This window comes from Saccharothrix sp. NRRL B-16348 (assembly GCF_001280085.1).
In the GTDB taxonomy this organism is placed as follows: domain Bacteria; phylum Actinomycetota; class Actinomycetes; order Mycobacteriales; family Pseudonocardiaceae; genus Actinosynnema.
On the sequence record NZ_LGED01000213.1, the window covers coordinates 1 to 57,671 of the forward strand.

Annotated in this window: 38 protein-coding genes and 2 pseudogenes; 19 read left to right on the top strand and 21 right to left on the bottom strand. The window is 69.4% G+C overall.

Features of this window, described 5'->3' with window-relative positions; translation table 11 throughout:
* The first annotated feature begins 1,243 nt into the window (after window positions 1-1,243).
* Both ADK67_RS52770 and ADK67_RS27850 read left to right on the top strand, forming a co-directional pair.
* The gene (locus tag ADK67_RS52770) at window positions 1,244-2,182 is read left to right on the top strand and encodes a fascin domain-containing protein (RefSeq protein ID WP_197289645.1); all 939 of its coding nucleotides are present in this window, start codon (window positions 1,244-1,246) and stop codon (window positions 2,180-2,182) included.
* Window positions 2,183-2,191: 9 nt separating this feature from the next.
* A complete protein-coding gene (locus ADK67_RS27850) occupies window positions 2,192-2,758 on the top strand; it encodes a hypothetical protein (RefSeq protein WP_053719487.1) in 567 nt (188 codons plus the stop codon).
* A gap of 628 nt (window positions 2,759-3,386) precedes the next feature.
* Here ADK67_RS27850 and ADK67_RS27860 read toward each other — a convergent pair.
* On the bottom strand, window positions 3,387-3,962 hold the full coding sequence (locus ADK67_RS27860) for a TetR/AcrR family transcriptional regulator (protein ID WP_053719488.1): 576 nt from the start codon (window positions 3,960-3,962) through the stop codon (window positions 3,387-3,389).
* A 45-nt stretch (window positions 3,963-4,007) separates the two neighbouring features.
* On the opposite strand from ADK67_RS27860, the gene ADK67_RS27865 reads away from it, so the two are divergent.
* The 5 genes from ADK67_RS27865 to ADK67_RS27885 all read left to right on the top strand — a co-directional run bounded on the left by ADK67_RS27865 (window position 4,008) and on the right by ADK67_RS27885 (window position 7,793).
* Complete coding sequence (locus ADK67_RS27865) at window positions 4,008-5,105, top strand: alcohol dehydrogenase catalytic domain-containing protein (protein ID WP_053719489.1); 1,098 nt, start codon at window positions 4,008-4,010, stop codon at window positions 5,103-5,105.
* An 88-nt stretch (window positions 5,106-5,193) separates the two neighbouring features.
* Window positions 5,194-5,670, top strand: coding sequence for a tautomerase family protein (locus tag ADK67_RS27870; protein ID WP_053719490.1), 477 nt, complete (start codon window positions 5,194-5,196; stop codon window positions 5,668-5,670).
* Window positions 5,671-5,684: 14 nt separating this feature from the next.
* Window positions 5,685-6,116 (top strand): tautomerase family protein, encoded by a 432-nt coding sequence (locus ADK67_RS27875; protein WP_053719491.1) that lies wholly within the window; start codon window positions 5,685-5,687, stop codon window positions 6,114-6,116.
* Complete coding sequence (locus ADK67_RS27880; RefSeq protein ID WP_053719492.1) at window positions 6,109-7,119, top strand: zinc-dependent alcohol dehydrogenase; 1,011 nt, start codon at window positions 6,109-6,111, stop codon at window positions 7,117-7,119. Before ADK67_RS27875 ends, ADK67_RS27880 begins: the two co-directional genes overlap by 8 nt.
* Window positions 7,116-7,793 carry a PaaI family thioesterase gene (locus ADK67_RS27885; protein ID WP_053719493.1) on the top strand — a complete coding sequence of 226 codons (678 nt, stop codon included), beginning with the start codon at window positions 7,116-7,118 and terminating at the stop codon, window positions 7,791-7,793. Before ADK67_RS27880 ends, ADK67_RS27885 begins: the two co-directional genes overlap by 4 nt.
* Before the next feature lie 164 nt (window positions 7,794-7,957).
* Here ADK67_RS27885 and ADK67_RS53945 read toward each other — a convergent pair whose 3' ends face one another.
* Complete coding sequence (locus tag ADK67_RS53945; RefSeq protein WP_231648379.1) at window positions 7,958-9,559, bottom strand: glucuronyl esterase domain-containing protein; 1,602 nt, start codon at window positions 9,557-9,559, stop codon at window positions 7,958-7,960.
* Window positions 9,560-9,668: 109 nt separating this feature from the next.
* Window positions 9,669-10,976 (bottom strand): extracellular catalytic domain type 1 short-chain-length polyhydroxyalkanoate depolymerase, encoded by a 1,308-nt coding sequence (locus ADK67_RS27895; RefSeq protein WP_053719495.1) that lies wholly within the window; start codon window positions 10,974-10,976, stop codon window positions 9,669-9,671.
* A gap of 444 nt (window positions 10,977-11,420) precedes the next feature.
* On the opposite strand from ADK67_RS27895, the gene ADK67_RS27900 reads away from it, so the two are divergent.
* Complete coding sequence (locus tag ADK67_RS27900) at window positions 11,421-11,897, top strand: hypothetical protein (protein WP_231648380.1); 477 nt, start codon at window positions 11,421-11,423, stop codon at window positions 11,895-11,897.
* Window positions 11,898-12,177: 280 nt separating this feature from the next.
* Here ADK67_RS27900 and ADK67_RS27905 read toward each other — a convergent pair whose 3' ends face one another.
* On the bottom strand, window positions 12,178-13,071 hold the full coding sequence (locus tag ADK67_RS27905) for a substrate-binding domain-containing protein (RefSeq protein ID WP_231648381.1): 894 nt from the start codon (window positions 13,069-13,071) through the stop codon (window positions 12,178-12,180).
* 939 nt (window positions 13,072-14,010) lie between these two features.
* Here ADK67_RS27905 and ADK67_RS27915 point away from each other — a divergent pair.
* Together ADK67_RS27915 and ADK67_RS27920 are read left to right on the top strand one after the other, a co-directional pair.
* Window positions 14,011-15,042: a LacI family DNA-binding transcriptional regulator gene (locus ADK67_RS27915; RefSeq protein ID WP_053719499.1), complete on the top strand. Its 1,032-nt coding sequence runs from the start codon at window positions 14,011-14,013 to the stop codon at window positions 15,040-15,042.
* A gap of 285 nt (window positions 15,043-15,327) precedes the next feature.
* Entirely contained in the window at window positions 15,328-15,771 is a 444-nt protein-coding gene (locus ADK67_RS27920) for an endo-1,4-beta-xylanase (protein ID WP_157620895.1), read from the top strand.
* Between the two features lie 14 nt (window positions 15,772-15,785).
* Here ADK67_RS27920 and ADK67_RS55135 read toward each other — a convergent pair.
* Window positions 15,786-16,049 (bottom strand): annotated as a pseudogene (locus ADK67_RS55135) (IS630 family transposase); the annotation flags it as partial.
* Between the two features lie 334 nt (window positions 16,050-16,383).
* Between ADK67_RS55135 and ADK67_RS49440 the strand changes: the two are divergent.
* The 3 genes and pseudogenes from ADK67_RS49440 to ADK67_RS55415 form a co-directional block, all read left to right on the top strand.
* Window positions 16,384-16,863, top strand: a complete 480-nt coding sequence (locus ADK67_RS49440; RefSeq protein ID WP_197289646.1) for a hypothetical protein — start codon at window positions 16,384-16,386, stop codon at window positions 16,861-16,863.
* Window positions 16,864-17,204: 341 nt separating this feature from the next.
* The gene (locus ADK67_RS55410) at window positions 17,205-17,495 is read left to right on the top strand and encodes an undecaprenyl diphosphate synthase family protein (protein WP_442974195.1); all 291 of its coding nucleotides are present in this window, start codon (window positions 17,205-17,207) and stop codon (window positions 17,493-17,495) included.
* A gap of 4 nt (window positions 17,496-17,499) precedes the next feature.
* Window positions 17,500-17,628: pseudogene (locus ADK67_RS55415) on the top strand (undecaprenyl diphosphate synthase family protein); the annotation flags it as partial.
* 535 nt (window positions 17,629-18,163) lie between these two features.
* On the opposite strand, the gene ADK67_RS53955 reads toward ADK67_RS55415, so the two are convergent.
* The 3 genes from ADK67_RS53955 to uppS all read right to left on the bottom strand — a co-directional run bounded on the left by ADK67_RS53955 (window position 18,164) and on the right by uppS (window position 20,937).
* On the bottom strand, window positions 18,164-18,424 hold the full coding sequence (locus ADK67_RS53955; protein ID WP_231648385.1) for a hypothetical protein: 261 nt from the start codon (window positions 18,422-18,424) through the stop codon (window positions 18,164-18,166).
* Window positions 18,425-18,535: 111 nt separating this feature from the next.
* Complete coding sequence (locus ADK67_RS27935) at window positions 18,536-19,918, bottom strand: FAD-dependent oxidoreductase (RefSeq protein ID WP_053719503.1); 1,383 nt, start codon at window positions 19,916-19,918, stop codon at window positions 18,536-18,538.
* Between the two features lie 314 nt (window positions 19,919-20,232).
* On the bottom strand, window positions 20,233-20,937 hold the full coding sequence (uppS, locus tag ADK67_RS27940; protein WP_053719504.1) for a polyprenyl diphosphate synthase: 705 nt from the start codon (window positions 20,935-20,937) through the stop codon (window positions 20,233-20,235).
* 619 nt (window positions 20,938-21,556) lie between these two features.
* Between uppS and ADK67_RS27945 the strand changes: the two genes are divergently transcribed.
* Window positions 21,557-22,462, top strand: coding sequence for a terpene synthase family protein (locus ADK67_RS27945; RefSeq protein ID WP_053719505.1), 906 nt, complete (start codon window positions 21,557-21,559; stop codon window positions 22,460-22,462).
* A 63-nt stretch (window positions 22,463-22,525) separates the two neighbouring features.
* Complete coding sequence (locus ADK67_RS54800) at window positions 22,526-23,443, top strand: calcium-binding protein (RefSeq protein WP_197289647.1); 918 nt, start codon at window positions 22,526-22,528, stop codon at window positions 23,441-23,443.
* Window positions 23,444-23,980: 537 nt separating this feature from the next.
* On the opposite strand, the gene ADK67_RS27955 is transcribed toward ADK67_RS54800, so the two are convergent.
* The 7 genes from ADK67_RS27955 to ADK67_RS27985 form a co-directional block, all read right to left on the bottom strand.
* Window positions 23,981-24,838, bottom strand: a complete 858-nt coding sequence (locus ADK67_RS27955; RefSeq protein WP_053719507.1) for a sugar phosphate isomerase/epimerase family protein — start codon at window positions 24,836-24,838, stop codon at window positions 23,981-23,983.
* Between the two features lie 464 nt (window positions 24,839-25,302).
* On the bottom strand, window positions 25,303-26,037 hold the full coding sequence (locus ADK67_RS27960; protein WP_053719508.1) for an ABC transporter ATP-binding protein: 735 nt from the start codon (window positions 26,035-26,037) through the stop codon (window positions 25,303-25,305).
* Window positions 26,030-26,815: an ABC transporter ATP-binding protein gene (locus tag ADK67_RS27965; protein ID WP_053719509.1), complete on the bottom strand. Its 786-nt coding sequence runs from the start codon at window positions 26,813-26,815 to the stop codon at window positions 26,030-26,032. The genes ADK67_RS27960 and ADK67_RS27965 overlap by 8 nt, the downstream gene beginning before the upstream one ends.
* Before the next feature lie 11 nt (window positions 26,816-26,826).
* Window positions 26,827-28,200: an ABC transporter substrate-binding protein gene (locus ADK67_RS27970; protein WP_197289648.1), complete on the bottom strand. Its 1,374-nt coding sequence runs from the start codon at window positions 28,198-28,200 to the stop codon at window positions 26,827-26,829.
* A gap of 5 nt (window positions 28,201-28,205) precedes the next feature.
* Window positions 28,206-29,249, bottom strand: coding sequence for a branched-chain amino acid ABC transporter permease (locus tag ADK67_RS27975; RefSeq protein WP_053719511.1), 1,044 nt, complete (start codon window positions 29,247-29,249; stop codon window positions 28,206-28,208).
* A complete protein-coding gene (locus ADK67_RS27980) occupies window positions 29,246-30,304 on the bottom strand; it encodes a branched-chain amino acid ABC transporter permease (RefSeq protein WP_053719512.1) in 1,059 nt (352 codons plus the stop codon). Before ADK67_RS27980 ends, ADK67_RS27975 begins: the two co-directional genes overlap by 4 nt.
* A 73-nt stretch (window positions 30,305-30,377) precedes the next feature.
* Window positions 30,378-31,541: a Gfo/Idh/MocA family protein gene (locus ADK67_RS27985; RefSeq protein WP_053719513.1), complete on the bottom strand. Its 1,164-nt coding sequence runs from the start codon at window positions 31,539-31,541 to the stop codon at window positions 30,378-30,380.
* A 1,448-nt stretch (window positions 31,542-32,989) separates the two neighbouring features.
* Between ADK67_RS27985 and ADK67_RS55420 the strand changes: the two genes are divergently transcribed.
* Together ADK67_RS55420 and ADK67_RS27990 are read left to right on the top strand one after the other, a co-directional pair.
* Complete coding sequence (locus ADK67_RS55420) at window positions 32,990-33,361, top strand: winged helix-turn-helix domain-containing protein (RefSeq protein ID WP_157620896.1); 372 nt, start codon at window positions 32,990-32,992, stop codon at window positions 33,359-33,361.
* 621 nt (window positions 33,362-33,982) lie between these two features.
* Window positions 33,983-35,368 (top strand): glycoside hydrolase family 43 protein, encoded by a 1,386-nt coding sequence (locus tag ADK67_RS27990; protein ID WP_053719514.1) that lies wholly within the window; start codon window positions 33,983-33,985, stop codon window positions 35,366-35,368.
* Between the two features lie 458 nt (window positions 35,369-35,826).
* Here the strand turns inward: ADK67_RS27990 and ADK67_RS27995 are convergent, their stop codons facing one another.
* The 4 genes from ADK67_RS27995 to ADK67_RS28005 all read right to left on the bottom strand — a co-directional run bounded on the left by ADK67_RS27995 (window position 35,827) and on the right by ADK67_RS28005 (window position 42,809).
* Complete coding sequence (locus ADK67_RS27995) at window positions 35,827-37,281, bottom strand: glycoside hydrolase family 43 protein (RefSeq protein WP_053719515.1); 1,455 nt, start codon at window positions 37,279-37,281, stop codon at window positions 35,827-35,829.
* Between the two features lie 17 nt (window positions 37,282-37,298).
* Window positions 37,299-37,439, bottom strand: coding sequence for a hypothetical protein (locus ADK67_RS51280; protein ID WP_157620897.1), 141 nt, complete (start codon window positions 37,437-37,439; stop codon window positions 37,299-37,301).
* A 320-nt stretch (window positions 37,440-37,759) separates the two neighbouring features.
* Entirely contained in the window at window positions 37,760-40,780 is a 3,021-nt protein-coding gene (locus ADK67_RS28000) for an RICIN domain-containing protein (protein ID WP_331459348.1), read from the bottom strand.
* Window positions 40,781-41,408: 628 nt separating this feature from the next.
* On the bottom strand, window positions 41,409-42,809 hold the full coding sequence (locus tag ADK67_RS28005; RefSeq protein ID WP_053719517.1) for an FAD-binding oxidoreductase: 1,401 nt from the start codon (window positions 42,807-42,809) through the stop codon (window positions 41,409-41,411).
* A 141-nt stretch (window positions 42,810-42,950) separates the two neighbouring features.
* Here ADK67_RS28005 and ADK67_RS28010 point away from each other — a divergent pair, with 141 nt between their 5' ends.
* Together ADK67_RS28010 and ADK67_RS28015 are read left to right on the top strand one after the other, a co-directional pair.
* Complete coding sequence (locus ADK67_RS28010) at window positions 42,951-44,582, top strand: response regulator transcription factor (RefSeq protein WP_053719518.1); 1,632 nt, start codon at window positions 42,951-42,953, stop codon at window positions 44,580-44,582.
* A gap of 118 nt (window positions 44,583-44,700) precedes the next feature.
* A complete protein-coding gene (locus tag ADK67_RS28015) occupies window positions 44,701-45,555 on the top strand; it encodes a class I SAM-dependent methyltransferase (RefSeq protein WP_231648382.1) in 855 nt (284 codons plus the stop codon).
* A 459-nt stretch (window positions 45,556-46,014) separates the two neighbouring features.
* Here the strand turns inward: ADK67_RS28015 and ADK67_RS28020 are convergent, their stop codons facing one another.
* Together ADK67_RS28020 and ADK67_RS28025 are read right to left on the bottom strand one after the other, a co-directional pair.
* A complete protein-coding gene (locus ADK67_RS28020) occupies window positions 46,015-48,291 on the bottom strand; it encodes a hypothetical protein (RefSeq protein WP_157620898.1) in 2,277 nt (758 codons plus the stop codon).
* Window positions 48,292-48,329: 38 nt separating this feature from the next.
* Window positions 48,330-57,497 (bottom strand): LamG-like jellyroll fold domain-containing protein, encoded by a 9,168-nt coding sequence (locus ADK67_RS28025; protein ID WP_157620899.1) that lies wholly within the window; start codon window positions 57,495-57,497, stop codon window positions 48,330-48,332.
* Window positions 57,498-57,671 lie beyond the last annotated feature (174 nt).

Here is a 57,671-nt window from a genome sequence, read left to right on the forward strand (position 1 = left end):
GCGCAACGCCCGAGCCCAGCCCAAGACCGGCTTCGCCACCGACTCACCCATCCGCACCTGGACCCATTACCCGGCCAAGGTTGCATGACATAGCACTAGGCCGCTCGGGCACGGTCAAGGCTCCACACGGTCGACTTCCTCCGCGCCGCCCACACGCGGCGTGTCATTCGAAGAACCAACGCACGTCAATTGCGGAGATCTCGACGGATCCATCCGATGCCCGCACGCGAAGTATCACGTGGGCCGTGGCCGCCGGTCGCCTCGACCAGGCGTCCTGAACTCACCCGGAGCAGCAGATCTGGAACAGTGTCGGCAATCGATGCATTAGGAGTCGGGTCGACGTCCCGACTATCGAGGGCGACCACGATCGGCTGCCCGCTGATCGGTGGCTAATATCCGCCTCCGGCATGTGAAAGGCTCGGACGAAGTCGTCGTGCGCCTTCCAGTCGGGCGGCAGTGCGCGCAAGCCGACAACCCGGAACGGGGGTCCCATGCGTCTGCGTCCCGCTCAGCAACCAGGCCAACACCTACACGCCGCCGCTGACCGCCACCCCACAGACCGTCGTCGTCACCTCCTCGGCCCAGTACACCTGCGTCTCGGCCGGCGTGCCCGGCCTGACATCCGGCTCGCGCACCGTCGAGGTCGCTCCCCCGGTCGGTCACATCGTCACCATGTGCACCCTCGGGCTGAGCGCCGTCTCCGGCACCACCACCTCCTCCGTCCTCCTCGAAATCACCTCGGCGTAGCCTTCCGGCGCGGTGGACACGAGTTCTCCGGTGTGGCCGCTGAGGCGCCCATTCCAGAGGGGCGGGCATCGGCCGATCACGCTTCCTCCATGCACGGATGTCGACCGCGCAACAGAGCGGCTATCCAAGTAAGGCCTTTCCGCGAAAAGGCGGACTTCCACACCCTCGTAAGAGGGCGTGCCGACACCTGATGGCCGATCGATAGGCCCTTTGGTCTCTGGCGGCGCAACGCCCGTGTGAGCGATGCTTCTGGAGGACGCTCGGGCGTGCCGGTGCTCCGGGGGTGCCAGCACCCGATTGCCTGATTCACCTCTCAGGCAGTCGACCGTGCACCTCGTAGCGTTTCTGACCGACAATGACTCCCGCAGCGAAACGCTGCCCGGCGGAGCTCGGAATCCAGTCGCGTACTGGAATCAGGCGAAGAGGAGAGGACCACATGCCATTATCGGTAGCCGACCTTGCCGTGCTCGGGGATACACCGATCACGATCCGGTCGGTGTCCTACGCGAACGTGTACCTGCGGATGGACGGCACGGGGGTGACCGCCGACAACTACCGGGGCGGGACGGTCAACTGCCAGTACGGAGCAGGCCCCATGGAGAAGTACAGAGTCAGACCCCAAGCCGATGGGTCGTACGCCTTCGAGTCGGCGGCCTTCCCGAAGGTGTACCTGTGGATGGACGGCACCGGGGTCACCACCGCGGGCTCCGGAGGCGGGACGGTCCGCTGCCAGTTCATCGCCGGCGCACCCGGCGTCTACGAGAAGTACAAGCTCCACGTCCAGGACAACGGGTCGTTCTCCTTCCGATCGGTGGCCTTCCCGAACGCGTTCCTCCGCATGGTCGGCAGCGGGGTGACCGCCACCACCGACGCCGGAGGCGGGATCGTCAACTGCCAGTTCGACGCCAACGGCGGCGGGGACGAGACGTTCGTCCTCGACTTGGCCGACCAGAGCCTCGACTTCGTCATGCAGCGCCAGGAGCAGACCAACTGGTGCTGGGACGCGGCCTCGGTCAGCGTCGCCAAGTTCTACAACCCCAACGCGGCGTGGACCCAGGGCCTGCTGGCCAACGCGGAGTTCGGGCGCAACGACTGCGTCGTCGGCGCGGGTCAGGTGTCGCCCTGCAACTGGGGCCGGTGGCCGGACGCGCCGCTGACCAGGGTCGGGCACTTCAAAGAGCGCCTCAACAACGCCCTGACCAGCCTGCAACTCGGCCCCGAACTGGCGAAGTCCGCGCCGGTCCTGGTGAACATCGCCTGGCGGGGCGGCGGCGGCCACATCGCAGCGGTCCGCGGACGCTCCCGGGTGGGCGGAGTGGAGCACGTCGCCGTCGCCGACCCCTGGTACGGGGACTCCGACCTCACCTACGACGCCTTCCGGGACAACTACCAGGGTTCCGGGACCTGGAACGTCAGCTACAAGACCAAAGCCTGAGGAGCCCGCATGCCACTGCACCTGCCCGACCCACCCACCGGCGTGCCCGACAAGGTCAAGGCGAAGCTCCACGCGTTCGCCGACGGCGGCAACTTCTCCACCAAGGCACTGCGCGGCGCCCACAAGGACCGACTCGACCTGTCCACCCCCCACCAGGTCTTCACCATGGGACTCGACGACATCACCTCCGGCGCCGGTCTCGACACGGCCCGACCGGTCGGCTGGCGCTACCTCGTCGAGGACGGCGGACAACTCATCGCCAGCGCCGAAACCACGCAGGCCCCCGACGGAACCCACGAGGTCTCGCAGTTCACCGAGGGCCCGTTCGTCGCCGAAACCGACAAAGCCGTCAAGGCCGTCCGAAAGCTGCCCCAACTCGCGGCGGCAGGCTTCGAACTCCGCCTCCTGCGCATCCCCGCCCTCTACGTCATGGCGCTGTGGCTGCACTCACCTGCTGCCGACCTGTTCGTGCCACTGGCACCGTCACCGACCCGCAAGGAAGGCAAACCCGTGCCGGCAGCGGAGTTCCTCACGGACCTGACCGAGCTGGCCCGCCAGGCCGTACCTCCCGCCTGACCCCTCAGCCGTTCACCGGCACCACCCGTGCCCCTTGACGTGAGCACCAGTGTTCGGGCCGTTGATCGACCGGATCCAAAGTCCGATCAACGGCCCGAACGGCTCCACGGCGCGTAGCACGGCCGCCACCACCTCGTCCTGCTCCGGCCGCGGTGTTCGCGCGGACGACTCAGGCCAGTCGGACCTGGGCCCGGACGGTTCTCCGGTCGCCGTCACGCCGATGTCCCCAGCTGACCGACAGCCGGTTGACCACGAGCAGGCCACGGCCGTGTTCGGGTGCGCCCAACCTGCCCCGGGTCGGGTCGAGTTCCGCCGCGAAAACGCGGACGCGGCCTTGAGGATCTCGTCGGCCCGCTGACGTTCCGCGTTCTCCTTGCGGAGCCTGCGCAGCTCCTCGGACTCGGTGGTCGTGGACCGGTCGCCGCGCTGGAGTTCAGCATCGCCGACTTGGAACAGACGACGCCCACCGTCGACGGTCATACGCACCACCCGCCGAACTGAGGTCCGCCAGCCTCGTCCCGACGACCCCAGCCCGTCTGGCGAGCAGAAGCCGTCGGTCGAAATGCTGGGCGACCGGATGCTGGCGTCGAGGCCAATACCCAAGCGCTCGAACCAATCCGTCCGGCGCTCAGCGACCGGCCAGGGTTTGCGTGACGACCGCCTCCAGTCGGACCGCCACGCGGTCCAGGGGTTCGGCGCTGCGCTTGGCCCTGCACATCGCCACCGCGCCCTCCACCGCTGCCACCGTCAGCGTGGCCACCTGGTCTGCTTCCTGTTCGCCGACACCGTGTTGCCGCAGGGAATCGGTCAGGAGCGATTCCCACCGGGTGAAGACCTCGGCCGCCGCGTCCAAGGCCGCCATGCCCTCGGACGGTTCCTCGACCGACACGGCCAGCACGGGGCACCCGGCCATGAAGTCGCTCCTGGTGACGATCCCCCGCCACCACGCGAGGAACGCGCGCAAGCCCTCCACCGGGCCCGCCGACAGCTCCTCAGCCAGCATGCGCGCCGCCACGTCGCCCGCGAACCGGACCGCCTCGGTCACGAGCTGCTGCTTGCCTCCCGGGAAGTAGTGATACGTCGATCCCAGCGGGGCCTTGGCGTGTTTGGCCAGCTCACGAACGCTCGTCGCGTGCACGCCCCGCCGGCGCAGCATGTCCGCCGCGCCGGCCACGATCCGCTGCCGCGGTTCGGTCGAACCCATGGGTGCCTACCCTCCCGGTTATGACGACCGTCATAGTCTACCCGCATGACACGTGCACTCCACTTCCTGCGCAGCGGCCGACTGGCCTGGCGCGACCGGGAACCGCCGCGGATCGAGGACGGGCGCGACGCCGTCGTGCGGCCGTTCGTCGCGGGACGGTGCGACGGCGACACGGTGCCGATCCACCGCCCGGTGTCCCGGGCCATGCAGTTGGGCCTGGCGATCGGCGCGATCGACCCGGTGGTGGCGAGCATCTGCGGTTCCGTGCCGTTCAAGGGTCCGTTCGGCATCGGGCACGAATGCGTCGCCGAAGTGGTCGCCGTGGGTGCCGCGGTGACGGCGCTGCACGTCGGCCAACGCGTCGTCGTGCCGTGGGCGGTGTCCTGCGGCTCCTGCGGGCACTGCCGGAACGGCCTCACGTCCAAGTGCGCCACGACCATCCGGTCCACGCTCGCGGCGTTCGGGTTCGGCCCGGCCTGCGGACCGTGGGGCGGCATGGTCGCCGACGAGTTCCGCGTCCCGTTCGCGGACCACATGCTGGTGCCCGTGCCGGCGGGCGTGCCGCCACTGCGGGTCGCGGCGGCCAGTGACAACCTCGCGGACGCGTGGCGCTGCGTCGTCCCGCCGCTCGCCGCGAGGGAAGGCGGATCCGTCCTGATCCTCGGTGGCGGCGCCAAGAGCATCGGTCTCTACGCGGCCGGACTGGCGGTGGCGCACGGCGCGGGGCCGGTCGACTACGTCGACGACGACGCCGGGCGACGCGACATCGCGGAGTCCTTCGGCGCACGGGCCGTCACGCGACCGGAAGGCCGGTACGACGTGGCGGTCGAGGCGACCTCCAGCGCGCCCGGGCTGCGGCGCGCCATCCGCTCGTTGGCCCCGGGCGGCGTGTGCACCGCCGTCGGCTACTACCTCGCCACCGGCACGCGGGTGCCGTTGATGCACATGTACGCCACCGACACGACGTTGCGCGTCGGCGTCTCCCACGCGCGGGCGCTGCTGCCGGAGTTGCTGGACTTCGTACACCGCACGGGCTTCCCCGCCGAACGCGTCACCACCCTGACCGCCGACTGGGACGACGCGCCCACGGCCTACGCCGCGAAGACGACCAAGGTCGCGCTGTGTCGCGACCCGGTGCACTGACCTCGCACCCCGAGTCGACCCGGCGCTATGACGCTCGCTATAACCCGTGTTAGGCTGCGGTTATAACGAGCGTCATAGGAGACTTGTCGTGACCGTCATCACCGTGAACACCCAGGAAGGGCGCCTGAGTCAGGAGCAGCGCCGCACGTTGGCCGAGACGCTGACCGACGCGGTCCTGGTGCCCGAGATCGGACAGTTCGCACCGGCCGCCCGAGCGGGGTTCCAGGTGCACTTCGTCGAGCGCGCCCCCGACACGATGGCCATCGGCGGCCGGCTGCTGGCGGACGTCGAGCAGGATCCCGACGTCATGGTCATCGACGTGGCGGTGATGGACGGTGACTGGCGCCAAGAGGTACGGACCTCGGTCATCGAGCGCATCCTGGCGGACATGGCGGACGCCTGCGGGCTCGCCCAGCCGTCACCCGCCTGGTGGGTCAACTTCCGCGTCATCGACGAGGGCAGCTGGGGTTCCAGCGGCGGCGTGCTGTCCATCCTCTCCCTCCTCCGCACCGGCGTGTTCACCGAGGAGAAGGCCACCGCCATCCGCACCCGTTTCCACGCCTGAGCAAGGAGGTCGCCATGCCGATGATCAGACTGACCGTCCCGACCGGTTCCCTGACCGAGCAGGGCCGCACGACCGTCCAGCGCGACCTCGCCGCGGTGCTGCTGCGTTGGGAGGGAGCGCCTGACAAGGCGTTCTTCCGCGCCCAGGCGTGGAGCTACCTGATCGAACTGCCCGAGGGTGCGCAGACGACCGCAGAGGACGACGCGCCACGCTTCCTCGTGGACGTCACCGTTCCGCACGGCGCGTTGTCCGAACGCCGGAAAGCGGGACTGGTCCGGGACGTCACCACCACCGTCCTGGAGGCCGCCGGGCTGTCCCACGACCACGCGCTGACGGTGTGGGTCCTGGTGCACGAGCAGCCGGAGGGCACCTGGGGAGCCGGTGGCTCGGTCATCCGCTACGCCGATCTGGTCACGTTGGCGCAGAAGGACACGAGCGATGCGTGAGCTGACCTACGTCTCACGCCACACGGCCGAGTGGCGCGAGGCACCCGACCCGACGCTCCAGTCCGATGTGGACGCCATCGTCGCGCCGGTGGCCGCCACCCCCTGCGACGTGGACTCCGCGATCCTGGCCGGGCACGGGTTCATCGCGCCGCCGTTCGCCATCGGCCACGAATGCGTCGCCCGCGTCGTCGACATCGGCGAGGCGGTGACCGGAGTCCGTCCCGGCGACCTGGTCGTGCTGCCGTGGTCCATCAACTGCGGCACGTGTGATCACTGCCGTTCGGGTCTGACCGCGCACTGCACGTCGGTGCCGCACATGGCGATGTACGGCGCGCCGATCGGCGGCACCTGGGGTGGGCTGTTCTCCGACCTGGTCCGCGTGCCCTACGCCGACGCCATGCTGGTGCCGCTGCCGTCCGGCCTCGACCCGGTCGCGATGGCCTCGGCCAGCGACAACTGGTCCCTGTCCTGGCGCCTGGTCGCCCCTCACCTCAAAGCCAGGCCCGGAGCCCGGGTGCTCGTCGTGGCGCGCGGCAGCATCGGCCTGTACGTGTGCGACATCGCCCGCGCGCTCGGCGCCTCGGACGTGCTCTACGTCGACCCGAAGCCGGAACACCGCGCCATCGCCGAGAGCTACGGAGCCCGCACCGCAGAGGCGATCGAACCGATCCGGCACGGCTTCGACCTGGCGATCGAGGCCACCGGCCGCGTCGACCAACTCGCCCTCGCGCTCAAGAGCCTGGCCCCGGAAGGGTTCTGCGAGAGCGCCGGCAACCACTTCCGGCCCGGCGAGCTGCCCCTGCTCGACATGTACCTCACCGGCGTCACCCTGCGCGTCGCCCGGGACAACGTCCGCCACCACATCCCCGACGCCCTCGACCTCGCCCGCTCCGGCCAGGTCACACCCGAACGGGTCGTCTCCCACGTCCTGGACTGGGACGACCTGCCCGACGCCCTGCCCCAACGGCTGCTCAAGCCCGTCTTCGTACGAGAGACCCGATGAACCTGCCCTCCCTCGACGACCACCGACCCGACCGGACAGCACGAGCGCGGGAACGCCACCGAGCGGCGGCAGCCACCCTCGGTCACGAACTGCGAACCCTGGTCGACACCGTCGTGCGCACCGACGCCCCACCGGACGTCCTGCACCGCGCCGCGGACGCCGTGCGGCGGCTCACCGGACAACTCGCCGGGCGGCGACGCGTTCGCGGCGAGATCCCGACGACCGACGAGTTCCCGGGCGGCGTGCGGATGTACAGCCCGGTCACCGGCTCCGGCAGCCCGCTCGCACCGCCCCTGCGCGTGACACCCGTCGAAGGCGGGCTATCGGGAACCTGCGCCCTCGGCATCGCGCACGAAGGGCCGCCCGGCTACGGGCACGGCGGCATGAGCGCCATGCTGCTGGACGAACTGATGGGCCGGGCCTGCGCCGCCGTCGGGATGCCCGCGATGACCACCTCCCTCCAGATCCGCTACCACCGTCCCGTTCTGCTGGAGGTGCCCCTCCGCGTCCACGCCCACGTCACGGGAACCGAGGGCCGCACGATCTCCGTGGCAGGTTCGATCACCACCGACGAGGATCCCGCCACGGCCCTGGTGACCGCGGAAGGCGTCTTCGTCTCACCGGAACCCGACCGCGCCCGTGCCCTGTTCCCTGGATTGCGGGAGAACAGGTGAACGTTGTCGACCGGCGGTTGCCGTGAGGTGGACTGGGATTCGGCCGGAGGTGACGGCCGATCGCCAGCACCGAACCACCACCGAAAGTGCACCAAACCCGCTCGATTGACAGACCCTCCGGCGCGGCCGCGTTGGGCGTGTCCAGTGCGGCCCGCCGGTGTGGGTCAGGGACTGGTGCAGGTGAAGATCGGCGTCGTTGGGCTGCCGCTGCCGATGAACCCGAACGTCGCGCTGCCGCTCGGCGCCAGCGACCCGTTCCACGCGGCATTGCGCACGGCCGCCGAGGACCCGGTGCCGATCGACACGCCGCTCCAGACCTGGGTGAGCGACTGGCCGGACGCGAGGGTCCAGCGGACCGTCCAGCCGGTGATCGCCGAGGTGCCTGCGGTCACCGAGACCTCGCCCTGGTAGCCGCCTTGCCACGAGTTGACCGTGCGGTAGGTGGCGCTGCACGCGCCGACCGGAGGTGTCGAAGTCGTGGTGGTGGTCGTGGACGTGGCGGCCGAAGTCGTGGTGGACGTGGTGGTGGAAGTCGTGGACGTGGGGCCGCCGCCGCTCGGGATGGTCCACGGGATCGCGGCGGGCGTGGTCGGGTAGGGCACGTTGTCGAACGTGCGGTTGACCGGCAGGCCCTTGAGGTACTTGTCGGCGAAGTCCATGATCGCGTTGTAGTCGGCCATGTCGATCTGGTGGCCGCCCGGCCGGTAGGCGATGCCGATCCGCTCGGGGACGCCGAGGTACTCGTAGACCATGCGCGCGGCCCGGTGGGTCAGGCCGGTGCCCTGGGGGTTGGTGCGGATGTCCGCGCCCTCAGTGCCGCTGGTGGTCAGCAGCAGGCGGGGCGCGACCAGGGAGGCCAGCGAGTTCTGGTCGATCGGCAGCCGGGTGGCCTGGTTGCGGAAGGTGGCGAACCGGGGCGTGAACCAGTACGCGGCGCCGAGGATGTCCTCCAGCTTCTCGTCGTTGCTGTTGCTGGTGAAGAAGTAGCGGTAGTTGCCCATGCCGGCGGTCCCGGAGGAGCCGGGCACGGTCAGCGCGATGCGGTCGTCGAACGCCCCGGCGACCACCGCTGCCTTGCCGTACCGGGAGTAGCCCGAAACGCCCACCTTCGTGGTGTCGATCTGCGGGACGGAGCGCAACGCGTCCAGCGTTCGGTGCACGCCCCACGCCCACGCCATCAGCACACCGGTGTCCGCGCCGGGGTAGAGGCTCCAGAACGCGCCGGTCTTCGACGTGCTGTCCGCGGCAATGCTGTTCGGGGTGATGTGCACCTCGGCGTACCCGCGGCTGGTCGCACTGGCCGCCAGCGGGTTGAGCATGATGATGGCCGGGAACGGGCCGGTGCCGCTGGGTAGGCGCAGGGTCGCGGTGAACGATGAGGTGCGGCCGTTGGCCGTGACGCTGACTGTGAGCGTGTTGCCGTTGCGGGTGCCCGTGACAGTCGTCGGCGACGGAGGCAGGTGCCCGTACTGGTAGTACTGCAGCAGTTCGCGCAGTTGATCGCGGCGGCAGCCCCAGTCGGCCGACGTCGTCAACCGGCTGCCGTCCCAGAACTTGAACGGGTCCGGCAGCTCGGGAACGGTCGGCAGGGCGCCGGCGGCGGGCAACGAGTCCGGCAGCGCCGGACACGCGGCCGCCCCGGAGCCCGGCCGGCCGATGGCCGTGGATTGGCCCACGGCCACGACAGCGCTCGCGGCGGCGACGATCAACACCAGGGCAAGGCCGAGGAGCGTTGAGCGGCGCCTCGAACGGACGGAGCTGTCCATCGAACGATCCTTATCTGGTCAAGGATGCCGGCGGCGCACCCGAAGCGACAGTGCATCGAGTTCAGGGCAGTGCGGATTCCGTGGCGGCGGGCCGGGAGTCTCCGCGGGTTCAGGCGACGGTGCAGGTGCTTCCGTTGAGGGTGAAGGCGGTCGGCTCGCCGGTGTTGCCGGTGTGGTTGGCCTGGAAGCCGATGCCCACCGAGGCGTTGGGGGCGAGGGCGGCGTTGTACGACACGTTCCGGGCGGTCACCGCGCCGCTGGCGGGCGTGTAGGTGGCGCTCCAGCCGCTGGTGATGGTCTGTCCGCCGGGGAGCGTGAAGGCCAGGCTCCAGCCGTTGATCGGGGTGCTTCCGGTGTTGGTGATGGAGATCGACGACGTCAGGCCGGTGTTCCACGCGTTGACGGTGTACGTGACGCGGCAACCGGTCAGACCAGGCGTGGTGGTCGTGGTGGTGGTGGTCGTTGTAGTAGTCGTGCTGGTGGTGGGCGTGGTTGCGTCGAGGCCGAAGAAGCGGATCACCTGGGCCGCGTCGACCGGGATGTTGTGGCCGACGCCCTGCATGCTGATCGCCTCGACCGGCGCCGTCCCCCCGGTGCTGCCGTAGCGGGTGCGGGTGTAGCCGGACTGCGGCGTGTCGGTGGACGTCGGCGTCTGGCTCAGGCCGTGGACGTTGGTCCACTGCTTGATCTGCTCACCGAAGTTGGGGTAGCGCAGGGTGTCGTCGTTGGTGCCGTGCCAGATCTGCATCCTCGGCCGGGGACCGGTGTAGCCGGGGTAGGCGGCGCGGACCAGGTCGCCCCACTGCTGCGGCGTCTTGATCGACTGCCCGCCGGAGCACTGGCTGTTCCACTCCGAGCCGTTGGTGGTGGCGAAGCACGCGAACGGGACACCCGCGAACGACGCACCCGCCTTGATCACGTCCGGGTAGACGCCGAGCAGGACATTGGTCATCATCGCGCCCGAGGAGGTGCCGGTGGCGAAGACCCTGTCGGCGTCCCCGTTGTGGCGCTGCTTGACGTAGTCGACCATCGACATCAGCCCCACCGGGTCGCTCCCGCCGCCGCGGCGCAACGCCGCCGGCGAGGACACGTCCCAGCACTTGCTGCTCCGGGTCACCGTCGGGTAGATCACAATGAAGCCGTGCCGGTCGGCCAGGGACGCGTACTGGGTCTGCGAGTGGAAACCCGGTCCCGACCCGCCGCAGTAGTGGATCGCCAGCAGGATCGCGGGCTTCGCGGCCACCCGGTCCGGCACGTACAGGTGCATCTGCAGGTTCGTCGGGTTGGTGCCGAAATTCGTCACCTGGGTCAGGCTCGCGGCCGACGCGGCCGGCGGCGACGCCACCGTCAACACCGTCGCACCCACCAGCCCGGTGACCGCGAGGACGGCACCGGCTACCACGTTCTTCAGGTTCATCGGACCGGATCCTCAGCAACTAAGCAGGGACGGGTGCGCGTGGCAGCTGCCCGTTCCCCGACGTCGGTGTCGGGCTCGAAACATTACGAAGTATTGGCCGAAACAGTTCGATCCGGCAAGCCCCAGAACGCATGCGCGTCTCAGTAGCGGCGACTGCGATCGGGTTCACCCCCATGGACGAGCGCCGACCGGTGGGCCGCGTGGCACCTTCGAGACGGGAGGCAACCGGTCCGGCGACAGTACGCCCGCGTAGTGAGACGCAGCAGGAGGTGGGAGGCGACACCGGCCAAGGATTCCGCCACTCCACGATCTCGCGAATCAGAGACGCCGGACTGTCTGATGTGGACAGTCCAAAAAGGATTCATGCTGGCGCGTCCGTGCTCGGCTGACTAGACTGGAACAGCACCGCCACGTCTGTTGCACCTCATCCCGGAGGTTCCCTTGGTGCGCTTCCGTTTCTTCGCCCATGTAGTAGGTGCGGTGACCTTGACGGCGGGGTTGTTGACCGCCGTTCTCACCGGCACCGCCAGCGCGTGCAGCTGCCTGCCTTACGACAACGAGGCACAGCGCTACGCGCGGGCCGCACACGTGTTCACCGGCGTGGTGCTCAGCCGGAGCCTCGAACTCGGTGACCCGAGCCACTCCTTCGACGACCTGTACCGCTACACGGTCAAGGTCGCCTTGGAGTACAAGGGCGATGTGCCGGCCACGGTCGACGTCCTCAGCCCCTACCAGGTGTCGGCGTGCGGCGTCGACATGTCCGTCGGCGTCAACCACCTGGTGTTCGCGAAAGGCGACTCCAGCGACGGTCGTGTCGAATCACAGCGTTGCGACGGCACCCGCCCCGCCTCCTACGGGCCGCCCAACACGACCCTGACCACCACCGCTCCGACGACGCCCTGCAACACCGCTACGTCTTGACGGCTTGTGGGTCGCATCCCGGACAGTGTCTCCGGGATGCGACCCACAGCGATATCGGCGATCGGGGTGCCGGTGACCAGACGTCGGCGCCGTCGAAGCCGAGTCCCTCCGCACCAGTCCTGCCGGACACGGTCGGAGAATTCGCGCACGGTCCGTCGCCTTCGACGTTCGGTCACGGCTTGTGTGTGATCACCACGTCGAGTCGGACGCCCACGTCGTCCAGGGGTTCGGCACTGTGCTTCGCCCCGCACATCGTCACCGCGCCCTCCGACGCCGCCCGTCAGCTGCCGCCGGGTGGCGCGGTGCTCTGACGCAGCACCAGTTCCGTGGCCAGGTCGATCCGCAGGTACGGAGGGCGCTGCCCACGGGCCAGCGTCATGATCATTCGCGCGGCGGTGGCGGCCATGTCGCGCAACGGTTGGCGGACGGTGGTCAGGGGCGGGCCGCTCCACTCGGTGATCGACAGGTCGTCGTAGCCGACGACGGACAGGTCGCGGGGCACCGACAGGCCCAGTTCGTGGGCCGCGCGCATCACCCCGAGCGCTTGGTAGTCCGAGCCCGCGAAGATCGCGGTCGGACGGTCCGGGCGGTCGAGCAACTCCAGGCCGTGGACGTAACCGCCGTGGGCTCGGAAATCGCCGTAGCGGATGCGATGGGGCGCCGCCGGCACTCCTTCCGCGGCCAGCGCGCTGAGGAAGCCTCCTGCCCTGGCGCGGCTGCACAGCAGCGCCGTCGGCCCGGAGATCATCGCGATCCTCCGGTGCCCGAGCCCGGTCAGGTGGCGGGCCACGGCCAAGCCGCCTGCCCAGTTCGCCGAGCCCACGACGGGCACTTCCGGCGGCTGTTCTTCCGCGGTGTCCACGAAGACGACGGGAACGCCTGCCTCGGTCAACCGTCGGCGCTGCCGTTCGTCCAGCTTCAACACCACGAGGATCACGCCGAGCGGTCGCCGGTCGAGCAGGTCGTCGAACCACCGGTCCTTCTGCCCGCGGTTCCCGTGCAGCTCGGAGAGCACCAGGGCCGTCCGCTCGGCGGAGAGCACCTGCTCGACACCGCGGATGACCTCCATGGCCCATTCGGAGTGCATGTGGTCGAACACCAACTCGACCAGCGATGGTCTGGCGGGAGGACGTTCGGATTCCCCTCGGCGCAGGCGGCCCTCCACGCCCCTCACGACACCGACGGACCCGCTCGCACCGATGGCCGGACGACTGCTTCCCGCCTTCGACGGGCCGACTCCGGTCATGACGGGCGCGGAGGGCACGTCACCCCGCCGGCTTGACGCCCTCCGCACATCGGCGCTCCACGACTGCGTCGACGTGTTCATGCTTGTCCCTGTCCACGAGATGGCCGTACGAACGATCGCAAAACGCGAGAACCGCCGAACTGGTGCCGTGCGGTGTCGGGATCCCGCTCCACGGGGTCGACGAGTGGCGACCGCGGTTGTGTCAAGCGCATCCACGTCCTCCTTGACGCATGTGGACAGTCGCCGTCCTGCCCGCTGTGAACGGGGCGGACGGGTCCGGCTCCGAAAACGTTCGATCGACGACCCGAACGCTCGTGCACCGTGGTCCGCCACGGAGCAACATCCGGCGCCGCTCCACGGTACGACGCGAATTCGGCGTGCACCCGGTTGAGACGCAAACTTGCGTTGGATGTCGCGCCTCCATGATCGCGACCTGGTGTGAGCGCTCACAATCGGCTATCCGCCTTCTGGAGCAGCAGGAAGACCGTCCCATTACTCCACGCAGCCCTCGCCCTTGTCTTCGATAACACCTCGCCTTGGCGGATGGATCGGCCATCTGGTCGGCCACATCGGCCCGACGACCCAAATGAGACTGCGCCCACTGGGCCGCATTGACATATTTCGACGCCTTGCTCGAAACTTCAGATCGTCGGCAGTGGCCCGCATCGCTCACATCGCGTCCGCCACTTCGGAAGACCGGAAGGAGAGCCTGGTGATCGACCGGTCAGCCTGCTCCGGATCCCGTACGTCCGCCGGGATGCCGGCGGAGGCGGCGGCGATGGAGGTCGACCGCGCCGACTGCCCGCTGTCATCGCCGGGCTCGCCGACGCCGAACCCGGAGGCTTGTGACGGCTTCGGACCGACTCCGTGAAGCCGGCGTCGAGATCCTCGCAGGACCTGTCCGACGGCAACGGCACCACCATCGCCCAGATCGCCGTCCTGGCCGGGGTCTCCGTCGCCACCGTCTCCAAAGTCGTCAACGGCCGCGCCGACGTCGCACCCGACACCCGTGCCGCGGTCGAGACCATCATCCGCGAACACGGCTACCGACAGAAGAAGGCCAACCGCGCCACGCTCGTCGAACTCGTCCTGCACGAGCTCAAAGGCGCCTACGCCATGGAAATCATCAAAGGCGTGGAACGCGTCGCCGTCGAGCACGGCCTGGCCCTCGTCGTCTCGGAGTCGGAAGGCCGGCACACCCTCGGTCGGAACTGGATCGAGGCCGTCATCGCCCGGCGCCCGACAGGTGTGGTCGCGCCGGTCAACGTGCCGACGCAGAGCCAGCAGGAGCAGCTGCACAGCCGTGGCATCCCCATAGTCCTGGTCGACCCCATGGATGAACCCGATCCCGCCCTGCCGTCGGTGGCCGCCGACAGCTGGGGCGGCGGCCTGGCGGCCACCCGGCACCTGCTCCGACTCGGCCACCGACGCATCGCCGCCATCACCGGATCATCAGGATCGATGCCCAGCCGGGCACGGCTCGACGGCTACCGCACCGCGCTGGAGACCGCCGGCATCCCCGTAGACCCGGTGTTGATCCGGGAAGGCGACTTCCACCTCCGAGACGGCTTGGCCCACGGCCAGGAACTCCTCCGTCTCCCGGATCCGCCCACGGCCGTCTTCGCGTTCAACGACGCCCAGGCCGTCGGCGTCTACCAGGCCGCGCACCAACTCGGGCTCCGCATTCCCGAGGACCTCAGCGTGGTCGGGTTCGACGACCTGCCGACCGCGACCTGGGCGATCCCCGCCCTCACAACGGTGCACCAACCGCTGCGCGACATGGCCGCCACCGCCACCCGCATGCTCATCGACATCGCACACGGCACCACCACCCCGCACCGCTCCATGTTCGCCACCGAACTCATCACCCGCGCCAGCACCGCACCACCACGAGGCTGACCCACGCGACGCTGCGCGGTGCAGCCACCCGGAAGAGGAATCCGGACCTGAGGCATCCCGCCGACCGCGCCCCGCGGCCCTGGTCACCACCACGGCTTTCGCGGGTAGCGCCGTCGTCACCGCACCCGGTTCCAGGGCAACGGCGACGACTCCGGCCTGGATCCGACCTGCTCCACCACGCAACACGCCAACCGGTGTGGTGCGACCCCCGCTGCCGACGGCCGCACCCCGCCTCCCACCGCACCCGTCGAGCCCGCAGGGGTGCTCTCCCAGAAGGTGCTGAACATGAAGCTGACATCGAGGTCGGCGTCACGCGCACTGGCCGCCGCGCTGCTCGTCGCCGCGACGACGGGCGGCGCGGTCCTGGCGGCGACGTTCTCCGCCAGCGCCGCAACCACCCTCGGCGCGTCCGCCGCCGCGACGGGCCGCTACTTCGGCGCCGCCGTGACCGCCAACAAGCTCGGCGACTCCACGTACGTCGGAATCCTCAACCGCGAGTTCAACCAGGTGACTGCCGAGAACGAGATGAAGTGGGACGCGACCGAGCCGTCCCAGGGGAACTTCACCTTCGCCAACGGCGACCGCATCGCCAACCACGCGCGGGACAGCGGCATGATCATCCGCGGGCACGCCCTGCTTGGCACTCGCAGGAACCCCAGTGGGCCTGGGTGGGTACCGCTCCGGCATTGTGGGCTGTCCACTGGGCTACCAAGTGCGTTGACCACATAGGTTCGCCGGGTTGGTCAAGCTGCTGGTGGTCGGCCCCAGCGTTGTTGGCGTTCGCTGCGGATGCGTGCTCGTTCACGGCGTTGGGCGTCGAGGATGTCGGGGTGGCGTGCGTTGGCGTTGCGCCAGCGCAGGTGTCGTTGCAGCTCACGGGCCAACACGGTGTGGTTGGGGTGGTTCGAGTTGGCGATGACGAAGGTGCGCAGTGGTCCGAAGTGCGGCTCGATGGGGTTGGCCCAGGAGGCGTAGGTCGGGGTCAGGCAGATCTCGACGTTGTTGTCGGTGGGCCTGACCTACTACGACAACGACCGGTGTCCTCCCGAAGAACACGTACCACCACCGGTGAGGGCGCAACGAGTCGTAGCAGCGAACAGGCGAGTGCAACGTCATCTTGAGCACCCGGACAGGGCGGCGAACCAGAGCCGTTCTACAGGCTCGTAGCGGATCCGACTTGCGAGTTGCCGGCGGAGTACGGCGTTCGGTTGTGGTGGCGCCGATGTGCGGCACCCGACTCGGCCAAATGGCAACTGGGCGAATGCCTGCCAGAGCGTCGACCGATACGCTGGACGAGCACCGCCGCCGTTCACCCGACCAGGGGAGCTTTCATTGGCGCGCTTGCGTTTTCTCGCTCACGCCACCGGTGCCGTACTGCTGACGGCCGTCTTGTCCGCCGCCGTGCTCACCGGTACTGCCAGTGCGTGCAGTTGTCTGCCCTATGACACCGAACCACAGCGCTACGCACGGGCCGATCACGTGTTCAGCGGCTACGTGTCCGCGTCCACCGTCCTGGAGCGCGGCAAGCCCAACTACGTCTGGGACGACCTGCGCGCGTACACCGTGCAGGTCGACCAGGAGTACAAGGGCGACGTGCCGGCGACCGTGACCGTGACGACCCACTACGCCGGGTCGATGTGCGGGCTCTCGCTCTACGTCGGCGGGTCGTACCTGGTGTTCGCCTTCGGCGACTCCGCCGACGGCGAAGTGTCGTCCCACTACTGCTCCGGCACCCGCCCGGCAAACGCCGGCCCGCCCGTGACGACCACGGCGATGGCCGCACCAGCCGCAGCACCCGCCTGCACCGCCGCTGCTGCCTGACCGCCCCCCGGACCGGATGTGGGTGGCCGCCACCACCCACATCCGGACATCGTGTTGCAGCGCCTCGGTGACGGCTGTTCACAGCTGACGGCGACCTCGACCCGTAGTCGAGCGCTGGAGCCCGGCCGTGGCGGCCCTGATCGCCGAGCTGACGGCCCCGCCCACCTCCGCTCGGCCCTGGCCTGGGCACTGCCCCCCTTGACCGTGCCGAGAGCCCGACCACCCGCGGTGACCACGGGCAATCCCGGTCCGGAGTCGGACCGCACCGGACTCCGGCCCTCGCCACCGCACCGTGACGGCGCCCGGCCCCGCGCATCGCCGCCGACCGAATGCCCGGCCACGTGGCCATCATCATGGACGGCAACGGCCGCTGGGCCGAGCAACGCGGCCTGCCCCGCGGCGAAGGCCACCGCGTCGGCACCACCGCCGCACAGGAGATGGTCTACGGCGCCCTGGAGATCGGTCTGCGCCACCTCTACTCGTTCTCCACCGAGAACTGGAAACGCGACACCGACGAAGTCACAGCGATCTTCGGGGCAGTCCAACGCGAACTCGACGAAGGCCCCATCCGCGACCTGAACGTGCGCCAGCGCTGGTCCGGCCGTCCCGACAAACTTCTACGGCGGCCGTGAGGAGATCACCCGCACCTCCAACTCCCTCCCCTGGCACACTGCCTACGCCGAGCTGTACTTCACCCCCCACCGCTGGCCCGACACCGACCGACGCGACCTGTGGGACGCCATCACCGAATACAGCCGACGCCAACGCCGCCACGGCGCCGCCCGCACCCCCTCACTGACCCCGAACAACACCGGCCGGCCCCTCAGACCCAACCCGACTCCCGCCACTGACGCGTTCCAGCTCAGCCATGTCCACATCCCCAAGATCCGGCCAGGCGCTGTACCAGCCGCCGCCTTCGTCTGCGGCGAAGCACTGCTGCAGCAGCGGCATCCCATGGGCAAGCGCTCGTTGGACACCAGGTTATGGCGTCCTCGACACCAATCCCAGGTAGTCGAGATCCCGGTCGAGTCGGCGATCAACAGGACGTCCCGGATGGCGTTCATCGTCGATGAGCGCCTCGCCCCGGTAGCGTCGTCGGTCAGACGGCAACACGGGACAACCGTCCGCAGAATCCCTGCACCACCCGGCGATGGGTCCGGAACGTCGTCGCCCCACATCCGTTCGATCAGGTCATCTCTCGCGCGGAACAGGCATTCGGAATCCGGATCGCCCTGCCCGCTCCGCGCTCTGGGCACCGTGGCCGCGTCCGACACCCTTCCGGTGGAAGCCCTGGAGCGCGTCACCAAGTTGGTCGCATCCTCAGCTGTGGGCCGTCACGGTTGTCTCCGCCGCCGCGACCAGGTTGTTCCGGATGTGCCATCGATCGCCGATCTGGATCGCGTCCGGTGCGCCTTGACTGATGGCCTCGACGTAGATGGCCGAGCCGGATCATGACCTTGCGGTCGGGCAGCACGTCGACCCGGCGGCGGGTGACCGCGTCGATCAGCACGATCGCGTAGCGGCGACCACGCCGCAACGCGAAGTCGTCGATCGCGAGCACTTCCGCAGCCCTGACTGGAAGATCGGGAAGGGCGTGCGCCAGTCGCAGCAGCGCGCTTCGACCGGTCGACCGTCCAAGACCCATGTCACGGTCATCGGAGCAGGTCGGCTGTCACTGGTCGCGGACAGCCTGTTCGTCGGTGGTGAGCGGAGGGTCTGTGCGCGCTTGTCGTCGAGGTCCCAGCATCACGCTGAGCAGTATGTGGGGCGTCAGCAGGCGGGTTGGCGAGGTGGCGAGGGTGTAGACGCCGAGTTGTGCGGCGGCGACGGAGGGGCGGCTGGTGGCCGTCCAGGCGATGCGGTCGAGGAAGCGCTGTCGTCCGCGGGCCAGTGCGTTCGGGCGTGGGCCGGTGGTGGTGGGGTAGCGCAGGTCCTGGGTGGTGGCCATGGTCCACGCGAGGTCAGCCGCGCGGGCGATGTCGCGTTGGGTGCGACGGGCGTCGTGGTGGGGGCCGTGGCGGCGCAGTCCGGTGTCGAGGGCGAGGGCGCTGCGGGCGGCGATGGCCATGCCGTGTCCGTAGATGGGGTTGACGGTGCAGGCGGCGTCGCCCAGGACGACGAACCCGTCGGGCCAGGTGGGCATTCGGTGGAAGTGGCGGCGGCGGTTGCCCGGGATCCGGTAGCCGCGCGGGGCGGTGAGCGGCTCGGCGGTGCGGATGAGGTCGGCGATGATCGGGTGGCGCAGGTCGCGGGCGTAGGCGGCGAAGCCCGCCTCGCTGGTGGGTGGTCGGTGATCGCGTGAGCCGATCAGGGTGACGGTCCACTGCCGGTCTTCGATGGGTACCAGCACACCGGCGCGGACGTGGTCGGTGTTGGTGGGGTCGGGCATGATGTTGATCTCGGGGAAGTCGTCGCGAGCCAGGGACGGCATCCGGTAGAGGCGTGTGGTGTAGAAGATCTGCGGGTCGATGTGCTCCTCTGTGGGGGTCGGCAGGCCGAGGGCGGTCAACCAGGTGACGGCCTGGGAGCGGTGTCCGGTGGCGTCGACGACGATGTCGGCCGGCAGGTCGTCGGTGTGTCCGGTCCGTCGGTCGAGCAAGCGCACTCCGGTCACCCGGTGGGGGCTGCCGAGCAGACCGGTCGCAGCCGTGTTCGGCCGGACGGTGATGTGGGAGTCGGCGAGGACTCGTCGGCGGACGACCCGGTCGAGCAGGCCGCGGCTGGCGCCGATGATGAACTGCATCTCGTCGAAGCGTTCCAGCCAGCCGCGTGAGAACAGCATCAGCAACCGGTTGGGCACGCCGATGTACTGGGCACCGTGGTCGAGCAGCTCCCGGGTGGTTCCGGGCAGGAGTTGGTCGAGCGCGTGGGCGCCGCCCGACAGCAGGACGTGGGTGTGGTGGGCCTGTGGTGTGCCCGCACGGGGAACGGGGTGGTCTGGCAGTTGGTCGCGTTCGACGATGGTCACCGAGGTGGTGTGGCGGGTGAGCACGGCGGCGGCCAGGGTGCCGGCGAGACCGCCTCCGAGTACGACGGCGTGAGTGGGTTTTCCCATGGCGAGGGCGTCCTGTCCTGCAGTGCTGCGCTCCCGGCGGGTTGAGCGGGTGCGCGATCGGGTTCCGGAATGTGGTGGGGGTGCGCGCCGATCCGGTTGCGGTCGATCGATCGCACGTCGTGTGCGGATCGGCGACTTCGTCGTCAGGGTCGCGGACCGGTCGCGTCACGGGTTCGCCCAAGGCTGCGGCGCATGTCCGGTGGCCGCTTCGCCGGGTGAAGCAGGTCCTGTCCCCGTTCCGCCCGGTCCGAGCCGGCTCCGTCGCCGGCTCGGACCGGCGACGGGCTTCCGGCCAGGGGTTGGGGTGCGGATGGTCAGGCCGGGGTCGACCGGATCGGAGGCAGGGCGCCGAAGCGGCGGTCTCGTTCGGCGTAGGTGTGGATCGCTTCCGAGAGGTCCTGGGGTGTGAAGTCGGGCCACAGGACCGGTGGGAAGAGCATTTCGGCGTAGGTGGTCTGCCAGGTCAGGAAGTTCGACGTGCGCTGCTCGCCGGACGTGCGGATGAGCAGGTCCACATCGGGCATGTCCGGTCGGTACAGGTGCGCCTGGATGTGCTCGTCGAGGCTGGTCTCGGGATCGAGTCGACCGGCGGCGGACTCCCGCGCGATCTCCCGCACCGCGTTCGTGAGTTCGACCCGCCCCCCGTAATCCACGCACAGGCAGACGGTCAAGCCGTCGTTGCCGGCCGTGGCCTCTTCGGCCCGGCTCAACTCGGCACGCAGGTGAGGGCCGATCCGCTCACGGCGACCGGCCCACGCGAAGCGGATGCCCGCGGACTGCCACGTCGGTAGTTGTTCGCGGACGAACCGGCGGATCAGACCGAGCACGCAGTACTGCTCCGCCACCGGCCGGTTCCAGTTCTCCGTGGACCAGCAGTAGAACGACAGCCAGGACAGCCCCAGACCGGCGCCCGCCGCGATGATGTCGGGCAGTCGGCCGAACCCGTGCCGGTGCCCCTGTCGCCGGTGCAGGCCCTGGCGGACGGCCCAGCGGCCATTGCCGTCCATGATGATCGCCACGTGCCGAGGCTGCGGACCGGGAACGCTCACCCGAGCAGGCCGCATCGCTTGAAACGGAGTCGTGCCGACCATTCGCTTTCCCTTCCAGGGTCGTCGCACAGCCGTCGATGCGGAACGATTCCGCGATTCCCGACTTCTCGTGTGTTTTACCGGGGCGCACGTGTTGCCTTGCAGTCGAACGGCACTCACCGGGACGGCCCACTCTTTCCCTGACACCCAGGGCTGTTCATGACTAGCACCGCCCTAGGACTGCGTCAAGTTTCAGATGACGGTTACTGCAACTTCACCGCTCCATTCCTGTCGGAATGGAATGAACACTGGAATAACCATTCTCAGTGGGATCGCGGAGGTAGCACTCGGACATCCGAGTGAACAGTTCCGACTCTAACGGCCCAACCGGACGTTCGTCCTTGGAGATCCGAGGTGGAATCATTACCATCCCTCTTGGGCGTGATGCGCAGTTCTGCGCACCGGACGCACCGCTTTGTCGCGCTGCCGCCCTCGAAGCATCCATTTCCGCGGATGCCCCGGTGCGCGGTGATCGCCCCGCCGCTGCTGCATCCCGACCGAATCGGCGCGGCCGCGTGCCGTGGCCGAGAGCCGCGAGAGGAGGCGCACGATGAACGAAGACCCGCTCGCCGCTTTCCGGCGGTTCTTCACCGACGATCGACACGTCGCGCTCACCGACGCGCTGCTCACCTGGTCGCTGCGACACTGCGCTTGCGATCGCGGAACCCCGTGGCACGCCCGCAGCTCCTTCTACTCCGCCACGTTCGCCCACCACTGCGCACCGCCGGACGCCACCTGGCAGGAGGTGTCGAGCAGCGGGAAGTTCCTCGTCGTCTGCTTCAGCATCGACGACGGACCCCGTGACGAACTGCAGCTCCTGACCCGGCAGCTCACCTCGGGGCAGCCGCCACGTGCGGGCGAGCTGGGACAGCTGCACCAGGCGCTGCTCGCGGACCTGCGCGCCTCGACCGCGGACACCGCGCACGTCGAACGCGGCCTGATCGCCTACTGCTCCGCCGCCGCGGTGGAAGGGACGCGCGGCGCCCGCCGGATCACCCCCGAGCAGTTCCACGACACACGCCGATCCCTCATCGCCGCCGACGGCTTCATCGCCCTCTGGCGAAGCCTCCGCGACCTGTCCGTACCGCACGACGAGCACGTGGTCGACCGGGTCGCCGAGATGGCGTATCTGGCCAACGACCTGGCTTCCCTGGAGAAGGAGACGCGACCCGGCTCACAGGACGCCCCGGAGTCCAACTACATCCTGTTCACCGCGGCACGATCCGGTCTGACCGTGCAGGAGGCGACCACCCGAGCCGTCGACCGCTACAACGCCCTCGCCGACACCCTCGCCCGAGCCGAGGTAGGACCGCTCACGACCCTGCTGCACGCCTTCGTGGACGGTTACCTGCACACCCACCTGGTCCTGTCCGGCACGCGCTACCCCGGCGCGGAGCAGAACCTGCGCCGCCTGCGTGCCGCCTCGCGGCCCGTCGACGACCCGCAGGCCGGTTGATGCCCCGCCCGAGCCCGATCGCACACCACGCGACGAACACCCGACCGAAGGATGGAGCAACAAATGCAACCGTTCGGTGAAGTGCCACAGAATCGACGTACGACCCCGCTGCTCGGTCGGACGGCGTTGGTCACAGCGGCCCTCACGGTCATCACGATGATCGTCTTACCGGTTCAAGCCAGTGCCCAGTTGGCCTGCAACGGCCTGCCGGCGACGCTGGAAGGCACCGCGGCCGGCGAAACGCTGACCGGTACCGCGGGCAACGACGTCATCGTCGGGCTGGGCGGCAACGACGTCATCAGCGGAGGCGGGGGCAACGACACGATCTGCGCCGGTCTGGGGGACGACACCGTCTACGGCGACACCGAGACCGTCTCATCACTTGCCGTGGGCGGTAACGACACCATGTTCGGCGGCGATGGCAACGACCTCCTGATCGGCGACTTCCGCGCCATCAACGGCCCGGCGGCCCTCGGGTTGCCCGGCAACGACAGCATCGACGGCGGCCTCGGCGCCGACGTGATCGCCGGCGACTACATCGACATCACCCTCACTCTCGCCGGCGCCGCACTGGCAGCCGCCAACGACACCATCGTCGGCGGCGACGGCATCGACACCATCTACGGCGACGCCAGGACCGGCACCATCTCCGGCGCCGGCGGCGGTGTGCTCACCCTGACCGGCAACGACAACATCACCGCCGGAGCAGGCACGGACACCGTCTACGGCGACTTCGACGCCGTCGTCATCCCGATCGGCCTGGCCACCGCCACCCAGAGCTTCAGCGACACCATCAACAGCGGCGACCACAACGACACCATCTACGGCGACGCCAGGACCGGCAACGGATCCCTGGTCGACGCCGGAGCCGGATTCGCCGACACCATCAACGGCGCAGCCGGCACCGCCGACACCGCACAGGCCGGCCCCGGCACCGACACCTGCACCAACGTCGAAACCACCGCCGGCTGCGAACTGTAAGAACCGGCCCGACCGAGCGGGTGGCAGACGGACATCGTCCACACCAGACGAACTGCCGGTCGGTGAACTCCGGATCCCCCGGTCACCCGAGCGTTCCTGGCAACCGCGCTGCCCGGCGAAGCCGCGGTGTCCACTGCTCTCCGCTGGTGAGTCGATCGAAATGACCTGGGGCACTGGTGGAAGCATCTGCACCAGCGGGTTCAACGCCAGGGAGGAGGACGGTCAAGTGGTGACGTCGACCGCGGGTCACTGCGGCAACGGTGTCGTGGGCAACGGTGGCGCCTCACCGGTGGTGACACGTTCGGCTACATCAAGGAGTCCCACTTCCCTGGATCCGACTGGTCCTCGATCCGCCCCGCCGTCGATTCCTCGTGGAGTTTCCCGTCGGCGGTCAAGCAGGCCGGTGGCCTGCCGCTCCAACCGATCTCATGACCGCAGACGGTGTGCAAGCGGAACACAGGGTTCTCACGATCCTCCACACGCACTTTCTGTTCCGCCCGGCGGGTCGGCGTCGGTGGTTCCGGGGGGTGACGCCGGTCAGGCGGTGCCGATCACCTCCCGGAGGAACCGCAGCCCGTCCACGGCCAAGGCGTCCTGGCTGGACGCCAGCGGGCGCCAGATGGACGCGGCGGTCGCGATACTCTCGTTGTCCCCGGTGAACGACTCGATGCACAGCGGCCCGGTGTAGCCGGCCTCGGCCAGCGCCGCGACGACATCCGGCCAGTCGAGGTGGTCCGCACCCGGCGCGCCGCGGTCGTTGCCGCACACCTGGACGTGCGCGATCCGGCCCTCGGCCGACCGGATCGCGGTGCCGACGTGCTTCTCCTCGATGTTCTGGTGGTAGACGTCGACCCCGACGCCACACCCGTCGACGGGAAGCCCGTCCAACGCCGCCAGCGTCTGCCCGATCGTGTTGAGCAGACTGGTCTCGTACCGGTTCAAGGGCTCCACCGCGACCCGCACGCCCGCCGCGCGGGCGTGCTCGACCACCGGTGCCAGGTTGTCGCGCAGTTCGGCGATCCCGTCGCTCCGCTCCTGCTCCGACATCCGCCACGTCCGACCGACCGACGCGTACGCCGGACCCGCGATGACCGGCGAACCGACCTCCACCGCGATGTCCACGAGCCGGCGCAGGTAGTCCTGGGTGGCGCCGATGGTCGCGGGCTCCGCCGCGACCAGTTCCCGGCCCGGCGCCATTACCACGCACAAGGTCGCGGCGAGCCCGTGGTCCGCCAGCACCCGCGCGGCGAGCGCGGGGTCCCAGTCGTCGACCTCCTCAACCGGGAGTTCGAGCACGTCGAACCCCCATCCGGCCACTCGCGCGGCCAGCTCGGCAAGCGCCGCATCGCGCAGCGGCGACGTCCACACCCACGTACTCACACCGATCGCGTGCATGTTCCTCCGTCCGGACGGGGTTCGAGGTCATTCCCGGCGCGGGTAGCCGGCCAGCCGGGTGACATCGTTGCGGTTGCCGCTGGTCAGTGTGACGGCGACAGAGATGCGGGTGGGCGTCGGTGATCAGGTGGTGTTCGGAGCCGGGCTTGCGTCGGGTCGACCGGCCTCGGCCCGTGCGGTCCCCCTTCGAGGGCACGCACACGGCGTTCTTGGAACGCCTTGCGGCATCGGCAAAGCCGACACGACAGATTCCCGAACTGGTTCAGTCTAATTTGGACGGATCTGACGTTCACGCCGTGTGGCAGGGTGGACCGGGGCCACTGCACTACCCACCACGCCATGGGTGTCGGCATCCCTGCGCGTCGGTGGGCATTCCGGCAAGATCTGATGTCGAGAGCCTCATGACTAACGACCTGTTCTATCTGGACGCCGTTCCGGGGACGGCATCGGTCGGCCTATGAGCGTCATCGCACGGCGTCCGGAAGCGGCTCGACACCGAGATAGCGCTTCTGCGCACCCGGGTCGGCCAACAGCTCCGCGGAGGTGGTTTCGGTCGCGACCGTACCCGACTGCATCACGATCATGCGGTCCGCAAGCGTCGTGGCGACGCCGAGGTTCTGTTCCACCACGAGCAGGCCCATCCCACTGGCGGCAAGCTCCCTGATCGTCACGATGAGTGTTTCCACCACCGTGGGCGCCAAGCCCTCCGACGGCTCGTCCATGATGAGCAGCTTCGGGTTGGTGAGCAGCGCGCGTCCTATCGAGAGCATTTCCTGCTCGCCGCCCGAGAGCGCCGTTCCCGAGACGTTCTTGCGCTCCGCCAGTCGCGGGAACAGCTCGTAGACGCGCGCCGGCGTCCAGGCTGCCTTGGCCGGCGCCCCGACGATCTGGAGGTGCTCATCCGTGGTGAGCGACTGGAACAGCCGCCGACCCTGGGGGACATAGCCGATGCCGGCCTTCACGATCTTGTGCGGAGGCTTGCCCCGCAACTCCACGCCGGCGAGCCTGGCCGACCCCGTCGAGCGCCCGTCGACTCCGAGCACCCCGACGAGCGCCTTGCACAGCGTGGTCTTGCCCATGCCGTTGCGGCCGATGACCGCGACGGGTTCCGCGCCCATCACCAGTGACACGCCCTGCAGGACGTGCGCCGAACCGTAGTACGCGTCGAGGTTCTCGACCACCAGCAGCGGATCACTCATGCGAGATCAGCCCCGATCCCAGGTACAGGTCGTGCACGGTCTGGTTGGCGCGGATCTCCTCCGGGGTGCCTTCAACGATCACGCGCCCGTCGTGCATCATCGTCACCCACCGCGCCACGCGGAGGGCGACGTCCATGTCGTGCTCGATCAGGACGAGCGTGATCGACTCGTCCAGGTCGAGCAGCATCTCGGTGAGCCGCACGCGCTCGGCACGCGAGAGGCCGGCGGCAGGCTCGTCGAGCATCAGCAGCTTGGGGTCGGCGGCGAGCGCCATGCCGACCTCCAGCTGCCGCTGCTCGCCGTGCGAGAGGTTCATGACCAGATCGTGCAGCCGGTCGGTCAGCCCCACGGTGGCGGCCATGGGCCGCGCCTTCTCGCGCAGCTCCTCGTCCTTCGCGGAGGGCGTCATCCGTAGCCGGCCCGCACCGACCCCGAGCGCCGCCAGGTAGAGGTTGTCCTCGACGGAGAGCCCGGCGAACAGCCGTGACGTCTGGAACGTCCGGGAGAGGCCCATGCGGGCGCGCTTGCGGGCGGGCAGATCCGTCACGTCGCGACCGAAGAGCTCGACACGGCCGCTGCTCGGCGGGAACTCCCCGGAGATCAGGTTGAACACGGTCGTCTTGCCGGCGCCGTTGGGGCCGAGGACGGCCCGGCGCTCGCCGGGCCGCACCTCCAGGTCCACACCGCGCACGGCGTGGACGCCACCGAACCGGTGGTCGATCCCCCGGAGCCGGAGGATCGGATCCGCACGCTCGAACTCCGCTGCTTGGTCAGTCATTCGCCAACCCGCTACCTCGAGAACTTCACCGGCTCGGACTTGCCCACCCACGGCGGGGCGGCACCGCTCGCGCAAGCCGGGTTGTCGCGGTCCGGCGACGGCGTGTCCTTGGAGAAGACACCGTTGAACGTCTGCTCGACCTCCGGTACCCGGGCGAACGTCTGGACGTCCGGCACGCCGTCGCCGGTGTTGTCGGCGACGATCTTCTTCAGGTACACGTCCGTGATGCCCTGGCGGTTGCTGTCGAGCTTGACGTCGCCCCACGGGGCCTCTTGGCCGGTCAGCGTCATCTTCGCGAGCGCCGCCTGGAGCTTGCTCTGGTCGGAGACGTCGCCGTCGACCTCCTCGAGCGCCTTGATCAGCGCCGTCGTGCCGGTGTAGTAGCCGTAGGTGAAGACCGACGGGCCGAGCCCCGCGATCTCGTCACCGTAGGCGTCCTTGAGTTCCTTCAGGTAGGCCGCGACCTCGGGATCGTCGGAGTCGGCCGCCGTCATCGCCGCGGTGGTGCCGCCGATGAGCGACTGGCCGACCTCCTTGAGCACGAGCGGGTCGTCCCAGAAGATGTTGCCCAGCATGCGCTCGGTGTCGAACCGGCCGCGCAGTTCCTTGTACTGCTTGATGAACGAGATCAGACCGGTGCCACCGACGCCCACGTACAGGCCGTCGACGTCCTGCGGGAGCTGGGAGATGTGGGAGGAGTAGTCCTTCTCGCCCAGCGGCGCCCAGACGCGCTTGGAGACCTTGCCGCCGAGCGCGCAGAACTCGGCGACGAAGCCCGACAGCGAGGTGTACGGGAACGAGTAGTCGTCGCCGACGATCGCGGCGGTGCGCCAGCCGAGCGTGTTGTAGGCGTAGTCACCGAGGCCCGCGGACCACTGCGCGCCGTCCGGGTGGAAGCGGAAGAAGTTCGGTGCCTGGACCTTGAGCGTCGCGTCCTGCGCGCCGGAGATGCCGTTCACGAACGTCTTGTCCGGGTGCTGCTTCGCGTAGTTCGCCACCGCGATGCCCTCGTCGCCGGAGAAAGGGCCGATCATGACGTCGGCGCCGTTCTGCTCCATCAGGCGGCGGGTCTCCTCGATCGCCTTGTCGGCCGTGTCGTCGGCGCAGCCGTAGCTGACGATCTCCACGTCCTTACCGGCGATCTTGGCGCCGGACACGCCGTCGGTCGGCCTCTCGCCGTTGGGCTTGGCCCCGGCGTACTTGATGAGCGCGAGGTTCGCGCCCGATGCGGTCGGCTCGAAGAACGATCCGAACGCGCCCTCGCAGTCCGACAGGAAACCGATCTTGATCGCTCCGCTGGAGGGCGCGCCCCCGTCGCTTCCTCCGCAGCCCGCGAACGTGAGCGCCGCGACAATGCCGAGCACGGTGTAACGAGGTCGTGGCATTCGCTTCACCTCTCCTGGGGAACTGTTCGTTGGTCCGGCGTCGCCGGACGCTTTCGGTCGCCCAGCTTGGCCTTGACCCGATCCCAGATGCCGATGATGCCTCCGGGCGAGGCCAGGACGATGATCAGGAACAGCACGCCGATGAGCGTGTTGAACCGAGCGGGTCCGAGGATGTTGCCGACCTGCGGCACCCATTCCCGCGAGTAGTTGTCGATCAGCGCGTAGGTGAACGCGCCGATCCACGCCCCTTCGAGTCGGTAGAGACCGCCGATGACGGCGATGATCAGGATGTCGATCGCCTGCGCCAGGTTGATCGAGCCCGGCGTGATGCGGCCGTTGTAGAAGACGGACAGCACACCCGCGACGCCGGCGACGAAGGCCGCGATGCCGAACGCGAGCGTCCGGTGCAGCAGGACGTCGAAGCCGAGCGCGCGCATGCGGGCCGGCTCGTCACGGACGCCCTGCAGGCCCAGCCCGAAGGCGGTCCGCGACAACGTGGCCAACCCGAGGAAGACCAGGACCGCGACGACGAGCGTCAGGAAGTAGCGCGGCACGGGATTGCTCTCCGCGCTCCCGACAATGCCGGGCAGATCGACGCTGTTGATGCCACCGAAGCCGGAGAGCCCGGTGACCTGGGAGAAGAAGTAGAAGACGAGCACGCTGAACGCCAACGTGATCATCAGGAAGTAGATGCCCTCGCTGCGGGCCGCGATCCAGCCGAACCCGAGACCCACGACCGTCGCGACGACGAGTGCGACGACGAGCGCGTGGTACGGATTCCAGGCCGCCGCGGCGCCGCCGTCGGCCAGGACGAGGTTGGCGTAGGTCATGCCGGCGATGCCGTAGATACCGACCTGCGCGAGCGACACCATGCCCCCGTAGGCGGCGAGGAAGATCAGGCTCGCCGCGGCGATGCCGAGCCACAGCGCCTTCGTGAGGATCACGTTCAGGAAGAAGCTCGAGACGAGCAGAGGGGCGATCGCGGCGAGCACGACGACCACTCCCAGGACCGGCCACGCGAGTCGAGTGGTGCTGACGGTCGGGTTCACGCCGGCCTCCCGAAGATCCCCAGTGGCCGCACCGCGAGCACGCCGACGAGCAGGCCGAACGTCACGATGACCGAGTAGTTGGTCAGGTCCGTCCCACCGAAGACGAGGTAGACGTCCGCGTACGAGTCGACGAGGCCCAGTGCCAGCGCGCCGATCGCCGCACCGCCCAGCGACCCCATCCCGCCGATGATCACGACGATCAGCGAGTTGAGGAGGAACGCCGCGTCATGCCCCGGCGCGAGCGAGATCATCGTTCCGCCGAGGACGCCGCCGAAGCCGGCCAGCGTCGCGCCGAGGAAGAACGCGCCGGCGAAGACGAGGTTCACGTTGATCCCGAGCGCCGACACCATGTCGCGGTCGTCGACGCCCGCCCGCACGATCTTGCCGAAGCGCGTGCGCTTGATGATCAGCCACAGCGCGAGCCCGATCAGGAGCGCCGCGCCGATCACGACTACTCCGCGGAAGAACCCGAACCGCACCTCACCCGGCAGCGTGATGCTCGTCGGCCACCAGGACGGCACCGCGATCTCCTTCGAGATACCGCCGAACGCGGCCAGCATCTGGTCGGCGATGATCACGCTCAGCGCGATCGTGATCAGCGCCTGGCGCAGATCCTGCCCCTGGCTGCGGCGCAGGAAGACCTGCTGGATCGCGACCCCGAGCAACCCGATCACGAGCGTGGCGACGACGAGCGGCACGAGCCAGCCGAGCAGCCCGTACTCGACGCCGGCATTGCCGCTGAGTGAGATACCGAGCCCCTTCTCCTCCCTGAACCACCGGCTCTGGATCTCCAGCGCGATGTAGCCGCCAAGGAGGTACAGCGACCCGTGCGCCATGTTGACGACGCGCATGAGCCCGAAGATCAGTGTGAATCCGCTGGCCACCACGAAGTACAGAGCGGCGAGCGTCAGCCCGCTGAGGGTGACCGTCGTGAACTGACGAAGGTCTTCCACGGCCTTGAACACCAGGAAAACCACCACGACGGCGGCCACGGCGATGAGCGCGATGCGCTTGGCAGACCGGGAGGTGGCAGTGGTGATCGACGGACGACTCATCGCTGCACCGTCGTGACGTCGGAGTCGGGCGCCGGCCGGAGCGCTCCGCCCACGGCGGGGCCCACCTCACCGCTCATCGCGCCAACTCCCGTCGGGTGTCCTGGTCACGTCGGTCGTCCAGGGTGAATTCGGGCAGGCGCACGAGCTCACCGCCCTTGAGCGCGGACTCGTGCGCGCAGAGGCCCACGCAGGTCCAGTTGGCCGAGCGGCGCGCGTTCGGGAACGGCTCGCGCTGCTCGGCGAGGGCGCTGACGAACTCGTGCACCAGATGGGGGTGCGAGCCGCCGTGGCCGGCGCCCTGCGTGAAGCTGAGATGCGTTTCCCCGTCGTCGTAGACGCCCCTCGTCGTGAAGCGCCGGATCGGCTCGGGCAGGCGCTCGGCGAAGTCGGGGACCTCGACCAGCTCAGGGATCTCCGGCTCGGGGCGCTTGGCGGTGTGCAGGACGTGCCGCCCGCCCTCGGTGAGAGTCCACTCGAACGACCGCTCGGAGCCGTAGACGTCGATGCTCTCCCGGTACTGGCGAGCCACGTCGAACAACGATCGGCTGACGCGTGCGGTGAGATCGCTGTCGAGCAACTTCACGTGCGCGGTCTCCACCGCGAACGGAGACCCGTAGTGCCCGACCAGCTCCTCACGGATCGTGCCCGAACCGAAGCACGACACGACCTCGGCGGACGCGTCGGCAAGCGCGAGCACCGGGCCCACGCAGTGCGTCGCGTACCACATCGGCGGCAGACCCGGCCAATAGCCGGGCCAGCCGTCCATGTCCTGCATGTGGCTCGCCTGCAGGAACTGCAACCTGCCGAGCCCACCCGAATCGTAGAGCTGCTTGATGTGCAGGTACTCACGGGAGAAGACGACCGTCTCCATCATCATGTACCGCAGACCGGTCCGCTCGACCGCGTCCACGATCCGCCCGCAGTCCTCGACGCTCGTCGCCATCGGCACCGTGCAGGCGACGTGCTTGCCCGCCTCCAATGCCTCGACCGTCATCCACGCGTGATCCGGAATCGGCGAGTTGATGTGGACCGCGTCGACGTCGGGGTCCTTGAGCAGTTCGCGGTAGTCCGTGTAGCGCTTGTCGACGCCGAACCGGTCCCCCACCTCGTCGAGACCGGCACGATCACGCCGACAGATCGCGGCCACCTCCGCCTGTGGATGCCACTGGTAGATCGGGATGAACTCGGCGCCGAAGCCGAGGCCGACCACTGCTACGCGAATGGGCTGACCGGCCATCGTCCACGCTCCTCTCCTACGGTTTCGGTCCGACCACCATGGCGGCCGAGCACACGCGGAAGAACAATCCACCGCGGAATCCGGACGCCCGACCCACGAAGCCCTCTCGCACACGACTCGATCACCAGCAGGCATCCCCAGCCGACGCCGAAATCATCCGCCCCACCGGACGACGTAACAGAAGCCGTGCTCAGGGGTGTACTCAGTGGACGCGCTGCGCCCGTTGATCCGGTACGGCCGCTGGCGCGCGATTCCCGCGCGCCGCGCCCGACGTGGCGTCCGCCGCCGCGTCGGCCGCCGGGTCGCCGGGCAGTGGGCATCGGCTGACGACGTCAGGCACCTCGTTCCGCAGGTCCGACATCACCGACGCCCCCGATCGCCCACATGCCCTCGAGCCGACGAGCGAGGGAGGCGCCATCATCGCCCGGGTCGCCGTCATCGTCCGGGACGGGGACACACGCGACCCGCGCGAGCGGGGCCGAAGAGGACAGTTCGCCGTTGAACCATGAGAACTCCGAACGGGTAGGAAGAATCGAACCGGTCCGATTGAATTTGACGTTGTGCAGCTCAAAGTCCGCTACGCGAAGCCTCGGACTGGCCGAACCGATTTGACGACACGGGAAAGGATCATCACCAGGGGTGCACCCACCGCGCCGTCACCTGGCAGGCGACCAGTCGACGCGCTCCGCGCCATCGCGCGGAACTGCTCACTGCCATCTCCGCTCCTCGGAATCCGATCAACGGGTCGAGCGCGAGTCGAAACGCCGCATCCGCCCTGGTCGACAACATGCGTCCACCAGGTAGGCCGGGCACCGCGGCGGGGCTACCGGGCACAACACCGGCGCTCGAAGTACGCCTGGCCGTGCCGAGCAGAAGTGTGACAGTCCCGTGTTTACGTTCACAAGAAGTCTTCTAGAAACTTTTGCGAATTACACTGGACGGAGTAGCACTCCCCCGGGCGCGTTCCCGAAATGTAGCAGCGCTGCCAGCAAGAGGGCGGCGCCACGCCCACCCAATCCGCCCGAATGCTAATGTCAGCGCCAAATATTTAGCGCCCACCGCTCTTGCCCGTTCGCCGCAATTCGACGAGAATCCGCGGCCGCCCAAACGATCACTTCAGTCGCCATCGCCCGTTGCCTCCGCAGTGGCATGGCCGCCGTAGCCCGCGGACACCGCACCGACCACCGCCCGACTCGTCTACACGATCCTGGCGGACACCCCTGGGCGCGCGGTGTCTCCAGGCGCTTCGAAAGCCCGGCCCGATCACCAGCAGCGCGACGGACGCAAGTGGCTTGTTCACCCTCGCGCCTCCCCGATTCATGACCCTGCCCCGCTCCCCCCGCCACCTACAGATCTTGAAAGGCCGGGGTTGATCGTGCGGTTCTCGGCGTGTCCTGCTTGGTCGTGATCGGGTTGTGGTCCACCGCAAGCGGCGATGAGGTACGCGGATGGTGGTGGCCTGTCCGAGCGGGGCAGGGCCAAACGCGAGCAGGTCCGGTTACCGGCGGCGCAGCGGTTCGCCCAGAACGTGGCCGTGGCGGAGATCGCCCGCCGACTGCGGGTGTCGACCAACCGACCTGATCGCACGCCTGTTCCACACCCACTACACGCTGCGCGAGGTCTCGTATCTGTTGCACTGCATGGGATTCTCCCCGCAGGTGCCGACTGCCGCAGGCCCGGGGGTCTTCCTCGATGCCGGGCCGCACCGGGTTGTCGGAGCCCATGCCGTTTCCGCGAGTTGGGGAAGTCGCGGCACCTCGACAGGAGGCGGCGCTCGCCGTGGTGATCGGCAATCACGTGCTGCGTCACCGCCGACGTGATCGCCGGATTCACGATCGTCAAGGACCTGTCCGCATGTACCGGTGTTAACGATAACAGGCCGAACCGGCGGATCTCAAGTACTGGGTGGCGACCCCAATGGAAATGCTACCGAGGTGACGGTTGGCGATGCTCACACCTCCTGGAGTGGGAGTTCACGAGTGCGAACGAGCTTGTAGCTGGGCCGCCCCGCAAGGTCAAGAGCTTTCCTCAAGTTGATCTTGCCCGTTGCCAACCCGCTCATGTTATCGCTAACAATAACTTCCCGAAAGGCCTGAACGGTACTTGTCCGGGGTGAAACCGGTGCGTTACGGTGCCGCCACCGCTCCCCGGCGTGCTGACCCGGCACACGGCCAGGAGGCGTGCAACATCCGGCTCGCAAGGAGGCGACGCATGGCTGCGCGCGCGTTCCCCGTTCCCGGGATGAGGTCGACCGGCTACATCGGACGAACAGCCCGTCCGCCCTTGCAGGTTTCCTCCGGCTGACAGCCGGACTTCCGACAGCCGAATCGCCCGCGGCAGTCCCGCGTGGTGGCCGTCCCACACCGCTCCATCGACAGTGGAGCGCGGCTCCGTCCTGCCTCGTGTGTCCCTCCCGCAGCGCACCGCGAAAGGAAACGATCATGACAAGACTTCTCCGGCTGGCCGCCTGCTGGCTCGCCATGACAGCGCTCGCCGTAGGCATCGGCGGCGCTCCCGCGCAGGCCCAGACGACCGACGCCGCCTACGTGATGGGGTACTTCAAGGAGTCCCTGAACGGCTCGGGCAACGTCAACGCCGTCCACCTCGCCGTCAGCGACGACGCTCTGGAGTGGACACCGCTCAACGACAACAACCCCGTCCTCACCCCGACCGAGGGCACCAAGGGCATCCGCGACCCGTTCATCACCCGGCTCAACAACGGCACCTGGGTCGTGCTGGCGACCGACATCCCCGTCGGCGGCAACTTCGGCAGGCCCAACCAGAACATCCACGTCTGGACCTCGCCGGACCTGGTGAACTGGTCGGCCGACCGGCTGCTCAACGTCAACAGCACCAACACGACCTCCTTCAGCTGGGCGCCCGGGCTGCACTGGGACCCGTCGCGCAACGCCTACGGCGTCACCTTCTCGACCATTCCACCGGGGGGCTCCCACCCGGTGATCTCCGTCTCCTACACCACCGACTTCGTCACGGCGACCGCGCCGGTCGTGTTCTTCAACCCCGGATCGGGCGTCATCGACTCGCACGTGATCACCGGTGTGAACGGGATGAACTACATGTACTACCGCAACGACGCGACGGGCGGGATCCTCGGGGCCCGCTCGACGTCGCTGGAGCCGGGCAGCTTCACCCCCTACAGCTCCGCGATCGGTGACAACTCGTGCACCGAGGCGCCGACGCTGGTCAAGTCGCTGACCGCGAACAAGTGGTGGCTGTGGGCCGACACCTACTGCCCCAACGCCAGGTTCGACCTGTGGGAGGGCGACCTCGCCACGGCGACGTGGACCAAGGCCGGCCGCCAGTCCTACAGCGCGCCGTTGAACGGCAAGCACAACACGATCCACACGATCACCGCCGCCGACCGCGACCGGCTGCTCGCCCGCTACGGCAGCACGAGCTGGAACCGGCTCAAGTCGCTCAACTACCCGGGCCACTACGTCCGGCACGCGAACCTCGTCGGCCGCATCGACGAGCAGCCCTTCGAGCCGTACCAGGACTCTCAGTGGCGGCTGCGGGCCGGCCTGGCAGACCCGAACGCCGTGTCGTTCGAGTCGGTCAACTACCCCGGCAACTTCCTGCGGCACCAGGGCTTCGAGGTCAAACTCATGCAGAACGACGGTACCTCCGGCTTCGCCGCGGACGCCACGTTCACCAGGGTCCCCGGCCTCGCGGACGCCTCCTGGTCGTCGTTCCGCTCGGTCAACTACCCCACCCGCTATCTGCGGCACTTCGACTTCGTCCTGCGCATCGACGAGATCACGACCACGGCCGACCGCGCAGACGCCACCTTCCGCGCCGTCCACTGACCCCGACTCGGAACACCAACCACGACATCGCGTCCACCTGGCCGAGGTACACCAGTCACCTCGGCCAGGCGGACAGCCACTCAGGGGCGCTGCGTTCGACGGATCCCGATCACCCGCGCACCGCGCCGCCGTCCGCACCGCCGAGGTGATCACCCGGACCGTGCTGCCCGCGACCACGCAGGCGGTGTGCGAGGCAGCGGACGTCGCGGGCGTGAACGCCGGGGTGCCGGACGAGTACCTGCCGGAGGCATCGGTTCGGCATCAACGGTTTGGACGGTCTGGGCGACCGCCCGGGAGCGGGTCGCCGTCCCCGGTTGACCGAGGACGAGCGCTACATCACCGGGTCAGAACCCCCGCGCCCCTGGCCGTGGCGGTGGTGGTGACCACGGCGTCCGCCCTAGCTCTCTCGGACACCAGAACGGCTGAGATCTCAGCCGGAGCAATGCTGTTCGGCTTGGTCAGCTGGTCAGGCGGAACGTGGCGTCGCTGCGCGCGATCTCGGTGGTGGCCGGGTCGAGCTTGAGCTGGTAGTCGTGGTGGCGGATGTAGCGGTCGGGGTAGTTGTAGGACTGGAAGGAGCTCCACGTCGAGGACGCCAACCCGGCGACTTGGCGGAACGTGGCGTCGGCCTGGAACTGCGTGGTGCCGTCGTAGGAGGCGAGCACGAAGTCGTAGTTGACGTGCCGCAGGTAGTAGCCGGGGTAGTTGACCGACTCGAACGACACCGCCGAGGAGTCGGCCAGGCCGGGCATGATCCGGAACTGGGAGTCCTGCAGCGGGCTGACGTTCGGGTCGATGCGCACGTCGAAGTTGGCGTGGCGCACGTAGCGGTCCTGCAAGTTGAACGACTGCAGGCGGTTGACCGGCCTCACGCCCCACTTGGCCAGCACGCGGCTCTCCTCGGCGGCGGTCAGGCTCATGATGCCGCCGTGGCGCTTGAGGGTGCTGCCCAGCGCGTAGTCCGACTCCGTGCGGAAGTTGTTCGTGCTGCCGAGGTTGGTCGAGGTGATCGGCATGTAGCCGCGGCCGGTTTTGAACTGGTCCAGCCACAGGCTCCATTCGTTGCGGCCGTTGAACGGCATCCACATCGGGCCCTCGACCACGTTGCCGTCGGCCGCCCAATCGTTGGAGATGCCCATGTGGGACAAATCGCCGATCCGCGTCCACGTGCCGAGGATCGAATTGCTGCCCTCGATGGTGATCTGCCCGTCTGCGGAGGCGCGGTAGTAGCGGAAGCCGCCGACGCTGGTGGGCGACTCCACGATCTGGGTGTCGATGATGCCATGACCCGCCGCGCCTCGGTCGATGTAGAGGGTCGGCGCGGTGAACGTGCGGAAGTCGGTGGTCCGCGAGTAGTAGATGCGGTGCTTCTTGACGCCGTCGAGGGTCGCGTTCGTCGCCCAGTAGATGACGTAGTCACCGGTCGCCGGGTCGAAGATCGCCTCCGGCGCCCACGCGTCACCCGCACCGGAGATCGCGCCCGCCACGTTCAGCAGTCGCGGCGCGGACCAGTTCACCAGGTCCGCGGACTCCCAGACGACGAGCTGGGTGCTGCCCCGGTTGGCCGCGTCGTCCCACGACGTGCCGCTCTCCATGCGCAGGTCGGTGGCAATGATCCAGAACTTGTCGCTGTTGGGTGAGCGGACGATCGCCGGGTCGCGCACCCCGCGGGTGCCCACGGTGGACAGCAGGACGGGAGCGCCGTTGTTCAGGTCGTTCCAGTGCAGGCCGTCGCGGCTGTGCGCGAGGTAGATCTGCTCACCGGTCGCGTGCTCGCCGGTGAAGTGCACCATCAGGTAGCCGGTGAACGGGTCCGCGGCGGACGCGCGGTCCACGGCGAACAGGACCTGGGCACTGATCACCATGAGCATCGCACCCAGCATCGCGCCGATCCGCGACAGTGTTCGTTTCACTGGTTCTTCTCCTCGAATCAGAGGGTGGGGACGATCGGGGTGATGGTGCCGTCGACGTTGAACGTCATGCGGTCGACGGTGACCTCACGAGTGGTGCCGGGGGCCTTGATGCCGAGCTCCAGCCGCTTCTGGAGCACGACACCGGTTCTGAGCGGCACGGACCCTGGTCGGCGGGGTCCGTGCCGCTCAGATCAGTTGCAGGTGCGAGCCGGGTACGGCGCCTCGCTCTCCGTCGAGACGGATTCGCCGTCGATGGTCGCCGAGAGCTCAGCGGATGCCGCTCCCTCCGGCACGCTCACCAGTCGGGTCGTGAAAGCGTGCACCGCGTTCGCGCCGGGGCGGCCGACGCCCGGGACTTGCTGCCATACGGCGTCTCGAAGGCGACCGTGATCGGCACCTCCTCCGCGTTGGCCGCGCGCACCGCGACGACCACCATTCCGGCCACGCAGCGGGTGCCGGCCGTCAGTTCGACATCGAGTCACGGCGCCTTCAGCGTTCCGAGGCGGGCGAGCTCATAGCTGAGCGCTCGCTCAGGGGCGTCGATCTGGTTCTGCGTGCCGACCACCCCTGCTGCCACCGTTCGCGCTTCGGCCAGCGCGTCGAGCATCGCCGCCCACGCTTCGACGGGATAGTCCCCCGAGTCGAGTGATTCGGCGTACGCGATCGCAGCACCCAGGTCGCCCTTGTCGAGTGGCTGGTTCTGCGACGTCAGCGTGTCGCTCAGCAGGAAGCGGTCGAAGTCGACGCGGCCGCCGGTCTGCTGGGTCGCGTAGTTGAACAGTGCCAACCTGTGTCCCATGAAGTGAATCGATCCGGCGAACTCGAGTGGCCCGACGGCGTTGCCGAGTTTGGTCCAATCAATCCCGTTCAAGCTGTAATAGAAAGTCGTGAAGAGCTGCCCCGGACTCCGGGCGAAGTCCAGATCTGCCTTCAGGTGCACCTCCGCGGCACCTCCGAGCGCCGTAGCGGTGCCCGGGAGGAAGCTCTCGATCGCCGACTGGTCGATCGGTTCGGTGAAGGGACGTCCGCGATGGACGACTCCCACCGTGTTCACCCCGTTCACGCGCTTGACCGCGATGTACGAGAAGTCGTGACCGAACGCCGCAAGACCGGCGACGTCGCCGTTGTTCATGCCCGAGACGTCCAGCTTCGTCTCGGCCGACTGCCGGGGTCCGAAGGAGCGCTGCGAGAGCGTGTTGCGAGCTTCTTCGAGCCAGGTGAGCTCGCCACCGGGGCTGCGGTGGGTGTACGCACCGGTCACGACCTTGCCGGCCGTCAACCGCAGCCACCCCTGGCGGTCCGTGAGCGACCAGTACCGGTTGTCGGGCGCGTGGTTCCATTCCCAGGCCAGGTCGAGGTTCGACCCGTTCGGGGCGATTTCATCGGGATGCGGCGGCTCGGCGGCCGGTCGCCCGACGAGTGAAACGTCGTCGACCTTGTAGTCCATGAGGTGCGCGTTGGGGTCTGACGACGGATTGCTCACCCAGGGGGTCTCGATGAAGATGCGGACATCGGAGAGAGCCTGGGATGCAGGAATCGTGAACGACCCGGACACCTTGCCCCAGTTCCCGCGGGTCACGGCCGTGGCGGGCGAGAGGTTGGCGAAGGTCACGTCGCTGCCGCCGTACCGGGCAGTGATGAGGAACTGCTTGGTCGCCGGGCTCGCGGGGTTGTCGTACTTGATCCATGCCGAGACGTCGTACGTGACGCCGTGCTGCACCTTGCCGGTGACGTTCTGCGCCGGCCCCGATCCCGTGGCGTTCCTCCCGGTGACGGCGAGAGCCGTCGAGCCGGTGTGTGCGTCGGTCGTCGTCGAGAGCGTCGCGCCGTCGTTGGCGATCCAGCCCGCTGTGCTTCCGGACTCCACGCCGGGATTGCCGAAGAGTTCGACGCCGACCAGCGTCTCGTCGATGTCGGGTGGTGTCGGCACCGTCCACTGCTCGTCCTGGTAGGGACGGTGCGGTGCGTCGTTGTCGAAGTCGTCGGACACGACGATGCTCTTGAGCCGCTCGAAGCGCTCCTGCTCAGGGGTGAGCCTGATCGGCTTCTGGAAGACACCGTCGACCGGCACGACGCCGTTGTTGCCGAAGGTCGGCCACCCGTCGCTCCAGGTCGCCGGGATCAGCGCCGGAATGCGACCGACCGGATACGAGTCGCGGAAGAAGAAGCCGTACCAGTCGTCGTCGCCCGCGTCGTTCGAGATGGGCACAAGGCCGCCCTGGGCGAATCCGTTCGAGTTCAGCGCTCCACGGGACTCGTAGGGCGCCGGGGTAGCCGCGAGGCGCCCGAGCAGTTCGGTCGAGCGGAACATGACGACCTGGCGACCGTCGCTGCGCCAGGTGATCATCACCACGTAGTAGTAGCCGTCGATGAACGCCAGCTGGGCGCCCTCGAAGATGCCGCCGTCGTCGCCGATGTACGGCTTGCTCGCGTAGTCGCTGCGCCGGATTACGTCTGGAAAGTCCTGCTCGACCGCCGTCAGCGTCGGGTTCAGCCGAACCGCGCTGGCGCCACCGCCACCGTAGAAGATGTACGGCGTTCCGCCGTTGGCGTCGTCGAAGAAGAGCGATGGGTCGTGGAAGCCTCGACCGAACGCCGTCTTGGTCCACGCTCCGCTCTCGATGTCGTCGGTGCGGTAGAGGAAGGCGCCGCCGAGGTTGAGCGAATTGATCAGCACGTAGTAGGTGCCGTCGTGGAAGCGGATCGACGAGGCCCACTGCCCCTCGCCGTAGGAGTTCCGGCCGTTGCGCAGGGACGCGGCATCACTGATGTCGAGGCGATCGAACGCGTAGCTCACGATCTCCCAGTTGACGAGGTCGTACGACTTCATGATCGGTGCGCCCGGGCTGAGATGCATCGTCGTGCTGACCATGTAGTAGACGTCGCGCCCTTCGTCGTTCTGCGACGCGGGGACGCGCTCGACACTGACATCCGGCACGTCGGCATTGAGCATGGGAACCGCGTAGGTGCCCTCGCCGGTGTCCGTCGTCGTATACGAGGAATCGGGATTCCATTCGTCAGCGACGCGGACGAGCTGCCACTGCTGGTTGCTGCCGCCCCAGTCGGCGTACTGCACGACGTTGCCGCCGTCGGCGGTCGAGGCGTTCTGGACTTCGACGGCCTTGCCGCTGTTGCGGTTGATCAGCCTGACGTAGCCGCTGTCGGAGTCGGCCAGCCGGAACTGCTGGTTCGTGCCGTTGTGGTCCGTCCACTGCTGGACCTGCGCGCCATCGGCGGTCGACCAGTTGCCCACTTCGAGGACCTTGCCGGAGTTCTTCGACTTCAACCGGTAGTAACCATCACCGGAGTCCACGAACTGCCACTGCTGGTTCGCTCCGTCGTGACGAGTCCACTGGTGGATCGCCGCCCCATCGGCGCTGCTCACGCCCGCCACGTCCAACGCCTTGCCGCTGCTGCGGTTCACCAGCACATACCAGGCGCCGGTGTCCACCGTGGCAGCCGACGCCGGCGTCGTGGACACCGCGAGCAACCCACCCACGAACGCCACCGCCGCCGCAGCGGCCACCCCCGACCGCCACCGACCACGCCACCTCGCGGCGCGCCCAAACCCAACCGACATAAGGTCTTTCCTCTCATCATCGAGACCATCGACCTGAGACGGGGCCACGGCGGCGAGGACGCCGACGACACCCCCTCCACGAACAAACAGGCTTCTCGTGTTAGCGCTAACAACAGCCGCGGCGGCGGACCGGGCGGGAATATGCGGATATATGGGCGATCAGGAAACTGACGGACGGTGCCGTGGAACACGCCACGACAGACTGTGAACGATAACAACCACGGCGTCAAGATGTAACGGGAAGGTTTTCAGGGGAGTCCCAGATGAGACGCCGGGCCTCACCGGGTCCCGCTCCCACGATGACGAACTGATGGTGTTCCACACGATCCCCTCACCGGTGTGCACCACCGACGTGGCAGCGGTCAGGAGGCGGGAGACGTCGGCGTAACGTCCTGACGGTGAAGCGGAGGACACCGTCTGGACCCTGTCGAGCTGGACCTCCGGGGCGGTGCAGCACCGCCGGCCGCCTCGGCCGGCAACGAGCCCACCGCACGGTGATCACGCAGGTCACCCCGCGGGCTGGTTCACAACGACACCTAAGCCGGCCCTAGGTGGGCGGGATGTTCTGGTTGAGGCGGAAGAAGTTGTCCGGGTCGTACGCGCGTTTGAGGGCCTTGAGCCGGTCGTACTTCGCCGACCCGTAGGCCTGGCGGACGCGTTCTCCACCCTCGTCCATCAGGAAGTTCACGTAGACGCCGGTGTGGTGCGGCGCGAGTGCCGACCAGTAGGAACGTGCCCACTGGCGTTCGACTTCGAAACCCTCGCCGGTCGTGCTGTTGCCGTTGATGTTGAACGTGAAGCCGGTGTTCCGGCCGTTGAAGGCGGTCTCGTCCTCGCCGACGCGGGCGACCGCTCCGCCCATCTGCCACAGGGCCACGCTCGTCACCGGCGACACGATCCGGCTGCCGTGCTCGGCCATGACGTCGATGACGCCGTCACTGAGCCCGGCCACATCGCAGGCCCTGAAGTAGTACCACCAGCCGTGCGGGAAGCTCGGATCGAACATCGACTGGTGGGCCAGGTACGGCTTGGGCTTGCACAGGTCCAGCAGCGGTCGACCGAAGGACTTCAGCGGTCGCACCACCCGCTCGCCGTCCTCCACCGAACCCACGTGGCACGCCGTGACGGCGATGACGTGCTTGCCCACCAGGGACGGCGGGATCATCGGCAGCGCGAGGACGCGCCGCTGCACGACGATCGTCATCAGCTCGTCCGGGCAGTCGGCGATCCAGTCGCGGTAGAACTCCAGGACCTTCGGGGCGTCCTCCATCGGCCAGAACACCGGTCCCGCGAAGACGTTCGGCCCCAAGGGGTGCAACCGGAACTCGAACTCGGTCACGATCCCGAAGTTGCCGCCACCTCCCCGTATCCCCCAGAAGAGGTCGGCGTTGTGGTTCTCGGCGGCCCGCACGAACCCGCCGTCGGCGGTGACGACGTCGACCGAGAGCAGGGCGTCGATCGTGAGCCCGTACTTGCGCATCATCCAGCCGATACCGCCACCGAGCGTGAGGCCGGCGACCCCTGTGTGGGTGACGATGCCGGACGTCACCGCGAGCCCGAACTCCTGGGTCTCGCGGTCGAGGTCCCCTAGGACCACGCCCGCCTGTACACGTGCTGTCCGACCATCGGGGTCGACCCGGATCCCCTTCATCAGGGACAGGTCGATGACCATGCCGCCGTCGCAGACCGAGTAACCGGGGAAGCTGTGCCCTCCGCCCCGTACCGCCACGAGGAGCCCGTGCTTCCTGGCGAAGCGGACCGCGGACCGGACGTCCGCGACGCCGGCGCAGCGCACGATGAGGCCGGGGTGTCGGTGGATCGAACCGTTCCACACCCTGCGGTACTGCTCGTAACCCAGGTCACCCGGACGAATGACTTCACCACGCAACGTCGTCGCGAGCTCCTCGACGGCGGGCTGATCGATGTGAACCTGCTCGGTGCTGGTCACGTCGTCATGTTAGTCAATCCGGCGGATGGACGCTCGCCCAAGTGGCCGAGCCCTGAACACCTGATGGAGCGCGCCCTTGACCAGCTCGGCTGGTGAGGATCGTGCGATGCCGCTGTGTCCGCACGAGACCACAATGGAGCGGTGACGACTGATGGGCTCGAGCAGGGGCGGGCGTCCTTCGCGCAGCGCTCGTGGGGCGTCGCGTACGCCCAGCTCGCGGCGGCGGATGCCGACACACCTCTCGGCCTCGACGACCTTGAACGATTCGGACTCGCCGCGTACCTGGCTGGCCACGACGAAGTGTCCACCCGCGTGTGGACTCGTGCCCACCATGCAGCCCTTCTCCGTGACGATCCGCAGCGCGCCGCGCGCAACGCCGTTCTGATCGGTTCCGGTCTGATGTTCCGAGGCGAGGTCGCGCCGGCGGTCGGGTGGTTCGCACGCGCCGGACGAGTGCTCGAAGGCTGCGACGAGTGCGCCGAACAGTCCTGGCTGCTGACCTGGAACGCGTTCGCGCGGATGTGGGGCGGGGACCCCTCGGGTGCGGAGCCGGCGTTCACCGAGAGCGTCCAGGCCGGTCGGCGCTTCGGTGACCTCGACCTGGTGACGATGGCACGGCTCGGCGAGGGCATGTGCCTGGTCATGCAAGGGCACGGCCCGGCGGGCGTCGGTCTGCTGGACGAGGTCATGGCCGGGGTGACGTCCGGCGAAGTCACGCCGATGTACGCCGGGATCGCCTACTGCACCGTGATCGCGGCCTGCTCGGACCTGTTCGACCTGCGCCGCGCCCGTGAGTGGACCGCGGCGCTCACCCACTGGTGCGACTCCCAGCCCGAACTCGTCCCGTACCGGGGCAACTGCCTGGTCCACCGGTGCGAACTCATGCAGATGCAAGGCGCGTGGAACGACGCGCTCCAAGCCGCCGAACAAGCGTGCGCCCTCCTGTCCGGCCCGGTCAAGTGGGACACACTCGGCGCGGCGTACTACCAGCTCGGCGAGCTGCAACGGCTGCGCGGCGAGTTCACCAGCGCCGAGGAGAACTACCGCAAGGCTGATGAAACCGGCCGCCGGCCCGAGCCGGGTCTCGCGCTGCTCAGACTGGCGCAGGGACGCATCGACGTGGCCGCCGCCGTGATGCGCCGCGCCGTCGCCGAAACCGACGACCCGTCCGCGCGGTCGCGGATCCTGCCCGCGTACGTCGAGGTCATGATCGCCGCCGGCGATGTGCCGTCTGCCCGAACGGGAGCCGACGAGCTCGCGCAGATCGCAGGGGCGCTCGACGCCCCCTACCTGGACGCGGTGGCCGCGTCGGCCGCCGGAGCGGTCCTGCTCGCCGGAGGCGACGCGCGATCGGCGCTGCGGAAGCTCCGACTCGCCGCATCGGCGTGGCGCGAGTTGGACGCTCCGCACGAGACCGCGCGCGTCCGGGTGCTCACCGGGCTGGCCTGCCGCGCGCTCGACGATCCCGAGACCTCCGCGATGGAACTCCGCGGCGCACGAACCGTCTTCGAGCGACTTGGGGCCACACCGGACATCGAGCGGGTCGACGCACTCACGACGTTGCCGCACAGGAACGCCCCCGGCGGCCTGACCGCGCGCGAGGTGGAAGTGCTGAGGCTGGTCGCGTCCGGCAGGACGAACCGCGCGATCGCCCAGGAGCTCGGCCTCTCCGAGAAAACCGTCGCCCGCCACATCAGCAACTGCTTCACCAAGATCCGAGTGTCGTCCCGCGCCGCGGCCACCGCCTACGCGTACGAACACGCCCTGGTCTGAGGTGCGAGTGGACAGAACTGCCCACGTCCCTCGCGCGGACTTGGGCAGATTACCGGAAGCCGACCGGCACCTCCCGCGCCTAACGTCGGGTTGTCAGGGCAATGGAAGGGAGCCGGACGTGACAAACGTGCAGCACGAGACGCCACAGCAGGCCGAACGCGGTGCCCCCGTCGAGGCGTGGGACGTGATCGCGGCACGGTACGACGAGCACGTCGCACCTGGTGAATCCGATCTGGCCCTCGCCGGACTGCAGCTCGCCGGAGTCCGGAAGGGCGACACATTCCTCGACGTCGCCGCCGGCACCGGCGGACTGAGCCTGCCGGCGGCACGGCTCGGCGCCAAGGTGCTGGCGACCGACTGGGCGCCCAGGATGATCGAGCACTTCACCGCGCGAGCGGCAGCCGAAGGGCTGGACGCCGAAGGCCGGGTGATGGATTGCCACCGGCTCGACATCCCCGACGACACCTACGACGTCACAGGCTCGCAGTTCGGCGTCATGCTCGTCCCCGACCAGGCGACCGCGCTGCGGGAAATGGTCCGGGTGACGAAGCCCGGTGGACGCGTGTTCCTCACCGCGTACGGGAACCCGGGCGAATTCGAGGCACTGCACTTCTTCGTCACCGCGGTGCAGGCGGTCGCCCCCGGGTTCGAGGGTCCCTCCGCGGACGAGCCGATGCTCGAGTTCCAGGTCGCGGACCCGGACGTCCTGCGCCGGAGACTGACCGACGCGGGGCTGAAGGACGTCACGGTCGACACGAGCCACCAGGAGCGGATCCAAGTGCGGACCGGACGACAACTGTGGGACTGGTGCCTCGGCGGGAACCCGATCCCCGGCGCGCTCGTCGCCGACTTCACCGACGCCCAGCACGAAGACATGATCCGGGTACTCGACCGCATGATCCGCGAGCGGTCCACCGACAAGGGCCCGGCCGTTCTGACCGCACCCCTGAACATCGGCGTCGGCACGAAATAAGGCGGCTGCGGCGACAACGGATCCACCGACTTCCGCGAAGGACCAGCGTCGTGGTGTTCGGACATGGCGTGGCCGAGCATCCGACGGGGAGAACAGGTCCTCGGTCGTCGCGAGGTAGAGGGACCCTTCGTCGGTGTCGACCTGGGTCACGTCCCCGCACCACAGCACATCCGGTGCCACGGCAGTGAAATTCCGCCGCACCAGGTCCCGGGCCGCCAGCCGTCTGCCCTGCCGACGTCAGGATGCTGCCGGACGGCGCGATCGTGTCGATCGACGCCGACGGCCGGTTCCGGGTCAACGCCCGTCGTCACGTGTTCATGCCCGCCGGTGTCCGCACAATCCTGTCCGTGAAGACCGGCGATCCGGTCGTCCTGGTCGCGCGCCCGAAGTCACGCACGCTGCTCGTCCATTCGATCGGCGTCCACCCGGCGGTGGAGTCCGCCGGGTGGACGCCGTCGCCTACTTCGGAGCGGCCAGCAAGGTCGGCTCGCCGAACGCCGCCGACCCCGGCACGCCGCGCCGGTCGTAGACCACGACGGTGCCGTTGGGCGTGCGGTAGGTGATCGTCCACAGTGGCGTGCTGCCGTTGTTCACCGTCGTCGTGGCCGGATCGGTGGCGGACGGCAGGTCCGGGGTGTTGACCGGGGACCAGTCGCCGAACACGCCGGAGCCCGAGGTGGTCTCGAAGCTGGCGTGCACGATGCCGTCCGCGGCCCGGGCGACAACGGCGGTCCGGCCGAGTTGCGGATCCAGGATCGCGGACGGCGCGCCGTCCGCGACGAAGGTCCCGACGGTGTCCCACGCCGCCGGGAAGACCCCTGCCGCGTCCTGGAGCTTCGTGGTCACGGTGCCGTCGGCGGCCGTGGCGAACACGCGCAGCCGGTAACCGGGGTACACGACAACCGACGGCGTGCCGTGGCCCGTGCCGCCCAGGCCGGTCCACGCGCCGGTGGTGCCGTCGGTGCGGTACAGCAGGGTGCCGACGGTGCCGTCGCTCACGCGGCCGAACACCTGGACGCCGTCGCGGACCTGCACGGCGGTGGGCGCGCCGGTGAGGTTCACGTCGCCGAGGTTGCGCCACGCCGACCCGCCGTGGACCCACAGCTTGCCGTCGACGTCGGCGGCGAACAGGGCGGTGGCGCCGTTGGTCAGGGTGACGGCGGCGGGTGCGGCGGCCAGGGACCCGCCGAGGTCCGACCAGCCGGTCCAGGTGGCCGCACGGGGCGCGGTCTGGCTGCTGGACCACACGTCGCCGCCGTCGGAGTACTGGGCGAACACGGCCAGCGAGCCGTCGGGCTTGGCGTTGAGCGCCGGACGTCCGGTGAACGCCTCGTTGCCCGAGATCACCGTGTACTGGACGGTGCCGAAGTTGTCCAGGTTCTCCTGGTGGCCGATGACGACGCGGCCGATGTTGTCGACGTACGCGTACTCCAGCGCGCCGACGAGCTGTCCGCCGGTCGCCGGCGCCTGCACGACCGTGACGGGCGTGTTGGGCACCACCGGGACGACGGGCTGAGGTTCGGCGAACCAGCCCTCCAGGTCGATGTAGACGGTGATGGCGCTGGTGCTGATGTTCCGCACCCGGACCTTGCCGTCCGTGCCGGGCTTGATGACGGTGGACGACCGGTGCGCCGAGTTGGCCGCGAACTGGGTCAGCGTCGCGGCAGGCTCGGTGGTGCCGGTGCCCCACGCGCGCAGCGTGCCGGCGACGGTGCTCCCCGCCGCTTCGAGGCTCAGCGCCGCGCCCGCGATCCCGCGCGTCGGCAGGCCGTTGGTGCCGCCGACGGGGATGTCGATCGAGGAGGAGGCGGCGATCTGGCCCGCGTAGAGCCGCGCGGCGACCGGTCGCAGGCCGGCGCCTGCGGTGGGGGTCTTGGTCGCGTACCCCATCACGTCGATGACCAGGTGCGCGGCGCCGCTGCCCTTGTTGGTGACGATCACCTTGCCGTCCGCGCCGAGGGTGATCGAGGCGCCGGAGGCGTTGTTGATGCCGTTCTCGTAGTTGATCACGGACTGGGCGCCGGTCGTGCCGGACGCGGTCGTCTGGAAGTAGCCTGCCGCGGCCGGCGGAGACAGCGTGATCTGCGCGAACACCGCCGACGCGCCCACCGGCACACCCGCGGTGGCCAGGCTGATGGTGCGACTTGCGCCGGCCGGGATGGCACCCGCCGTGATGCCGAGAGCGGTGTTGGTGTTGATCACGCGGCTGGGCGTGACCGGGACGAACCCGCCGTTGGCCGCGCCGGTGCTGGTGGTGAAGTAGCCGTGTACCTCCACGACCAGGTGCACGGAGCCGGCGTAGTTGAACACCGAGATCTTGCCGTTCGCGCCCGGCCGCACGATCGCGCCGTTGGACAGCGTCTGCGTCGCCATCACGTTGAGCATCGCCACGCCGGGCTGCGTCGCGCCGTCCGGCCACGCCCTCATGTAGGTGTTGGCGGTCGGCCCGACGGCCACGATCCGCAGGTACAGGGCGCTGACCCCGGACGTCGGGATGCCGCCGACCCCCAGCACGGGGAACGTGGTGATGCTCCGCGCGCCTCGCGTGCCGCTGACCCCGCCGATGCCCGTGCGGGTGTCGAGCACGGATCTGGCGAGGGTGAACGGCACGTAGTCGCCACCCCGGCCCGCCGCGTCGGCGTGCGCGACCGGTGTTCTCGGCACGACGGCCAGCGCCAGCGCCACGAGCACGGCGACCAGGACCGCGATCCCCCGGCGTCTCTCCACTGTGGACATGTCTCTCCCTTTTCTGCCGGCGCCGCCGCTTCCGGGCGTCACCACGAACCCCCGCCGCCGCCCGGGACCGGCGCGGGGACGTTCCCGGAGCCGCACTTGACCAGGCACGGCCAGTTCACCTTCCCCGCGTAGTTGGAGCCCACGCTCCAGCCGAACGGGCTCGTGCTCTTGTTCGCCACGCCTCCGGCGTCGAACGCGTAGCCCAACTCCACCGCGGTCTTGCCCTCCGAGAACGCGAGGCCGCCGGCCACGCTGTGCGGTCCGCGCACGGCGGCACTGCCGGCGACGCTCGCACCCACTCCGGTCGCGAACCCGTTGACCGTCTTCGGGGTGCGGTCCGAGTCGATGATCCACCCGCCGCGCACGCCCAGCGATGCGCCGCGCGTGCCGACGGCGTCCCCCACGCTCCAGGAAAGTTGGCCGTGGCGGGTGAGCGTCAGGCCGAGCGTGCCGCCACCGGCGAACTGAGGGCTCCACCCGCGGAACAGGACGGACGCGTCAACCGTCACGTAGTCCGGCGAAGTGTCGACGCCCGCCATGCTGAGCCCTGGGTCCACACCGGACCACACAGTCGTCCACACGCAGTCGAACGTCGACATGCACTTCTGCACCCCGCCGATGCCGTGCACCGTCCCGGTGGCCGTCTCGGCCACCTGGCTGACGGCCCGCGTCAGCGATCCGACCGCGGTGACGGCCTGCGCGCGCAGGCCCTCGGAGATCCGGGCGTTGGCCGCGCTGCCGTCGCGGAAGGCGCCCACCACCGACGCACGCACCTCCGGCATCGCCGAGACCAGCGGTTTCACCATCGAGATGAGGGGTTTCAGGGCGGCGGCGACCGCCTTGACCGGTATCTTCTTCGCGACCGCCTCGATGACGGCACGGGCCTTGCGCGTGACCTCGCGGCGGGCCTTGGCCACGGCGGCCTTGCGGGCGCGTTCCACCTTGCGCGCGGTCTCCTCGGCCCACTCACGGGCCTGTTCGGCGCGCTCGCGGGCCGCATGGGCCAGGCGGCGGCCGCGGCGCTCGACGTCCTTGATCAGCCGCCCGAAGCCCCGCTTGAGGTGACCGAAACCCGACTTCACGTGGTTCCAGGCCTTCTTGAGCCCCGATGAGACCTTGTGGCCGAACGACTTGACCTTCTGCCACACCTTCCGGCCCGCCGACGCGGCCCTCGTCGCGAGGTTGACGACGTGCTTGACCGCGCTCTTGAACACCCGCTTGCCGAAGTCCAGGCCGTCGCGCACGGACCGGCTGACCCCACGCGTGACCGACTGCACACCGCTCCACGCCTTCTGCGCGGTGTCCTGGACGAAGTCGCCGACCTTCTTGCAGATGCCGCACGACAGCTTGGGCCAGTCGCCGTCCGGGTCCTCGTTGCCCAGCGGGTCGGCCGCGCCGTAGGTGTAGCGGTTGGCCAGCACCGCCTCGCCGCCGGCGTAGTCGGTGAGGTCGCGGGACAGGAACGTGCCGCTGGCGGGCGAGTACCAGCGGGAGCCCATGTCGACGTGGCCGGTGTCCGGATCCGTCCAATCGCCCTGGAACCCGAGGTTGCCGGTGTCCCCCTTGGTGGCGACGATCCTGCCGAAGGGGTCGTAGGCGGTGGTGTCGGTGAGCGCGCCGAGTGCGGCGTCGGCGGCCGGGAACGCCCCGGTGACGTCGCCGTGCTCGTCGGTCAGCACCAGCCGCCCGTCCACCGCGAAAAGGTCGCCGGACGGGCCGCGCGCGTACCGCTCGACCCCGTCGGAAACCGGGTCGTCCGCGAGCCCCGCGTAGGTGAACCTGCCGCTGCCACGCCGGATCAGCCGGTCGAGGGCGTCGTAGGCGTAGGTGCGGTCGCCGGCGCGGACGAGTTGGTCGAACGCGTCGAACTCGTAGGTGACGCCGCCGCGCGAGGCCAGTGTGCCGCGCGGGGTGTAGGTGTAGTCCCGGTCGCCGTCGTTGGTCAGCCGGTTGCGCGCGTCGTAGGTGGCGGTCTTGCCTCCCGCCCGGATCCGGTTGCCGGCGGCGTCCCAGGCGTAGTCGACCTTGCCGGCCGCGCCGGCCCACGAGGTGAGGCGGCCGGCGAGGTCGTAGGTGTAGGTCTGGTCGGCGTTCTTCCCGATGAGCCGGTCGTTGTCGTCATAGCGGTAGGTGAGCGACGCGACGGTCTGGCCGGCGGCGTTGCCCAGCACGTCGGAGGTGGTGCGGCCCAGGTCGTCGTAGTGCAGCGACCGCACCCGCCCGGCACCGAAGTCCACTGTGGACAACAAGCCGGTGACGTCGTAGCGGTACAGCTGCGCGGTGCCGGTCTGCCCGTCGGTGACGGCGGTCAGCCGCCCGGAGGTGTAGCCGAACGTGGCCGTGCCTGAGGCGTCGACCCGCCGCGTGAGACGGCCGTCCGCGTCGTAGGTGTAGTCGGCGTCGCCGGAAGGGCCCCGCGCGGTCAGCAGGTTGCCCCGGTCGTCGTAGGTGTAGGCGTTCACGCCTTCGGTGCTCTCCGCCCGCACCAGGCGGTCCAAGGCGTCGTAGGCGCGGGTCCGGCTGCCGGTGGCGACCGAGGCGCCCGAGCCGGTGCGGCTGGTGGGGCGGCCCGCCGCGTCGTAGCCCGCCTCCGTGACGACGCCGCCCGGCGCGGTCATCCGCACCAGGTTCCCGTCCGCGTCGTAGCCCGCGGTCCAGGTGCGGTCCGCGGCGTTCGGGTGCGCGGGTGTGGCCGGTTCCACCAGGGTCTCGGTCAACCCCAGCGCGTTGTAACCCGACACGGTGGTGTTGCCGCGGCCGTCGGTGTACCGGGTACGCCGGCCGGCGGCGTCGTAGCCGAACGTCGTGGTGATCGACTCCGTGGCCGTCACCGGCTCGACCTGCCGCACCAGGCGGTCGTCGGCGTCGTAGTCGTACGTCGTCGTCACGCCCAGGGCGTCGGTGGACGACGTGCGGTTGCCCGCCGCGTCGTAGCCGAGCCGCCGGGTTCGCAGCACCGACCCGTCCGCCTTCAGGTTCGCCTCGGCCACCAGCCGCCCGGCCCCGTCATAGGTGGCCCGCGCGGTGCGGCCGACCGCGTCGGCCTGCCGCACCTGGCGACCGGCCGCGTCGTAGCCGAACTGGGTGACCACACCGGCCGGGTCGGTCGTCCGCACGGCCCGGCCCGCCGTGTCGTAGGCGGTGCGACTGACCGCGCCGGTCGGGCTGTCGATCCGCACGACGCGGCCCGCGTCGTCATAGGTGAACCGGGTCACCAGGTTGTCCGCCACCGGGCGGCGCTCCACCACCGTGGCCGTGATGCGGCGGTCCAGGTCGTCGTAGGTGGACTCGGTGCGCCCGCCCAACGGGTCCGTCGCGGTGAGGGGCTGTCCGCTGCGGGTGTACGTGGCACGCCACACCGCCCGCTCGCCCTCGGTGGACGTGGGCCGGTCGACCTCGGTCTGCCGGCCCAACTGGTCGTAGGAGTAGCGGATCGAGTTGCCGCGCGGGTCGGTGACCTCCACGACCTGGCCCGCGGCGTCGTAGCGGGTACGCGTGGTCGGCGTCAGGACCTCCGTCGCGCCCGGTGCCCGGTAGCCCGGCTCCGAGGCGGTCAGCTGCCTGCCCAGCCGGTCGTAGGTGGACCGCCGGACCTGCCCCGTCTCGTCGGCCAGCGCCGTCTGCCCGCCGAACGCGTCGTACGCCGTACGTGAGGTCGGCCGTGCCGTCACCGGCGCACCGCCACCGGACTCCACCGGCACCGGCGGCGCCATCTCGATCGTCTGACGGCCCAGCTCGTCGTATGCGGTGTTCGTGGTGTAGGCCACCGGGTCCGCGCCCGGGGTGTTGCCGCGCGGGTCGGTCTCGGAGACCTTGAGGCCCCGCTGGTCGTACGCCGACGTCGTCGTCAACGTCACCGAACCGGTGTTCACAGATTCGCGCACCACGTTGCCCGCGTCGTCGTAGTCGTAGTCCACGACCTCGGGCGCGGTCGGCACGGGCCACGGCACGTTCGACGCCCGCCCGGACCTGCTCACCCGCGTCACGTTGCCCGCCGCGTCGTAGGTGTTCACGGTCGTGGTCGCGACGCCGTCCGGGTCCTCCACCATCGTCGTCGGGTTCCCCGCGCGGTCGTACACCGACGTCGTGGTGGAGGTGCCGTCGCCGGACACCGTCCGCGTCACGTTGCCCGCCGCGTCGTAGGTGTTCTCCTGGAGCACGTAGTCGCGCGTGCTGCCGTCGGGGTTGTGGAAGTTCTTCAGCACGGTCCGGTGCGGGCGGTCGTCGCCGTAGTAGGTGAACTCCACCCGCCTGCCCATCGCGTCGGTCTCGCTCGCCTTGCGACCGGCGAAGTCGTAGGAGTACGACCGCAGCACCAGGTAGTCGCCGGTCAAGCCGCCCGCGTCGTCGCCGCGGTAGTCGCGCAGCCGCACCTCGGCGATCGCGTTGCGCGCGGTGTAGCCGAAGTCGTAGCGGGTGCCGTTCGCGTCGGTGGAGGAGACGACGTTGCCGAACCGGTCGTAGTCCTGGGTCGTCTCACCGCCCTCGGCGTCGGTGACCCGGACCGCTCGCCCGAACTCGTCGTACGCGGTGAGCGTGGTGCGGGCCGGTCCGCCGCCGAGCTGGTCGGTCTCCTCCACCTTCGTCTGGTTGCCGTCGGCGTCGTAGGTGATGGCGACCTGCCGCTGGTGCTTCGTGCCGTCCACGGCGTTGGTCGTCACGGGCTCGGTCACGCGGGTCTGCCGGGACAGGGCGTCGTAGCCGTAGGTCGTGGTGACGCCGGCCGGGAACGTGTCGGAGACCTCCGTCTCCGTCGTCAGCCGGCCGAGCACGTCGTAGGAGTAGTTCGTGACCAGGCCGGACGGCGTGGTCAGCCGGGCGAGGTCGCCGTTGGCGCGGTAGGCGTAGCGCGTGGTCTTGCCGCGGGCGTCCACGGTCGTCAGCGGCAGGCCGGCGGGCACGATGCCGCCGCCCACGGCCGCCTCCGCGCCGTTGGTGTAGGTGTTGCGGACCGTCGAGCCGTCCGGCTCGGTCTGCGTGGCCACCTCACCGGTCGCCGTGTAGGTGTAGGACGTGCGGTAGGTCGGGTCGGTGGCGTCGGCCGACCGGGCGTCACGGGTCTCGGACGGCTGGTCCGCTCTCGGGTCTGCCGCACCACCCGCCGGGTAGGTGGTGTAGGTGGTGTGGCACTCGCCGGCACGGCGGCACGTCTTCGTGGACGTGGCGTTGCCGCGCTCGTCGTAGGTCATCGTGACCGCGTCGCCGTTCTCGTTGGTGGCGACGGTCAGGTTGCCGGCCCCGTCGTACTGGAACGAGCGGATCGCCATGCCGTTGACGGGGTGCCGCACGAACACCGGCCCGCCCGCGTCACCGGGGATCACGGTGCAGAACTTCGGGTCGTTCGGGTCCGGCGCGCTGCACTGCTCCACCGGCTCGGGCTGGGGTGCGGGCCGGTCGGAGTCCCGCAGCTCCAGGCCCAACGGCGTGCCGGTCCGCAGCACCTTCCCGGTGACGCCGTCGAACTCGTACAGGCTCGGCTGGTTGCCCGGGTCGAGCACCTGCACGCCGCGCCGCAGGTCGGTGTCCCCGCCGTAGACCACAGGCGGTCCGATCTTCCACAGGCCACCGTTGCGGTCGGTGTAGGTCGCGACGCGGTCCAGGTTGACGTCGTAGGTGGCGCGGGAGGACACGTTGCCGCTCGGCCGGGTCACCGACGCCAGCTGGTCAGCGGCCGTCGTGCCCTGCCGGTAGTGCGTCGACACGGCGTTCGGGCCCAACGGGTGCGAGTAGACCGCCACCTCGTCCAGCGAGCCGCTGAACGACCGCTGCCCCGCCGTGCCCCACGCGGGCCACGACCCCGGGGTGCTGACCGACGCGGCGCCGACCTGGTTGAACGTCAGCTGCGCGTGGTCCAGCGTCACCCCGGTCGCCTTGGCCACCTGCGCCCCGTCGAGGTACAGCGTCTGCGTGGTGCCCGTCAGGGACAGCACGACGTGGTGCCAGCGGCCGTCGTTGACGGCGTTCGGCGAGGTCAGGGGGGCGATCGAGGTCGCGCCGAACTGGCCGCGCACCTTGCCGTCCGTGCCGACGTACAGCACCGGGACGCCTCGACCCGGTGCGGTGCCGAACGCCTTGTCCTGGTAGCCGAGCAGCGGGCCGCCGGTGCCGGTGGTGTTGGCCTTGAACCACAGCTCGACGGCGCCGTCACGGCTCTTCTTCAGCAGGCCCTTGGGCAGGTCGAGCCGCGTGGTCGTGCCGTTGAACGACGCCGCCGTGCCGGTCGCGCCCGCCAACGCGCCCGCCGTGCCCAACGCCGCGTTCACGTAGGCCCCCGCGTCCTTGCCCAGGTTGACCGAGATCTCGCTGCCCGCGGCCGTGCCCTGCCCCTCGCCCAGCCGCCAGTAGGACTCCGGCAGCGAGTCCAGCACCGCGCTGCGGTAGTGCGACCCGGTGCTGTAGGCGTACTTGGTGCACAGGCCGCCGGGCGCGCACGCCTGGGTCAGCGTGTCCCCGGTGTAGCCGTAGGTCCAGGTGGTGTTCGCGTCGGTGGTCACGGAGGTGACGTGCCCGCCGGTCCACGTGAACCGCAGCGAGCGGCCCGCGGTGTTGCTCTGGCTGTTGGACACCTGCGCCTTGGCCAGCTTGCCGTCCGCCGCGCCGTAGGTCAGCACCAGCGACCGGCCCGCGCTGTCGGTGATGCGGCTGAGCAGGCCGGCGGCGGTGAACAGGTACGCCGTGCCCGACCGGTCCGCCAGCTTCCAGCCGCCCGCCTCCTGCGTCAGGGCCGACACCCGGCCCGACGGCGGCGCGTAGGTCCCGTCGGGGTTGCGGCCGAACCGCACCGCCTGACCGTCGGGGAACGTCACCACGACGTTGCCCGTGCCGTCGTCGTCCGGGGTCAGGCGCATGTCGTAGCGGCTGGTCCAGCCCGCGCCGAACACGCCGTCCCGGCGCGGGTCGAGGCTGTTGTAGGTGCGCACCACGTTCAGCTCGGGCCCGACCGTCGCCACCGTGGCGTCCACCGCGACGTTCGACACGCCGCCGGTCTGCGGCTCGAACTCGTGCTCGTCCGACGCGCCGGCCGCCCGTGACGTCAGCTCGGGCTGCGGCACGTCCGCGTCGAGGCCCGATTGCGGTGACGCCACTTCGTTGCCCGCGTCCCGGACGACCACCCGCCACACGTAGCTCTTGCCCCAGGACAGCTTTCCGTCGGGCACCGTCCACTGCGGACTCGGCTGGAAGCCCGAGGCGAAGCAGAGCTTCGGGTCGTCCGCCCGGCACACCTCGAAGTTGAAGCTCAGCGACGCCCCCGGCGGCGCATCGATGTCCAGCGCGCGGCCCCACAGCAGCGGCGTCAACGTCGGCGTGCGGTAGCCGTTCGGCGGGTGCAGCTCCTGCACGACCGGCGCGAGGTCGATCACGTCCAGCGCCAGCCGCGCCGGCGGCACCTGGTGGTCGGTGAAGACCGCGCCGCCGGCGCGGACCATCGTGAAGTCCAGGAAGTACGACCCGGGCGGCAGCGCCTTGACCGTCGCGTCGACCGTGACCTTCCCGCCCCGCGCCACCGTGCCCGGCAGAGACGCCGCGCGCTGCTGGCCGACCGCCGCCCCGGTCTTCGTGTTGTACGCCCGGTAAGCCAGGTAGTAGTCCGCCGGCGACCACGCCTCCGCGCCCTTGTTCATCACGGTGACCTTGACCTTGCCGTCCTGGTTCTGCAGCACGGGCGGGTTCGGCACCGGGTTCGGGATGGCGTACTCGGCGTTGTAGGGGCTGTGCGTGACGAACAGCCGCGGCGGGTTCGCCGTGCCCGTGCCGGTGAACCGCTTGCCCGACAACGGGTCCGCCACGTCCGCCCGCAACGACAGGCCGTGGTTCACCGCCGTGCCGTCCACCCAGCCCTGCACCAGCTTCGTGCCGTCGCCGCCCAGGTCGAACACCTCGGCCGCGGCCGGGCACTGCGACGACGACTGCCCCGTGGCCACGTAGCCGTGCGCGAACGACCGGCTCGCCATCGACGCGCCCACGGTCGGCCCGGGGAAGCTGTAGGAGCCCGTCGCGGTCCACGCCTGCGCCACCGGGTGCACCGTCACCGGCCGGGCGCGGCACGAGTTGGCGTCGAACTCCACCACCTGCAACTGCGCCCCGAACACCACGTGGTTGCGCAGCCGATCCACCAGGCTGCCGAACCGCACGTACGAGGCCGTCGACACGCCGGCCACCTGCCCCACCCGCAGCTCCGACCCGCCCGCGACCGACGTCGGGCCGCGCACGGACATCGCCGCGTCCGCCGCGCCGTCGTCCACCGGCAACGCCACCGTGGGGTCGACCTCCACCGGGTACACCCGGGCCGGGTCGTCCAGCCAGGCCTGGTCCAGCCGGACCTCGAGCACGCCGTCGACCAGCGCGTAGCTCACCCCGCGCGACACCGCTCCCGCCGCGTCCACCATGTCGCCGGGCGGCACCACGGCGTGGACGACCTCACCGTCGGCCAGCACGAGGGTCTGACCGTCGAGCCTGGCGCGGAGGCCGCGCAGGGTCAGCGGGAAGTCGAACGCGCGGGTCGCCTTCGCGTCCTTGAGGACCAGGGTCTCCTTCACCCCGCCCGGTCGGGCTTGGAGCAGCAGGTCGACGCCGGGTCGCGCGTCGGCGTACGCGACCTGGTCGCGCTCCACCCGGCCCGGCTGCGGTGCGGCGTCACGCAGGCGGTAGCCAAATGTGTGCCGGTCGTCCAGCTCGACCCGCTGCTCACCGTCCGCGTGCGACGCCAGCATCAGGCCGACCGCGTTGGTAGTGTTGCGCCAGCCGTCGTCGGCCCTGGTCAGCGTGGTGTCTATCGGCTCGAACGCGCCATCGCGGGTGCGGTAGTTGACCGGCGTGGCGGAGAACTCGGTGGTCTCGGTGCCGTCGGAGTTGGCGTAGACCCGCTCGTGCGGCCCCCGCGCGTCCACCCGCTCGCGGCTCGTCGCCCGGTCGAAACCGGTCCGCGCGGCGGTCGGCCCGGTGGTGACCGAGGCCGTGTTCGCGGCCTGCGGTGGTGCCTGCACGCGCGGGTGCTCGCCGCGGTGCGACTGCGGCAACGTCCGGTTGACCACGCCCTGCTCCAGGTGCGGCCGACCGGCCGCGGACCCCCACCGCTGCTCCGGCGCCGCGGTCGCCCGCGTGGGGGACACCGGGCCGTCCGGCACCGCCGCGTCACCCGCGGCGGAACCGGCCAGCAGCAGCGCCACCAGTGCGAACGCGCACGCACGGACTCGGTTCCGCCTCACGGGCCCCTCCCCCTGCGGACAGCCGCCTCCGTACACCGACCCCCGGTGTCCCCCGGACTGCCCCAAGCCCGACGACCGTAGGAACCGGCTCTAACAACTCGCTAACAACCGAGCAGGACAGAGCGAAGGAGGCGTTCCGGCCCGACTCCCCCGGCGCGCGGCTGATCCCCGAGA

What these genes read in the sequence shown, in the direction of transcription:
- ADK67_RS27895 (WP_053719495.1), bottom strand. Translation starts at nt 10,976, where the DNA reads ATGAACCTGAAGAACGTGGTAGCCGGTGCCGTCCTCGCGGTCACCGGG.
- ADK67_RS54800 (WP_197289647.1), top strand. Translation starts at nt 22,526, where the DNA reads ATGCAACCGTTCGGTGAAGTGCCACAGAATCGACGTACGACCCCGCTG.
- ADK67_RS55420 (WP_157620896.1), top strand. Translation starts at nt 32,990, where the DNA reads ATGGTGGTGGCCTGTCCGAGCGGGGCAGGGCCAAACGCGAGCAGGTCC.
- ADK67_RS27980 (WP_053719512.1), bottom strand. Translation starts at nt 30,304, where the DNA reads ATGAGTCGTCCGTCGATCACCACTGCCACCTCCCGGTCTGCCAAGCGC.
- ADK67_RS27880 (WP_053719492.1), top strand. Translation starts at nt 6,109, where the DNA reads ATGCGTGAGCTGACCTACGTCTCACGCCACACGGCCGAGTGGCGCGAG.
- ADK67_RS27970 (WP_197289648.1), bottom strand. Translation starts at nt 28,200, where the DNA reads ATGCCACGACCTCGTTACACCGTGCTCGGCATTGTCGCGGCGCTCACG.
- ADK67_RS27985 (WP_053719513.1), bottom strand. Translation starts at nt 31,541, where the DNA reads ATGGCCGGTCAGCCCATTCGCGTAGCAGTGGTCGGCCTCGGCTTCGGC.
- ADK67_RS27990 (WP_053719514.1), top strand. Translation starts at nt 33,983, where the DNA reads ATGACAAGACTTCTCCGGCTGGCCGCCTGCTGGCTCGCCATGACAGCG.
- ADK67_RS27920 (WP_157620895.1), top strand. Translation starts at nt 15,328, where the DNA reads ATGAAGCTGACATCGAGGTCGGCGTCACGCGCACTGGCCGCCGCGCTG.
- ADK67_RS27850 (WP_053719487.1), top strand. Translation starts at nt 2,192, where the DNA reads ATGCCACTGCACCTGCCCGACCCACCCACCGGCGTGCCCGACAAGGTC.
- ADK67_RS53945 (WP_231648379.1), bottom strand. Translation starts at nt 9,559, where the DNA reads ATGGACAGCTCCGTCCGTTCGAGGCGCCGCTCAACGCTCCTCGGCCTT.
- ADK67_RS27965 (WP_053719509.1), bottom strand. Translation starts at nt 26,815, where the DNA reads ATGACTGACCAAGCAGCGGAGTTCGAGCGTGCGGATCCGATCCTCCGG.
- ADK67_RS27960 (WP_053719508.1), bottom strand. Translation starts at nt 26,037, where the DNA reads ATGAGTGATCCGCTGCTGGTGGTCGAGAACCTCGACGCGTACTACGGT.
- ADK67_RS27935 (WP_053719503.1), bottom strand. Translation starts at nt 19,918, where the DNA reads ATGGGAAAACCCACTCACGCCGTCGTACTCGGAGGCGGTCTCGCCGGC.
- ADK67_RS27860 (WP_053719488.1), bottom strand. Translation starts at nt 3,962, where the DNA reads ATGGGTTCGACCGAACCGCGGCAGCGGATCGTGGCCGGCGCGGCGGAC.
- ADK67_RS28020 (WP_157620898.1), bottom strand. Translation starts at nt 48,291, where the DNA reads ATGTCCACAGTGGAGAGACGCCGGGGGATCGCGGTCCTGGTCGCCGTG.
- ADK67_RS27865 (WP_053719489.1), top strand. Translation starts at nt 4,008, where the DNA reads ATGACACGTGCACTCCACTTCCTGCGCAGCGGCCGACTGGCCTGGCGC.
- ADK67_RS27885 (WP_053719493.1), top strand. Translation starts at nt 7,116, where the DNA reads ATGAACCTGCCCTCCCTCGACGACCACCGACCCGACCGGACAGCACGA.
- ADK67_RS27945 (WP_053719505.1), top strand. Translation starts at nt 21,557, where the DNA reads ATGAACGAAGACCCGCTCGCCGCTTTCCGGCGGTTCTTCACCGACGAT.
- ADK67_RS27955 (WP_053719507.1), bottom strand. Translation starts at nt 24,838, where the DNA reads ATGCACGCGATCGGTGTGAGTACGTGGGTGTGGACGTCGCCGCTGCGC.
- ADK67_RS27875 (WP_053719491.1), top strand. Translation starts at nt 5,685, where the DNA reads ATGCCGATGATCAGACTGACCGTCCCGACCGGTTCCCTGACCGAGCAG.